The organism is Sunxiuqinia indica, assembly GCF_009847015.1.
Taxonomy (GTDB): Bacteria; Bacteroidota; Bacteroidia; order Bacteroidales; family Prolixibacteraceae; genus Sunxiuqinia; species Sunxiuqinia indica.
The window spans coordinates 57,672-102,148 of the sequence record NZ_WVEM01000018.1; the positions used below are offsets into that span (position 1 = coordinate 57,672).

Genomic DNA, 44,477 nt, shown 5'->3' on the forward strand with positions numbered 1-44,477 from the left:
AATAACCAATCGAATTGAGCAAGCCATTGAACTAAAAAAAGACTTGCTTTCAAACGAAAAAATTTTGAATGATATCAAACAAGCTATCGACGAACTGGTTTCATGCTATCAAAAAGGCGGCAAAACACTTTTTTGCGGGAATGGCGGTAGCGCTGCCGACGCCCAACATCTTGCAGCTGAACTAGCCGGCAAATTTTATATCGACCGACCTCCGATACAAGCCGAAGCCTGTCATGTTAATTCTTCATTCATCACAGCTTATTCAAACGACTATGATTTTAAAGTAGCCTATGCAAGATATATTGCCGGAGTTGGAAGAGCAGGCGACATCTTAATCGCAATTTCAACATCAGGGAACTCCGAGAATGTTGTCAATGCAGCAAGAGAAGCTAAAAATATCGGCATGAAAGTGATCGCCTTAACCGGAAAGTTTGGAGGCCAACTAAAAAGTGTATGTGATATACTTATACCAATTCCATCCATTGATACCCCCAGAATACAGGAAGCCCATATTTTTGTTGGGCATGTTATTTGCGAACAAGTTGAAAAAGCCTTGTTTGACAAGCACCAAAATTCCTAAAAACTGAACAAATTTGACCAGTTAATACTTTATTAATGATTAGTGAAATTTAATTTGACTTACAGGGATCGGTCTCTGTTTTCGAAAGAATTAAAGTATATTTACTTTTTGCAAAAAAGAATAGCTTTTCGAGGGATTGAAGGATGGATAAAAACAAACTACAGACACAAGCTGAGCAACGGTTGATTGCTGATTACTATGAGAACCTTACAAAATCATTTGACCAGCGAATCACCGAGGAGGGACGGGAACGGATTCATAAGGCTTTTGAATTTGCGAATAGTGCTCATGCAGGTGTAAAACGGAAATCAGGCGAACCATACATTGTTCACCCTATCGCAGTTGCAATGATTGTTTCTCAGGAAATAGGACTCGGAGCAACGTCCATTATTTCGGCCATTTTACATGATGTGGTTGAAGACACCGATTATACAACCGAAGATATTAAAAACCTATTTGGTGAGAAAGTGGCAAAGGTCGTTGACGGCTTAACCAAGCTTTCGGATGAAATAACATCTCAACACGACTCCAAGCAGGCTACCAATTTTCGAAAAATGCTAATGACCCTTTCCGATGATATCAGGGTTATTTTAGTTAAGTTGGCTGACAGACTGCACAATATGCGGACTTTGGACAGCATGCCAACTCCAAAGCAGTTGAAAATTGCAGCCGAAACACTTTATATCTTCGCACCTATGGCTCATCGGCTCGGGCTATATTCCATCAAAACAGAACTGGAAGATCTAAGCCTGAAATACAAGCAACCGGAGACATATAATCAAATTGTATTTCGATTAAGAAACCAACAGGAACGACGAGAATATTTGGTTAATGAGTTCGTCCAGCCCATTCAGAATCAACTCCAGAATGAAGGTATCGATTTTACAGTCTCCGGACGATTGAAATCCATTTTTTCAATCTGGAATAAGATGCAAACCAAAGGGATTTCATTTGATGAAATATACGATTTACTCGCTATTCGCATTGTCTTTAAGCCAAAAACAAACATATCTGAAAAACGCCAATGCTTTGACATCCTTTCTCTGATAACTGACATCTACAAACCCAAACCCGACCGTATCCGCGATTGGATCACAATCCCAAAAGCCAATGGATACGAAGCGCTCCATGTGACCGTAATGGGACCTCAAGGAAAATGGGTTGAAGTGCAAATCAGAACTGAGCGAATGGATGTTATCGCCGAACGAGGCTTTGCCGCTCATTACAAGTACAAAGGTGTTCATTCGATTGAATCGGAACTGGATAAGTGGCTGGAAAAAATTCGTGAAACACTTCGCAATCCGGAGTCTGATGCATTAGAGTTTTTGGATGAATTTAAAATGAACCTCTATACTTCGGAAATCGTCATTTTTACCCCAAAGGGTGACATGATCCCCCTTCCGAAAGGAGCAACAATTATTGACTTAGCATACGAAATTCACACCGACCTTGGAAATCATTGCATTGGAGCAAAAATCAATCATAAATTGGTTCCGGTAAGCTATGTCCTGCAAAGCGGAGACCAGGTTGAAATCCTGACCTCAAAAACTCAGGCGCCGGATCTGGAATGGCTCAAGTTTATGAGTACTGCGAAAGCGAAAACAAAAGTCAAACAAGCATTCAAACTTGACAAAAAAAGACACCTGGAAAAAGGTCAGGAGATCATTGAAGAAAAGCTCAAACAATATAAGATAAAACCCTCGGCTGATACCCTGAAAAAACTCGCCGCGCATTACAACTTATCCAATAAAGACCAGCTTTATGCTCATGTGGGAATGGGATTTATCCAGATCGACGATTTAGAAAGTATCCTCAAAACGCGACGGGAAAACAAATTAGCAAAGTATTGGAAAATTTCATTTGGGAAAAATAAAAACAATCAGGGGCGCGAATTGGAGCTCATGCTACCCAAAACGCAAATCAACAAGAAAAATACATTCTTACTCAAAGAAGATCCTGATGAACGCAATTACACGCTTGCTAAATGTTGCCAGCCAATTCCGGGAGACGATGTTTTGGGTTACATGACCTCGAATAACCACGTTATTATTCATAAAACAAAATGCCCGGAAGCCAATAAATTAATGTCGCAACATGGCGATCGGATTATCACTGCCGAGTGGACTAATTTTAAAAAGCGCTCTTACCTTACCCGCATCAAAGTGAGTGGATTCGACCGAATTGGAATCGTGAACGAGGTGACTAATATTATCTCGAAACAAAGTAACATCAACATGCGAACGGTGATGTTTGACACCCATGACGGGATCTTTGAAGGTGACCTATATATATACATTCACAATCTCGGTGATTTAAACAAATTGATCGCACGACTAATGAAAATCAAAGGGATAGATACGATTGAACGGATCGAGAATATTGAAAATTAATTTTTATTTAGTCTAAACAATCTTAATTTTTTACTATTTTTGAGGCTACAACACAAAACTGTTTTGAGTATGAATAGCCATAAGACAAAAGATACTGTGAAAAATATGTTCACAGAATACTTGGAGAAAAATGGTCACCGGAAAACCCCCGAGCGATTCGCTATTCTTGATGAAATTTATTCCCGCGAAGGTCATTTCGATATTGAGTCACTTTATATTTCAATGAAAAATAAAAATTACCGGGTAAGTCGGGCAACCCTCTACAATACCATTGACTTGTTACTGGAATGTAAATTGGTCGTAAAACATCAATTTGGTAAAAACATCGCCCAATTTGAAAAAGCTTTCGCAACGCTTCAACACGATCACCTCATTGATACAAGCACCGGAATAGTAAAAGAGTTCTACGATCCACGAATCCGGGAAATCATAGAAGAAGCTTGTTTAAAGTATAATTTTAAACTTTCGCATCACACGTTATACATCTATGGCGAAAGCCTCGATTCTTAAAATATATAGTAAACTCATTATAAATAAATCGCCTCTGATGAATCGGAGGTTTTTTTATGCCTAAATGAAAAAATAATTTGTAATTTTATTGGCCAAATAATTTTCATTTTGGCACCGTGGAAATCAGTCTGATTTCAGGCTTTATTTCTGCGGTTCATTATGTTTGAAATATTGTAAACTACATAAAATGAAAGTAGATGTTATCTTAGGTCTCCAGTGGGGAGATGAAGGAAAAGGAAAAATTGTTGACGTCTTAACCCCTAAATATGATGCCATTTCAAGGTTTCAAGGAGGTCCAAACGCTGGACACACACTTGAAATCAACGATTTCAAACAAGTTTTACACTCAATTCCATCAGGAATTTTCCACGAAAATAAAGCTAACGTTATTGGGAATGGAGTTGTTCTTGATCCGCTTGTTTTTAAGAACGAAATTGAGTCGATAAAAAAACATGGTATCGACCTGCATAAAAATCTATACATTTCGAAAAAGGCACACCTGATTTTGCCAACCCATAAATTGCTCGACGCTGCTTCGGAAGCCGCAAAAGGTGATACTAAAATTGGTTCAACCTTAAAAGGTATTGGTCCAACGTACAAAGATAAAGTTGGACGAGATGGCCTTCGGGTTGGTGATTTGATTGAGAACTTTGACGAAAAATACAAAGCTCGCATTGATGCGCACAAAATAATTCTGGAAAAACTTTACCAGTTCGATTATAAACAACTACTTGAAGAAGTAGAAAAAGAATGGTTCGAAGGCATTAAAGTACTGAAAGAATTCACCTTTGTTGATAGCGAGCATATGATTGACGACCTGATACAGGATGGTAAATCAGTACTGGCAGAGGGCGCACAGGGAACCTTGCTTGATATCGACTTTGGTTCTTACCCATTTGTAACCTCATCAAACACCATCTGCGCCGGAGCATGCACCGGATTAGGAATTGCACCGCAAAAAATTGGAGAAGTGTTTGGTATCTTTAAAGCATACTGCACCCGGGTTGGCATGGGACCATTTCCGACCGAATTACACTGCGAAACCGGACAAAAGCTGCGTGATGCCGGAAACGAATATGGATCAACAACAGGCCGTCCGCGTCGTTGTGGCTGGTTAGATTTAGTCGCACTAAAATACTCGATCATGATTAATGGGGTAACTCAGCTTTTCATGATGAAAGGAGACGTATTGGATACCTTCGAAACCATTAAGATATGTGTTGGGTACGAGATTGATGGTGAAGTGATTGACAAATTTCCTTTTGAACTGGACGACAACGTAAAGCCAATTTATGTTGAACTTCCGGGTTGGGAAACAGATTTAACAAAACTGACTCACCAAAATGAATTCCCGGAAGAACTCAACAACTACATCAGTTTTATTGAAGATGAAACAGGGCTTCCGATCACCATTGCATCAGTTGGGCCAAACAGAGCACAAACAATCCATATTGAGAAGTAACAAGATATTTTTCCCGATAGTTAAAAGAGCCTCCCAAAGGGGCTCTTTTGTATTTTAAATTCATAGGTGTCCGGTTGAACTTTCAATTATGGGCTAAAGCCCCTGTCATATATGGCTTTCATTTATTAACCCCGGCATTAATGCCGAGGTTAGTCATCACATCAACAAGGGAGGGCTTTACCCATAACACCATCCTATTGAATATCAGTTGTTCTATTTTCAATCCTTTCTGGCATCACACAATTTCCCATTTTACCAGACTACAGTATTTTAAATTGACCTTAAATTCATTTTTCAGACTTTCAATTCTGGAGTTTAAATATTACATTTAGGCTGCTTATTTCAGATTGCTTGAAAAGAGATTGAATTTAAACCTCAAATAATGAGTTATCATTGTGCAGATAACTTAATTATTTTGATCGAATTGAAAACAAACCTTTTGATATATGAATATATCAGTGATAAACACATGCGGTTTGATTACAATATAAATAAGGCAGTTTGTTTTATTTTGAGTACATTCAAAAGCGTCATCACAACAAGTAATTTGATATACAAACACTGACTATAAAAAAAAATCAGAGACGTTTATGGAAATAGTTCGACCGACGCTGATTCTCGATAAAGAGGTTTGCTTAAACAACATTAAACGGATGGCTGCCAAAGCTTCATCCAAAAATGTATTTTTCAGACCACATTTTAAAACCCACCAATCAGCAGAAATTGGAGCGTGGTTTCGCAGTTTTGGTGTCCAAGCCATCACGGTATCATCGGTGGAAATGGCTGAATACTTTGCCGATCAGGGGTGGGATGATATTACCATTGCAATTCCAATAAATATTTATGAAATCAATCAAATAAATACCCTGGCCCAAAAGATAAAACTCAACTTACTAATTGAGAATAAAGACATGCTCATTCAGGTTGATAAGTTTATAAAATCGCCTGTTGGAATGTTCATTGAAATTGACACAGGACACAACCGAACAGGCATAATGGCCAGCAAAACAAACCAGATTGATGCTTTGATTCAAATTATTTCCAAAAACGAAAACCTCAACTTTAAAGGGTTTTTGACGCACGGTGGGCACACGTATAAAACGAAATCCAAATATGAAATTTTCAACCTTCATTTTGATGCTTTGTTAAAAATGCGTTCGCTAAAAAACCGCTATCGTAAGGATTATCCAGACTTGATGGTTTCTCTGGGCGACACTCCTTCGGCTAGCATTTGCGATAATTTTGATGGAGTTGATGAATTGCGACCGGGTAATTTTGTCTTTTATGATTTAATGCAATATAAATTAGGGAGTTGTTATTTCAACGACATTGCCATCCGGCTGGTTTGCCCGGTTATTGCCAAACACGGATCGAGAAACGAAATTACCATATACGGCGGAGCCATTCATATTTCAAAAGACTCAATTATCAACATTGACGGGAAAAATTTATATGGCCAAATCGTTATCAGAAAAGGAAATGAAAAGATTTTGCTGAGCGAAAAAAATTACCTCTGGGATATGTCGCAAGAACATGGCATTTTAAAGATGACTTACAAAGATTTTGACTTAATTAAAGTTGGTGATTTGGTTGAAATCATTCCTGTTCACAGCTGCCTGACTGCAAACCTAATGGGTAAATACATAACAACTGAAGGAGAAGAAATAACGACCATCCAACAAAGATTACTTTAATTTTCAATTGCTCTGCTCAGTGCATCCAGATAAAAGCTTAATGGGTATAATTTTTCATCGTACCAAAGCGATGCAAAATAAAGACCTATTGGAGAGGGTCTCAACCCATTTCGTTTAAAAGAAAGATCCAACCACTTCAATCCATCGTCATACGCTTTTTGATGTTCGCTTCCTGTCAATGCCGCAACCGCCAAAGCAGTCTCTTCCATTGTACCAACAACACCTTTGTCACCCCCCCAGCTTCCATCTTCATTCCGGGCATGAACCAAAAATTGCTCGCCCCGACTAATCAATTCATTCATTCTGCTTTTTAAACTCGAATTTAGCCATTGATGACGACTGGCATCTCGTAAATAAGTTAATACCCGAGCCGTTCCGTAAACCGGATTCGAATGATCGCTGGTTAATTGATTGCCAAACCAAAGAGGAGTCCAACTACCATTTGCTTGTTGGTTCTTCTCCAAATACTTTATCGCCCCTAAAATTGCAACACGATTTCTTTTTGATTGTCTGCGACTCACCCCATCACCGACCGCCTCTATTGTTGCTGAAAGCGCCAATAAAGCGTGCCCCGTCAAATCAGCACAACTTTGATCAAAAGGCAATTTACCCCATCCTCTTGAGAAAGTCGGAAAGCCTCCATCACGGTTTTGCAAGCCCACCAGCCAATCGCAACCAGCAACAACAGGTGCATGAATCTCGCCAATTGGTTTTAGCTTCAACAAGGTCAGAATTGCCCCGGGAGTATCGTCACCATCAGGAACCGCGCCTGTATGATTCGTCCATCCCCAACCACCTGCCTGGCTCCCATTAAATGGATGAATCTGCTTATTTTGAATCCGCAACAAATGGCCTGCGATCTGGTCTTGCACTTCCTGAGAGAGCACTTTGTCCTTTTGATTCCGTAACGCCCGAACCGACAGTCCGGTTACCCAAGTCGACAAATCCACATCAATAGGCCAGCTTCCATCACCACGTTGTGTCTGTTTCAAAAAACCGATTCCTTTTCTTACGACCTCCAAGTCTCCATAGCCTGCTTCAATTAAACTTAAGCACACAAAAGCCGTCAATGGTATTGCCTCCAGAAAACCTCCGCTGGCAGGTGCCAAACGATCAAGTAACTCTAGTGATTTCCTGACTGAGCGATTTCTTACCAAGCGACCAAAAGCACTCGATTTCTTCTTCTTGAAGATCACAATACCAACTGCGATCAAAGCAGGAATAGCATAGCTCACCACGCTTAAATTTAAAAACCGATATAAGCCTCTTGGCAACAAAGCCATTTCAAATGGCAGTTGTGGAACACGATCAAACGCTCTTTTATCAGGCACTCCACACAAGCCGCACATCGTTAAAATTGGAACCGAAAAAGTATAATCTTTTCGATAGTGCTCTAAAATGTAGTCGGCAACCTGTGATGATTTTGTATCAATCCCCTCGGCCAATAAATACTGTCCAACTTTGGATTGTAACAAGGCCACATCAGCCTTAGAAGTTGAGTATAGATTTGTTGCGGCATAAACCAACAAACTGGTGCTCACATTTCCCGGACTTTGGGGGGAATCACCAAAACTGCCATCGGCGTTTATATTATTTTTCAACCAGTTAAAACCCTTAGCAATTTCAAGTTTAAATTGTTCTGCATCATAAAAATGAAAAGCGGCAATAGCGACAGCCACACCGAGCGCACTGGATGATAATTCACCGGTCCAAAACCCTCGTGGATTCATATCCTTCACCAGAATTTTGGTTAACTCTTCAAACCTATTTTGCAGCTCTTGTTTTTCCATATAACCAATTGATTAAGCTATACTACCCAACGCCAGTAAACCATAAAAGGTGTACTCCAAGTCCCGGGTGAGGTCTCCATCACCAGACAGGAAAGCTCCTCGTTCGTAATTATGCTGAATAAAATCGAAACACGTAGGAGCAATGATGCGACTATCGAAACCTGTTTTTTGAAGCGCATATAAAGCAACTCCCGTTGAAAGTGTGTCGGCACTTGCTGTTTGTTGAAAAGCTTTAAAGCCAGATGAATCATCAAAATAGCTAAGCAGTTGTTGTTGCTTTGGGCTAACATTTCCGCCGAGCTCAAAAATCGCTATAGTAATTGCCGCCCATAAGCTACTGGGAGCTCCAGCGGGTGGTCGATAAAACCAAAGACCTATTTTCCCAGTTAATATGAGCCACCATTTTCGGCCAAACCACGCATCAAAAACCAATAGAAATAAAAATAACCGGTACGAAAAACTAGCCCGGAAATCTCTGCCAGGGAACAAAGACTTTAATTTAGGCGGTTTTGTTTCAACAGTTAGAGCTTTCTTCAGCAATAACGCACAGTAGCTATCAACAAGCTGTTGCGGTTTTTGCTGCTCATTATCGGCAATAAAACTCCTTAGTTTTTCCAGGTTTTCCGGTAACTGTAAGGCCGCTGATAACCAATATCCGAAGAGTGAATAATACAAATCACCCTGTCCTCCACGGTCGACAAATGCTCCTGTTTCATCTTGCTGGCTATTTACAAATAGCTTGATTTCTTCTTGTGTTTCAGTCCCAAGCAGATTAAAGCCTTTTTTCAGAATCTGGATAAAATCAGCATAAATGGGAGTATGGTTTTCTCGCAAGCCCATAGCTATTTTCAGAATATTTTGCCCATCACTCCGTATAAACTCAACTTAAGTTTTAGATTCCGGAGCTGGTTCAATTCGTAATAACATTTATCAACGTACAGCTTTAAGAAAGCATCCGCACGCCGATCGATTTCCTCCTCACGCAATACTTGGTGCAATTGTTCTGAATCCAATTGCTCGATTGAAACAAATCGGTCTGTTTCACCATCTGCTGCCAATTTCTCGTTCAACAAAGCCAATAGAAACGGAAAATGGTGAGTATGCTCAGGCTGATGATCGTCACGGAATTCGTTGAGATCATCACGAATCTGGTAGGCAATACCAAACCAATCAGAAAAAGTCTCCAGACACTTTAAATCTCCTTTTGATGCCCCTCCGTTAATCGCCCCTAGCAACAGCGCTACCTTTACAGCTTCCCCTGTCTTTTGTGTAAATATATGTAGTAAATTATCGACTGCATACGACTTCAATTGACCGTCAAGATTCAAGTCAGCCCCCTGCCCTTTTGATAGATTTACATGCGATGAAGAAACGACTTGCAGTGATTTGGCCAAGATGTCAGAACTTACCTGTAAACTGGATAGCAACTGGTAACCTTTCCCGATTAAAAAGTCACCCACATTAATAGCTACCGGAATTCCATGCGAACGGTGCAGTGTTTCCTGATCATACCGAAAATCGTCATCATCCTCAATATCATCATGAATAAGAGAGGCTTTATGAAAGCATTCAATGATTAATGCCAGTGCAGCCTGAAGCTCATCGCTCGACTCACTCGCGTAGGAGCGATAGGCTAAAACAGTCAGCAACGGTCGAATACGCTGTCCTCCCATAATCAACATACGCTTCGCCAGTTTCTCCGTTTCATCATTCGAATTGAAATAATGTTGAAGCGTGAATTCAGTAAAATAATCTTGCACCTGGTCTTTCAGTAGAGAAACTGATAGCGGTTGCTTTTCATCATCGGGTTTCAAAAGATGCATCTCTTCAAACAGCCAACCATAATCCACATTGGTATTTTCGCAGCCGTTGTGCAACAGTGGTAATCCCATAACCGGAACCGCTGCTCTAGAAACAGGCTCAAATGAACGCTGCAAAACCGGCATGCAACTCACACCAATCACGGCATCAATGGCTCCTTCCTCAACCAAACCCACGGCAACCGTAGTTCCTTCGGCCACCAAGGTTGTGTATCCCAAAGCTTCCGCTTTACTCAATACCCTGTCAATCTGACAAGCTTTGCATCCGGCACAAATTAAGCCAAGTGAGTCCATGTCGCCCTCGCATGATTTCGAATTTTTCAGACATTGAGGCAACAACAACAAACGACGCTCAAATGGGGTGGCTGCAATAACGTCTCTCCACAATTCATTTCCACACAGCACTATGGTAAAATCCAAAAATTCCTGATCAGCAGACAAATTTGCAAGTACCTCCAAAGCCATTTCTTCCAACAGCGAAAAATCAGCAGGCGGAAGCATTCCTTTCTGCATAATCAAGCGTTTGGCCTCCTTTCGAAGAAGGTTCCGAAGCTTAATATCTTGTGGAACTTTTAATAAACGTTGTGTTTTTATCATCGTTGTTTATCCGTATGCACCCAAACCGAAAAAAGCCCGATTCTTTGCAAATTTATAAATCCATTTTTTCTCCGGAATTGGAATTCCCGACCCGTGGCTGGAAACAGGAGCCATCCTCCTCAATCGTTCAACTTCATTCTCTCTACCTGAAGTGTCGTTTGCCTCATGCTTCTCAACAAAATTAGCCAACCATTGCGGGTCTTCCATAATAATGCAGCCTGAAGTTTTCCTGGGTATCTCAACTTTCAACTCTTTTAAAAACTCCGAAGACTGGTAAATTTCGGCCAATGGTTTGTCTCCAATATGATCTTTGGCAAATTGAATCACAGGACAAGGCTCAATATCTCCCGATGCGTTGATATGGTGACTCAATCCGGAAGCAGCCGGACATAGTCCATTCCCATCACCATCCCAGTAAGCATCGATAATAGCGATGTTGTATTTTGTTCGTGCTTCAACCATGTGCAAACGTAGCTGTTGTATTTCTTCTTTACTCAAACTTAATTCGATGGTCGCATTCTCGCCAACCGGGCGATAAACATAGTACCACAAATAGAGCACTCCTTTGTCAATCAGCGACTGGATAAATTTTTCAGACAAAGCCAATTCCAAATTTGATTTACACACACTCATCGCCACACCAGTAACTAAACCGGTATTGGTAGCGTGTTGGATGGCTTCTTGCGTACGATGAAAAATATCGTTTCCGCCACGACGTACATCTGCGACTTGTTCATCGCCTTCAAAACTAATCAGTGGTGTTACATTCGCACACTTCCGAAGCTTTTCAGCAACTTCCCCGGACAATAAAGTTCCGTTGGTAAACAACTGAAAATAGCAATCCTGATGTTTTTGAAAAATATCAAACAAGGGCTTATATAGCAGGGGTTCGCCACCCAGAATCCCGAAGAAATAAGATCCCTGAGCTTTCGTTTCAGTAATAATCTGATCCAACAGTTCGGCTGACATCCGACTGTTTTTCTTTTTCCCCATCACCCAACATCCCTGGCAATTCAGGTTGCAATCATCGGTTACCGAAATGAAATGGAAAGCTGGGAAAAACTCACCCTTTTTCAACCGCTTCTGATAACGATTAAAGCTCATCGTTCCCTTCACACCCATGTTGTAGACGAACTTATATAAGCATTTCCTATCGGTTTTAAACAGCAATTGTTTCAGCATATTACTCCGTTTTTCCTTCACTCTTTCTAAACTGTTCTAGCGCTTTGCGTCTTTCATCCTCAGCCATTTGAACAACCCCCTGCTTGAAAATATTTTTCCGAACTTGATTCCGTTCATTTAATCGGACAAATAAACTACTCTGCTTACCTACTCCCGACTTGATTTCTGCACCGGGTTCTGCTCCAGCCAAAGTTGACTGTTCTGCCAACCGTGGAAACATGATGGCCGAGGTTGGACAAGTTCGTCCACATGCCGGGCAATTATTCTTACAAGCCAGCGGATTAATTACTTTTAAGGCCTTTTTGTTATAGCTATAAACACCAAATAAGCAAAACCGTGCACACTGGCCACAAAGCGTACATCGAGACTCGTCAATAACCGGATACCACGCCGGCACATCCAAATCAGACACCTGAATCTGATAGCGGGCTTCTCCATCACTCAATTGAAACTTCCCGTGCAACTGCTCAAGAATTTCATCCAGCGAAAGTTCTTTGAAGTTCAGCACGTTATAACGACCAAGGTCTACTCCCCCTTGTTCAAGCATTTTCTTAACGGCTCTGGGGTAGCACGCAATAACGATTTTGTGGGTATAGTTTTTTCCTATAGTATGAAGTACATCCTTTTCATGAACTGAAAAAGCACACAGATCCTTCAATTCAAACACATCAACATCCAGCTTACTAAAACGATCTGCTAATTGGTCTGTTTTTGATGATGAAATGACATTTGCTCCACACCGGCAAAAAAGGATACATGTTTTTGCAATCATACTCTTTGTCAATTGAATGAACTAAGTAAATTAAAATCTTTGCAACCGGGAAATCCAAACACGAATTCTATGACAGCATTAACAAGTTTTTACAAAATGCTGAATAATAATTTGCTGAATATATTTATTATGTCATTATACCTTTGCGATTTCAGCCAAATATCAGTACTATTATAATATAAAAATCATCAATCTCAACCTGTCTTATGGCCACTGTAAATACGATTCATTGGAAAGATAAATACTCTATCGGAAATGACTCCATCGATTCAGATCACATCAAATTATTTGAAATATATAACCAATTGGCTGAGTTGATAAATACGGGCTACAACAAGTCGACGTTTACTGAAGCACTTTCGAAGATGACTGACTACAGCATCTATCATTTTAAAAAGGAAGAAGCCTACATGGAAAAAATGATGTATCCTGACCTAACCGAGCACAAAAAAGAACACCGCGCATACATTTTGGAAATTTCCTACTTCAACGCAAACTTCGCCACCAACCTTCCTCCAAATGTGGAGGACGTAATGCAGTTTTTGGAAAAATGGTGGAAAAATCATATTCAAAAGCTCGATTATGAATATGAATACTTCAGAAAAGCAAATCACCTTAAAGTTCGATACCAAACATTGAAGTTCTAATTGACCAACTACCTACACTAAAAACTATGCAACAATTACGGGATCTACCCAATATCGGGAAAGTAGTCGAAAACAAATTAAGGGAAGCTGGAATTGAAACGCCCGAACAGCTGCAAGCAATTGGAGCGGAACAAGCACTTATTCGTTTAAAAACAGTTGACAAAGGAGCCTGTTTAAGTATGTTGTGTGCGCTGGAAGGAGCAATACTTGGGATTCGGTGGCACCAGTTGCCTAAAAAGCGTAAGCAAGAGTTGAGAGAATTCCTGAACATACGGGATATACAAAAATAGAATCATGAAACCACGTTTAAACATCGTTACCGTTGGCGCGAACAATCTAAAACAATCACGTGAATTTTACAGAAGAGCTTTGAGCTGGGAGCCTGCGAAAGGCAGTGACGAAAATATTGTTTTCTATGACCAAAGCGGTATCGTATTCGCTTTGTACCCGCTGGATAAATTAGCAGAAGACGCAGAAATCCCCGCCGACCGAAGCGGATTTTCAGGTGTTACTTTGGCAATCAATCTGGAATCAAAAGATGCTGTGGACCAGCTTTACAAACAAGTCATTGAAAATGGAGGAAAATCATTGGTCGAACCCAGAAAGACCTTCTGGGGCGGATACGATTGCTACTTTGCTGACCCTGATGGTCATTCGTGGGAAATAGCCTGGGCTCCGTTTTGGAAGTTTGATGACAATGGGAGTTTGATTTTGGAATAGCAAAAACCTTAACAGCTAAATATTCTCAACCAAAAGCCCGCGAAAACGTTTTGATAGAATAAATAAATACAGAAACTATGTACACAGGTTTATTACACTTGCACAACTCATTACGTTGGTTGATTTTATTGGTGGCTTTGGTGACCTTGGTAAAATATTTCATGGGTTGGTTCAGCCAAAAGGGCTGGATGAAATCAGACAACATCCTGGGGATTTTATTTACAGCAATCATGGACATTCAGTTAGTCGTTGGACTTGTCCTTTATCTTGGTTACAGTCCAATTACCAAAGCTGCTTTTCAGGATTTTGGTGCAGCAATGAAAAATGCCGACTTACGTTTCTACGCCGTCGAACACTTCATCATGATGATAATCGCTTTGGCGTTGGTGCATATTGGTAGAAGTAAGACCAAAAAAGCGATTTCAGCGCGAAGAAAGTTTGGTATTTCACTCGTATTTTTTGGAATTGCTTACATCATCATTTTGGCTGCGATACCATGGAGCAGGGTAATAGCATAACCTGAAGACCAGTTCACGATTACCCATATTAAAAAAAATGGAACTACAGGTAAAAGATAAAGTTTTCATGCTTGCTGCTTCCAGCAAAGGCTTGGGATATGGAATTGCCCGCGAACTGGCAAAGGATGGCGCCATTGTATGTCTGGCAAGCAGAACAGAAACTGAATTGACGCTAGCTGCCAAAACATTGCACCAAGAAACCGGAGCAGAGGTTTTCCCTTTTGTTATGGACACAGCATCACCTGAGTCTATTTTGAATTGGACAAAAGCGGTGATAAACCGTTTTGGACGCATTGACGGGCTTTTAGTGAATGCAGGAGGCCCTCCGGCTGGCGGATTTCAGGACTTTACGGACAATGATTGGCAAAAAGCTTTTGAGCTAACCTTGATGAGTGCGGTTCGAATGACACACGCAGTTTTACCATCTATGAAAGAAAATGGTGGAAGTATTTTGACGATTACATCCATGTCGGTGAAAGAGCCAATCGAGACTCTGCTTTTGTCAAATGTATTTCGCTCAGGAGTCACCAGCTTGGTAAAATCACTCGCTAAAGAACTTGCTCCCCACCAAATCCGTGTCAACAATCTGATGCCTGGCCGAATTGATACCGATCGGGTGCGCTCACTCGATCAAATTAAAGCGCAACAAAGCGACCTTCCTGTTGAAGATATTCAAAAGGCGAATTGCAAAACCATTCCCCTGGGACGCTATGGCAATACGGATGAATTTGGAAAAGCTGGTGCTTTTTTGCTTTCCGAGGCAGCATCATACATTACAGGAGCAAGCTTACAGGTCGATGGTGGATTAATAAAAACCGTTTGGTAGACTCTCTCCTTAAAACCTTAGTTTTTTGAGTAGTTCATTTGAGTCAAACCGAAGATTAACTTTCATTTTAGGCAGTTTTAACCCACCTCCTCCATTGTTCGATTTTGAACTGGCATAGATCTCATCGATAATGTGTTGATACTTTTTCGTTACGAAATTACGCTTCAACTTGAGTGTTGGCGAAAGCTCGCCACCTTGCGGTGTCCATTCTTCACACACCAGGCGAAAACGCTTAATCTCCTCATGCTGCCCCAATGATTTATTGATGATTGACACCTCCTTGAAAAACTGGGAGTTAACTTCTTTTTTTTGCACCAAGTCTTCGTTGTCGCGAAAATGTATTTTATGCTGAGAACACCAGTCGTGCAAATACTCAAAGTTGGGAGAAATTAAAGCACTGGCAAACTTTTCATTTTCGCCAATCACCATGGCCTGTTCAATAAAGAAAGACTCCTTTAACTTATTTTCAATCATTTGAGGGGCGATATACTTTCCGCCCGACATCTTAAACATCTCCTTTTTCCGGTCGGTAATCTTCAAAAGGGTTCCTTCGTCCAAAAAGCCAATATCCCCTGTGTGAAACCACCCTTGCTCGTCAATCACTTCAGCTGTTAAATCGGGAGCTTTATAGTAACCTTTCATAACTGATGGTCCTTTACAAAGAATTTCCCCGTCATCAGCAATTTTAACCTCTACACAGTCTAATACCCCTCCAACAGTACCGATTTTCATTTCTCCGGTAGCCGGGTTATTAACAGCAATAACCGGTGATGTTTCGGTCAACCCATAACCTTCAAGAACCTGCATGCCAGCCATGCCAAGAACACGGGCAATTCGGGGCTGTAAAGCAGCTCCACCTGAAACGATATAAGTAATATTATTTCCCAGCGCTTCGCGCCATTTCGAATAAACAAGTTTATCGGCTAACCGAATCCTCAACTTCAGAAAAACAGAGTACTTTTTATTGTACTCAAAATGGCGAGTCAAGTGCAATGCCCAAAAGTATATCACCTTTTTGACTCCTGTCAACTCCTTCCCTTTCGACACAAACCCATCGTAAATACGTTCGAGCAGACGTGGCACCGAGTTAAAAATATGTGGTTTTATTTCCTTAATGGCCGGCACGATCTGTCCAAGGTTACCAACGTAATAAACGCCCATTCCTTTATACTGAAAATGATAGTTCACACTACGCTCATAAACATGACAAAGCGGAAGAAAGCTAATCACCCGGTGATCAGCTCCCAAGTGATGTACATTAACGTGCGATAAGAAATTTGAAACAAGATTTCGATGAGTCAGCATCACTCCCTTGGGAACTCCGGTAGTTCCTGAAGTATAAATCAGCGTTGCAATCTCTTCGGGACTTACAGACTGCTTCATGTGTTCTAGCTGATCGGTCAGTTCATCCTTTTTAGCCTTGCCGATCTCCAAAATTTCTCTGAAATGAGCACAACCTTCAAAATCTTCAAAGGCATAAATTCCCTGAATTGACTTGATTTCTTTCGCAACAGGATAAATTTTGTCAAATAGCTTTTTATCCCCAACAATCAGGTATTTGATTTCAGCGTGCTCCAAAATATATTGATACTCGTCTTCTCCGATTGTCGGATAAATCGGGACATGAACCAAGCCTGCCATTGCAAGTCCCATATCCACAAAGTTCCACTCCGGGCAATTCGTTGTTACCGTGGCAACTTTATCACCTTTGTTTAAGCCAAAGGACAAAATTCCTTTTGCAAACTCATCTGATTTTTGTTTATACTCAGCCGTAGAATAAGTATACCATTTGCCATTGGCTTTACCTCCAAGGGCATCTTCGCGAGGATAATTCTTTTCACAATAATCAAGAATATCAAAGGTTCTAGTAACGCCTTTTCCCATAATAAAGTGTTTCGTTTCTTCCAATCAACCTCGCAAAGTTAATATTTCAAACTTTTAAATATTTGTGTTTTACAACTTCTGAAAAAACCAATGCCGGGAGAAATAGAAATTCGCTTCAAGTGCTTTGCTGACTCAATATCAAGTTATTCGATCACCTCTTCATATTTTTTATATTTGAAGTATGACCAAACAGCCAGAATAGCTATCACTCCAAAAGCAACGTAAACCGCCCAATGAATACCATTGGCAGATCCTTTACCATAAGAGTGCATGCCCGACAAAAAGTAGTTGACACCAAAATAAGTCATCAGCACAGAGGTAAAACCGATTACCGTTGCCAGATTATAATTATAACGGCCTTTTAAGGAAGGAATCATCCGCATATGAACAATAAAGGCAAATATGACTGCTGTAATTAAAGCCCAGGTTTCCTTTGGATCCCATCCCCAGTAGCGCCCCCAGCTTTCGTTAGCCCAAACACCTCCCAAAAAGGTTCCAATGGTTAGCATGTAAAGCCCTATGGTTGCCGACAACTCGCTGATGGTTGTTAGCTGATCGATAAAGTAAGCGACATTTTCTTTGTTGCTTTCCTTGATAAGCGCATATAAAATCAGAACCAAAATACCCAAGAACGAACTTAATCCGATAAAACCATAGCTCGCTGTAATAACAGCAACATGAATGAGCAGCCAGTACGATTTGAGCACCGGCACCAAATGAGTAATTTCAGGATTCATCCAGTTCAGATGAGCTACAAACAAGGTGATACCGGTTAAAAAAGCGCCTGTTCCGAGAACCATCGGATATTTCCGGCCAAAAATAACACCGGCCAGCATGACTGCCCACGCCACGTAAATCATCGATTCGTAACCGTTACTCCATGGCGCATGACCGGCAATATACCAGCGTAAAATCAGCCCACCGGTATGAATCAGAAAAATAAGAAAGATCAAACCGGTAAAAATATATTTGGTGATATTGCCAATCGTTTTTCTACGAAAGATATTCACAAAAAGAACTGTCAACAACGTAAATCCGATTAGCAAATACCACGGAAAAATACGTTTAAAAGGCTGATAACTATTGTAAAATATTTCAGCGGATTTCCGCTGTTCTGATGGTAAAATATCAGCTCCAAACTTTTGCTGAAACGAAGCGATCGTAGCCATAATTTGCCGTGGTTGAATATCCGATTCTGTTTTGATTGACTCGGCCAGCAAATGAAAGCTTCGGTTTACAAACAGCGAGTCGGCTGAAGGATATCCTGTTGGGTTGCTACCAGCCGGCCACCAGGCATCGGTTTGATTTTCGGGCGGAAAAAAAGTAAACAAGTTGCCACTGAATATCATAAAGCTGATATTCAATCGTTCGTCCAAATAGATGTATTCTTTTTCCAATTTATTCCTTAAAGCTGGTGCTTTTGCAAAAGCCGCCTTCACCTCGTTGGTAATTTGATATTGTCCGCTTTCATCAAACAAATCAAGGATTTTAGCATACTTCTGAGTAACGCCAAGAGTCTTCGCAATCTCAGGATCGATCTTAATAAATGGAACTGTTTTCCAATAATCCGGATAAAGATTCATGCTCAGCACAACTTCGTCTGACGACATGCCATTCAATGATGATTTCCGGCTCAATTTTCGTAAGATTTCGCTCGACAACGTAGACATGGGCTCAATACGTCCGTCACGCCCATGCACCCACAGCTCTGAAAAATCCTCGACCAGCTGCTCATTCAGCGGAGGAATTATATTAGCAGGGCTCTCCTGTGCAAAGCTTTGACTTCCGACCATCGTAAAACCCAAAAGTAATATGGCCATTTTTGTATTAGCCGATGACTTTAGATGACGTACTAAAAACTGGAAATACGAATTTTTATTGAATAATGATAAGATAAGCGCCACCGTTAACAGCAAATAGCCAATATAAGTCACCAGAGTTCCCCAAAAATCCTTGTTAACAGAAAGTACGGTTCCCAACTCATCCTGATCGTATGAAGATTGGTAAAAACGATAGCCGCGATATTGCAATGTGTTATTCATGAAAATCCGCACATCCCGCCTGACATTTTTCTCGGGATCAACTAATTCAATTTCGCTCGCAAATGACGATGGACTTTCTGAACCGATATAACGTTCCAATTGAAAATCTTTCAACCCCAAACTAAATGGCAAATAAACCGGCTGTGAACCATAAGTAAGTTCAATCGCTGTATTTCCAACCATATAGGTTACGGGGTCTCCAATTTGCCCGGCACGCCCGAAAACATTAATAACAGCCTGCCGCTCTCCATCCGAGATTTCAACAATAACCGCATCTTCCTGAGCATTTCCCGTTTCATCTTTACTAACTCGCAAACTAGCTGTCTCATAATACTTCTTCACTAGTAACATATAATTACCAAAGGCATATAACTGCATGGTTTGTAATTCGGTTCGCGACCCGGCGGGGATGAGTTTTGATTCACCTCCAGTCATCGAACGTAGCTCCAAATCCCGGTCGGTCACGATGAAAAAAGCTGAGCCTTCCTGCTCAAAACGAATATCGGCATTGCCTTCGAAACCGACAACGGCCGCCCCCAGGTTTATTGTTTCTCCTTTCCCAAAAGTAAAGCTCTGCATTCCTTGTCCTGCTGAAACCACAAAATCCACCAATGGCGCCCCATTTGGACTTTCCACTGGAGTTTTAACAGCATTCTTCACAAAGCCAACAGACTTGACACTTACCGATTGACCTTCAAGGTCAATACTTTTGCTAAATTGATTTGGTGTGAGCTCCGAAAAAATAACCTTCTTCTCAATTTCCTTGTCCGGTGTTTTCAGGGTGAAATAAGAGTCAGTTGAAACAATATAGTTGTTTGAACTTCCTTCGCGAATATGCATTACCCCTTCAAAACTAATGTAACGAGTAACGGCTGCTCCCAGAATGATAACGATGAATGACAAGTGAAACAATCCGATGGTCAGCTTCTTTTTGGTATATAAACGATAACGCAAAACATTATGCACCAAGTTAACCCCCAACAATAAAAATACAAATTCGAACCAATGTGTATTATATATCAGCGCTTTTGCTGCCGGTGTACCATAACTACTTTCGACAAACGTAGCTATAGCCATTGAAAAAGCAAGTACCAACAATAAAAAACCCATAAAAGAAGTGGAAACCAGAAATTGATATATTTTCTTCATCAGAAGTGTCTTTGAATTACTAAAGTCAATATAAAAGCATAATGCAAAAGCGCAACAATAATAATGTTAGTCAGATAAACACATTTTTAGATATTTAGTTTAGCTTGGTTTTATGCTGAAAAAAAAACTCCGAAGTTTTGCTCATCGAAATAACGACTTATTTGTCTTAATATTGTAATGTAAGACGACCAGTTGAATCAATTGACGTTTTACCTTATGTAGCTGATAAAAAGTCAAATTCCGAGAAAAGAAAACAGAATTTAATGTGCCGGAAATTACCGGAAGCAAAACAATACAGTAACAAAATATTCCTTTCTGAGTATAAGTCCTTATTATTAATCAACGTTAAGAACAATGAAAAAGAACATGGGAATCGCTGATCGGGTCATTCGGACAATCGTTGCCGTATTAATTGCTATTTTATATTTTGCCAATATCGTTACCGGCACACTTGCAATTGTTCTGCTAATTTTCGCTTGCATTCTGCTACTTACCAGTGTGGTTAGTTTTTGCCCACTATACATGCCCTTTGGATTAAGAACCTGTAAAAAAGAGAATTAAATAAACTTATAAAGATCGACCTTGATTAAACTGGGTAGATCATCTTTTGTTCTCTCATTTCTTTATCCAGTTAAAAATATATCAAGTCGAAATAATTCCTTAATTTGAATACTTTAAACTATCATCTTCGTCCATGATCCGAACACCAGACAGGGAAACAGTTGTCGTTTTTAGAGGCCATCCAATGAAAGCTGAAATGGTGCATGAGCTTTTAAAAGGCCACGAAATAATAAGTTTCATAAATAACGAACTTATGGGAAGTATTGCACCTTGGCAAGTGTCTGCGGGTGGATTTCAACCCGTTGAAATTGTCATCAACAAAAAAGATGAGCTGAAAGCCATTTCTTTAATTGAAGAATTTCAATCGGCGACATAAAAAAGCTCCACCTGAAAACATCAGCTGGAGCTTAAAATATCGTTATTGTAGCTTTCAACCTACAAATGATTCTGCTTTGGCAATCGCTGCATCAATTCCCGCAACATCCTTCCCGCCGGCTGTCGCATAAAATGGTTGACCGCCACCGCCGCCTTTCATTTCTTTGGCAGCTTCGCGAACAATCTGCCCGGCATTTAAGCCTTTTTCTTTCACCAAGTTGTCAGCAATCATAATACTCAAACTTGGTTTTCCTTTTATTTCGGCTCCTAACACCAGGAAAAGATTATCAACTTCGCCTTTCAACTGAAACGCTAAATCTTTAATGGCCTGTGGCGAATCTAAATTGACCTTAGCCGCAATAACATTTACCCCGTCAAGTGACTTAATTTTTTTCTTCAATTCATCTTTCACTCCAGCTGCAGCTTGCTTCTCAAATGCCTCCAATTGCTTTTTCAGTGCTGCATTTTCCTGCATCAAATCATCAACCGATTTCGTTAGGTTTTTGGTGTTGTTGAACAAGCCCCGTAATTCAAGAAGCTCATCCATATTTTTATTGATGTAGCTTTCTGCTTTATCAGCTGTAATTGCCTCAATACGACGAACACCGGCAGAAATAGCACTTTCCGAAGTAATCACGAAATAGCCAATTTGCCCGGTTGCCGGAACGTGTGTTCCGCCACAAAGCTCTACTGAGTCGCCGAACTTAATTACCCGGACATTGTCGCCATATTTTTCACCAAACAGGGCAATAGCTCCCATTTTCTGAGCTTCAGCAAAAGGCACATCCTGCTTTTCTTCTTGCTCATAGTTTTGGCGAATCAGCTCATTTACACGAGCCTGAATTTTATCCAGTTCTTCCTTGCTTACTTTCTGAAAATGCGAAAAGTCAAATCGTAAATAATCGGCATTCACCAACGATCCTTTTTGCTCCACATGTGTCCCCAGTACTTCACGCAAAGCTTGATCGAGCAGATGTGTTGCGGTGTGGTTATTCGCGGTCAACTTACGTTTCTGATTACTGACAATTGCTTTAAAAGTTGCTTCCGGATCAGATGGCAATTCCTTTGCGATATGTACCGTCAGGTTGTTTTCCTTTTGTGTGTCGATAATGCTTGTTTTGGCACCATCAGCTTCAATATAACCAGCGTCTCCTGCCTGACCTCCGGACTCACCATAAAATGGGGTTTGGTCGAAAACCAAATGATAAAACTCCTTATCTTTTTGTTTCACTTTCCGATAACGGGCAATTTGAATGTCTGCTTCAAGCGTTGTGTAACCCAGAAACTTCACTTCATCAATTTTCTTCAATTCTACCCAATCGCTGGTTTCCTGAGCCGCAGCGTTTCGCGAGCGATCTTTCTGCTTTTTCATTTCCGCATCAAACTCAGCACGATTAACCGACAATCCATTCTCACGTAAGATCAGCTCCGTTAAATCCAATGGGAATCCAAATGTATCGTAAAGTTCAAAAGCACTTTTGCCTGAAACAACTGAAAGCTTTTCCTTTTTGGCCTTGCCCATCACATCATCCAACAGTCGAATACCGGTTTCAAGGGTACGCAAAAAGCTTTCTTCTTCCTCTTTAATTACTTTTTCGATCAACTCCTGCTGCGACTGTAACTCAGGGAATGCTTCTCCCATATTCTCTTTCAATGCTTTAACCAGCTTATGGATAAAAGCCTCACGGAAATTTAGGAAAGTATAACCATAACGCACAGCACGACGCAAAATTCGGCGAATCACATAACCGGCCTTATTGTTCGAAGGCAACTGTCCGTCAGCAATAGCAAACGCAATAGCTCTCAAGTGGTCAGCAATTACGCGCATGGCAATATCTTCCTTCTCACTTTCGCCATACTTTTTGCCACAAAGTTCAGCCAACTCGCCAATTACCGCTTGAAAAACATCGGTGTCGTAATTCGACTTTTTATTTTGTAGCACCATACACAAGCGTTCGAAGCCCATTCCGGTGTCCACATGTTTTGCAGGCAATTCTTCCAGGCTGCCATTGGCTCTCCGGTTAAACTGAATGAATACCAGGTTCCAGATTTCAATCACCAGCGGATGATCTTTATTCACCAACTCAGCGCCAGGCACTGCTGACCGTTCCTGGTCATCACGCAAATCCACATGAAGCTCAGAACAAGGACCACAAGGACCGGTGTCACCCATTTCCCAAAAGTTATCTTTCTTATTTCCGTTCAAAACATGATGAGCAGGTAAGTGTTGCAACCACAAATGCTTGGCTTCCTCATCCAAACCCAACTTGTCATCAGCACTGCCCTCGAAAACGGTCGCATACATCCGGTCAGGATGGATCCCCATTTTGTCGTGCAAAAATTCCCAGGCCCAGTTGATCGCATCTTCCTTAAAATAGTCGCCAAACGACCAGTTTCCAAGCATCTCAAACATGGTATGATGGTAGGTATCATGACCAACCTCTTCCAAGTCGTTATGCTTACCGGAAACCCGGAGGCATTTTTGGGTATCGGCTACCCGCACTGATTTTGCCGGCTGATTGCCCAGAAAAATATCTTTGAATTGGTTCATCCCGGCATTGGTAAACATGAGTGTTGGATCATTTTTCACCACCATTGGGGCCGAATCGACTATGGTATGTTGCTTTGAAATAAAAAAGTCCAGAAAGGCCTTTCTGATCGCTTTGGAATTCATCTCCATCGTTCCTTAATATGTTTAAAATTTGTTAAAAAGTGGTTCACAGCGCACTAATCAAACTGATTAAACCAATAATTCAATTACTTTTGCGTTGAGTAGTTAATCTGCCTGATTTTAAAGTCTTGCAAAGTTAGATTAATTACTTAAATTTGTTATACTTCAGAAAAAGAAATTGGTTTTTTATGGCAAAAGTTAAGTATAAATTCAACCCCGAAACCCTCAGTTACGATAAGGTTGAACGCAACTTAAAATCTAAAGTCAACCGCTTTTTATTGTTATTCGCCGCCAGCTTGGTTATGAGTATTATTTTGGTTGTTGTTTTTCTTCAATTTTACGAAACACCTAAAATGCGCAACTTGAAGCAGGAAAACCGAAGACTGCTCACACAATACGAATTTATGTACAAGAATCTGGAAAGCATTGAAGATGTTCTTGCAGATATCCAGCAACGAGATGACAATTTGTATCGTGTTGTTTTTGAAGCTGATCCAATACCAAACTCGATCAGAAAAGCGGGATTTGGTGGAGTAAACAAGTATGCAAAACTCGAAAGCATGGACAATTCGGAACTTGTGATTAACACAGCCCGCAAGCTTGATATGATAGCAAAAGAAGCCTACATTCAATCCAAATCATACGACGAAGTTTTAAAGCTGGCTCTGGACAAAGAAGAAATGCTATCGAGCATTCCGGCTGTGATGCCGGTGGCCAATAAAGATATGAAAAGAACTGCGTCGGGTTGGGGTTTTCGCATTCACCCGATATATAAAATTCGCCGTTTTCATTACGGAATGGACTTTACCGCGCCAATTGGCACCGAAGTTTATGCGACAGGTGACGGAACTGTAAAAGAGGTAAAAAGATCCCATACCGGTTTTGGACAGTGGATTGTGATCGACCATGGATTTGGTTACGAAACCTTGTACGGTCACTTAAATGAGTTCAATGTTAAAAGAGGCCAAAAAGTGAAGCGCGGAAATGTCATTGGTTACGTTGGAAGCAAGGGAACCTCTTCCGGACCACACCTGCATTACGAAGTACACAAAAACGGCAAGGCAGTGAATCCGCAATATTACTACTTCAAAGACCTGACACCACAGGAATACGAAAAGATGATCGCGATTTCGTCGAACATGGGACAATCGTACGACTAACCTATTAAACGTGTGCCATACAAAAAGCCCAAAATAGAAAAAGTCTTTTATCCTATTGGCGAGGTAGCTGAGATGTTTCAGGTCAATAAATCAAAAATTCGCTATTGGGAAAATGAATTTGATATTCTGAAACCTCAAAAAAACAAAAAAGGCAACCGCCTGTTTACCAGAGAAGACATTGAAAACATCAAGCTAATCAACCATTTAACCAACGAACGAGGTTTAACGATTAAAGGTGCTAAGCAAAAATTGAAAGACAATAAAGAAGATACGTTGAATAAGCACGAATTGGTAGACCGGTTACAAACCATTAAGCAAATGCTAATCGACATCAAAGATAAGATGAAATAAGAATTGGCGGGAAGATGATAGTTGATGAAATTTAAAACTTTGAACCCGAAATTGGAAGCTGAGTAAATGAAATTAAGCGAAATTACAACATACCTCGAGTCGATTGCACCACTGGCTTATCAAGAATCATACGACAATGCCGGACTGTTGGTCGGTAATCCCCAAAAAGAAATCAAACAGACGCTACTAACGCTGGATGTTACCGAAGCCATTTTGGACGAGGCCATCGAAACAAAAAGCGATTTGATTATCGCCCATCATCCGCTCATCTTTGGTGGATTGAAAAAAATAACCGGTAAAAATGAGGTTGAGCGATGCGTGATTAAAGCAATTAAAAACGACATCGCCATCTATGCTTCTCATACCAATTTGGACAGCGTACTCGGTGGCGTTAACAGCAAGATATGCGAAAAACTTGGGCTCAAAAATATTCAGATTTTGGCTCCCGTTTCCGGTCAGCTAAAAAAACTAGTCACCTTTATCCCGTTTGACCATGCTGCAAATGTGCAGCAGGCAATCTTTAAGGTAGGTGCGGGACACATAGGAAATTACGATTCCTGCGCTTACTCAATTCCCGGTAAAGGAAGTTTTCGGGGAGAAGAAAAAACCAAACCATTCGTGGGAAAACCCGGGGAAATTCATTATGAAAATGAAATTCGTTTTGAAACAATCTTCCCAACACATATCCAAGGACAAGTGATCCGTGCATTAATTGAGGCTCACCCCTACGAGGAAGTTGCTTACGATATTTATTCGCTGGATAATGAAAACCCGCAAGTTGGCATTGGTATGATTGGCGAACTTACAACACCAATTGAGGAGAAGAAATTTTTGCAACAAACAAAAAAAACATTTGGAACCGGCGCTGTGAAACACAGTCCGTTGATCGGTAAAAAAATTAAAAAAGTTGCCGTTTGCGGGGGCTCAGGTAGCTTTTTAATTCGTCAGGCCATTAACTCCAAAGCAGATGTATTTGTTACCGGAGACCTGAAATATCATCAATTCTTTGAGGCTGATGGTAAAATTGTACTAGCAGACATCGGTCATTTTGAAAGTGAGCAATTCACTAAAGAAGTTTTTTATGAATTACTTACAAAAAAATTCCCTAAATTTGCAGTCCGTTTATCGGAGGTAAATACCAACCCGGTAAATTATCTGGTTTAAAAAGAAAATTAGAGCATTCAAAATATGAATACACAGCATCAAGAAGACAAATCAGTTCCAATTAGCGAGAAGCTAAAAGCACTTTACGAGTTACAAACTGTTGTTTCTGACATTGACAAAATTAAAACCCTTCGTGGTGAGCTTCCTTTGGAGGTTCAAGATTTGGAAGATGACATTGCCGGATTGACAACTCGTGTGGGTAATTACAGCGATGACATCAAAACGCTGGAAACATCAATTGCCAACCGTAAAGCTGCCATCAAGGAATCGGAAGCTTTAATTGCCAAGTATACCGAACAACAAAACAATGTTCGCAACAATCGTGAGTACGACTCATTGAGCAAGGAAATTGAATTCCAAAAACTGGAAATTGAGCTTTCAGATAAGAGAATCAAAGAATTTACGGCCGATTTAGCTACAAAAAAAGAAGCAGTTGATTCTTCTAAAACTCAATTAACAGAGCGTCAGGAAGACCTTGAACGCAAGAAAAGAGAATTGGAAGAAATTACAGCTGAAACGAAAATTGAAGAAGAAAAGCTGAAAAATAAAGCAGAAAAAATTGAAGGCATCATTGAGCCACGTTTACTTACTGCTTTTAAACGTATCCGTAAAAATGCCCGCAACGGACTTTCAGTAGTTACCGTACAGCGCGATGCTTGTGGTGGTTGTTTTGCGAAAATCCCACCTCAACGTCAGATGGATATCGCCAACCGCAAGAAAATTATTGTTTGCGAATACTGCGGACGTATTTTGGTTGACAAAGACATCCTTGAACCAGAACAACTAAGCGAAGAAAGCAAATAAGCCAGCTTATTTCAACGATAATAAAAAAACCTTTAGAAGTCAATCTAAAGGTTTTTTTTATGTCATATTTATTGAGTCTGACTTTAAGTCATCCGCTCAAATTAACTTAAATCCAACCTATCAGGAATTCCATTCCTCTACTTATTCGACCATCAGCCGATCAGAATCTTGTGTGCCAAAAAGAAAAATCCGGTCTTTTCCGAAAAGGTCGGATTTTTTATTTAGCGAAAATATTTTATTGCCTCGTGCGTTTACCAGCTTCCACCTGCCCCGCCGCCGCCGAAGCCACCGCCGCCAAACCCGCCGAAACCACCGCCGCCACTGGAGAAATTACCAAACGAGCCGCCATGACTACGACCAGAGCCCATCATGCCACCCATTAATAACCAAAATGGCAAACTGCTACCACGACTGGTCGCACCGTAATATCGCTTTCGTCCGCGAAGAATTGGAACCACGAAAAAGAAGATCACAAAGAGGAAGATAATAACCCCCAGACCTCCGCCACCTCCACCACTGGCTTTCTCATGGTATTCAGCTGCCGAAAATTCTCCCTTAGCCAATGATTTGATCACCTGTGTTCCTGCATGCAACCCACCATAAACATCGCCTTGTTTAAAGTGCGGAATCATTTCATAATCGACAATGTCGCGATTAGCGACAGCATCCGGAATTGCCCCTTCCAGACCATATCCTACAGCAACAAATACCTGTCCTTTCGAATCGCTGGTTTTGGGTTTGAATAGCACCACTACTCCGTTGCCTTTGTCCTTTTGTCCAACTCCCCACTCTTCACCTAATCGAAAAGCAAATTCTGATGCCGGATAGCCCCCCAGATCAGGAACAGTTACAATCGCGATTTGATTAGAAGTTTCGCGCGCAAATTGCTCCAACTCCATCTCCAATTGTTGCTCCTGTCCATTAGAAAGCACGTCGGCCATATCGTTGACCAACTGAGGAGGATTAGGCCGCTCAGGAATATCCTGCGCGAAAGAACTCAGCGAGATAAAAAGTGCTAGTATTATTGTGATTTTTTTTAACATGCTTCTTTATTTTTTTCCGAATGAAATTTCATCGGACAATTCGTTAACGTCATCTGTTTGGTGAGGGAAATGCGATTTGAGTTGTTCTCCTGCCATTAAAATACCTTCGGCTAAACCAGCGGAAAACAGCCCCTCCTTGAACTTTGAAAGCATATGTGCTTTGATCTTTTCCCAAAAGTCGTCAGGAACTTTGGCATTAAGTCCGGCATCGCCCAAAATGGCAAACTTTTTATCTTTCACTGCCAGATAAAACAAAACACCGTTGCGCAGTTCTGTTTTGTGCATCTCCAGTTTTCCAAACCAATAGGCGGCCCGATCGAGCACATCTTCAGGACACTTTCCCTCTACATGTAAACGAACTTCACCGGAGGTATTTAACTCCGCTTTTTTGATTGCATCGGTGATCTGTTTCTTTTCTTCTTCGGTAAAAAATGATTGTGCTGACATCGGTTCTCCTTTTTTTAACTTTTATTCAAAACTTACCTCTGGAGCCTTTTCGGCACCCTGTTCTGCTTCAAAATAAGCTTTCTTTTCGAAGCCGAACATATTGGCATACATATTTTTGGGGAATGAACGAATGTAGGTATTAAACGAGCGGGCACTCTCATTAAATTTCCGGCGCTCGACTGCAATACGATTTTCCGTTCCTTCCAGCTGAGCCTGTAAATCCAAAAAGTTCTGATTGGCTTTCAGATCGGGGTAGCGCTCAACAACCACCATCAAACGACTTAAGGCCGAGCTTAACCCCGATTGTGCCTGTTGAAACTGCTGCAAACTTTGTTCATTCAGGTTTTCAGGATTCACATTTACTGAGGTTGCTTTCGAGCGGGCTTCAATTACCGATTCCAATGTCTCCCTTTCGTGGGATGCATAACCCTTTACTGTATTCACCAAGTTTGGAATCAGATCAGCACGCCGTTGGTAAACGTTTTCGACCTGAGCCCAGGCAGCATTAACCGACTCATCTTTCGATACCATCGTATTATAAGTCCCTTTAAAGGAAGAGTAAATAATCAAAATAACTACTGCAATAACAGCTAGAACAATCCAAGTCTTCTTCATGTGTTTATATTTTTTATTTTTAGTTTGTACAACTTCTGCATTCCACCGTAGTGCTTTCCTGTCGTGCGACAACGCATGGAACTCCAAGATAATCATCCTCCAATATGAGCAAAATTTTGATCATGGTCTTTTCATTTAGCTATCGATTTAATGTCTCACAAATATGATAAAACCGGTCAAAAATCGCTTTCCATTATCGGGGAATGTTACATTTTTGTCGTTGGGCTTGTTCTTTCAAAAGGTGAACCAAAAACACGTGTTTTGGCTGAAATGAAGAAAACCCGATACCCCCCGGAGCCATAAAAAAGAGAAGCTCAGTTCCGACCAGGCTTAAGTCAATAGATAACAGCGCGATACAGAAACAAAAATGCAAATGACCGAAATTTTGAATCACAAAATTCTGTTCTATGCCGACCAATCAGATTGTGCCATTTTGGCATCGAGGTCTATCGAGAACAATTATCGCCTTAAGACTGAAGCGACTGATATTTCTTCAAAGTAAAAGAGAATTTACTACCTTTATCAACAACCGACTGAACTTGAATATTCCCACCATTTATCTCAACAAACTCTTTACATAGAATCAACCCTAAGCCGGATCCTTTTTCGTTGTTTGTGCCATAGGTTGATAAAAGATCGTTCCCATCAAATATTCGGGGAATATCGTCTTTTTTAATCCCAACCCCCGTATCGGTAATGCTCACTTCATAAAACTCATCGTCCTTCGGTTGAACTCTCACCCAGATTTTGCCCTCTTTGGGGGTAAATTTCAAAGCGTTTGACAGCAAATTTCGAATAATAAGATCAACCATATTTTGATCAGCAAAAACAAAAACACCATCTGATACTTCAGAATTCAGATCGATCGATTTTTGCTCGGCAATACGGGTATTTAGTATGATGTTATTTTTTACTATCAGGTTAAGCTTGAGCTTTTCGGGCTTAAATTGAATACTGTCCTTCTGTGTTTTAGCCCAAAGCAACAAGTTATCAAGCAAAAAATAGGTGCCCTCAGCTTCATCCCTTAACTCCTCCAGTATTTGTGTTCGAAGTTCTTCAGTAAACATGTCAGGGAATTCAGCGAGCTGGCTAATCATGTCTTTAAACGCACCAATTGGGTTTCTTAAATCATGACCGATTATTGATAGAAATCTGTCTTTTGTCTGGTTTACCCGTATGAGTTCTTCATGCTGACTGAGTATCTGATCATTCTTCTGTTGCAACAACAAATTTGCCTTTTTCCTTGATCCGTTATAGACTAACGACAAAGCAATAACAATGACCAACAGGGCAATCGCAACTATTAACGTACGAGCCTGAGACTTTTGCTTAATTAACTGCAAGTCCTTTATCTCGTTGTTTTTCTGAAGAAGTTCAATTTCATTTTCTTTATCTGCAATATCCAACTCAGCCCGATGCAATGCTAGCTGATGGGCCTGATTTTCTTTGCTCAATGAATCACTTATCGCAACATAGCTTTTATAATTCTTAAGTGATTCTGCATAAAGGTTCATCCGTTCCAAAATCTGAGCCTGCAACAAATAAGCTTTTAAACTAAGCTCTCTTAATCCTACTTGCACTGACTTTTCGATACAGTATTCAGCATGCGTTCTGGCCTTCCGCAAGTTGCCTTCTTTCATGTCGACATAACCAAGAATGAGCTTTGCATTGATGACTCCTTCTTCCATTTCTGCACTTTGAAATACTTTCAATGATTCATTGGCATATCGTCTGGCCGAATCTAGTTTTTCGATTTTTGAGTAGGTTTCGGCATACCCAACCTTTCCAACAGCAAGATAAAACTCACTAATTTCATTGGTTTTTGCCAACTCAAATATCTGGTTGTAATATTTGAAAGCCATTTTATACTGGCTTTTATCTTTATAAATTTCTGCAATATTATTGAGCACCACTACTTTCCCCAAAATATCTCCGCTCAACTCGTGTTTGCGAAGGGTTTTTCGGTAATATTCCAACGCTAAATCATACTCTTTCCAGGCATGATAGTTTACCGCAATGTTGTTCAATATTCTTGCTGCAATGGATACATTGTCGGTCGATTCAAAATACAGCAGCGCTTCAATCATATTTTTAAGGCCACCAGCCCGATCTCCTTTATTCGTTAAAATTGAACCGATATTAAACTTTGCCCTTGCTTTCCATCCCGGCAAGTCGGCTTCTGTTGCAACCTGCAAGCTTTGCTTGAACAAGCTTAATGCTTCTTCATAATCTCCCGTATTCATGTGGTAGGCCGCTAAGGAGCTCAAGCCAATACTAATGTATTTCTGATTATTTAACGTCCTGGCAAGTTCCAATCCCGGAGTTAAATGCTTTCTCCCTTTTTGAAACTCCCCTGTAAAAATATATCCGGTTCCAATTAACAAATTAGCGTAACAAGACTGATCATTCTGAATAGAATCACCCAAGATGACTAGTGAACGCTCGCCGTATTCTATTGACTTGACCGGAACGATATACATGTACTCTTCAGCAAGAGTAAGATATACGTCCACCAACTCAGCTCCTTCAAATTGGGGAACCAGAGCCTCTAAACTATCGATTTTTGATTTTTCTGACTGAGCATTATGCAAAAGGCCAGTGAGAAGAATAACAAGCAACAATATATGTCTCAATGTAAAGGCTTTTGTTTGATAAGTAAAATTAGCCTTATTTATGAGTTTGTCAAAATTATTTATTAAACATTAAACGATACGGACGGGCAATCTCATCCTCCAGTTCGGCAAGGCCAAAACTACGGCTTTTGCGAAGGTATTCACGCCCTCCGAATACAAGCTGAATCGCTGGCACTGCGAATATCCTATTTTGTGCCGATAGTTCAGGAGCCGTGTTTAAGTTGATATAAAACAATTTGATCTTCGGGAAATTGGCACTCAACAATTCTTCAATTTTAGGTTTCAGAACTTTACAAACCTGACATTCATCGGTAGAGAAATAAAATAACAGCGCCTGTTCTTTTCGAATCAGCTCGTTATATTCTTCGAGTGTCTTTACAGGTGTATACATTTAGTAGGCTCTAATACTCAACAACACCAAGGTACAAGCTTCCTGAACTTCAATGCCATTGTCTGCCAATTGAGCAGCAAGTTCATCATTCTCAGTTCCCGGATTAAAAATCACACGCCGGGGTTTTAAGTCGATCAAGTAATCATAATATCCGGACTGATGACGAGACCCAACATAGAGTGTTACTGTATCGAGGTCATCATACAATAACTTGCCAGTATCAAACTCAACATCATCAACCCGGCCAGCTCTCGGAGCAATGGCAACTACCGGATGCTGATGCTTTCTCAAAGCCTTGATCGCTTTGTTGGAATATCTTTCAGGCTTCTCACTCGCACCAATTACCAATGTCTTTTTTTTCATCATGTCTTTTTCAACAGTAAAACAACCGCATGAGCAGAGATTCCTTCTTCACGCCCTTCAAAGCCTAATTTTTCAGTGGTGGTAGCTTTTATTGAAATTGATTCGGCATCGGATTGAAGCACCTCAGTAAGCGCTTTTTCCATTGCCGGAATATGATTCATCAACTTGGGTTTTTGAGCAGCAATTGTAATATCGGCATTACCTAACACATAACCTTTTGATTCAATCAGATCCTTTACTTTAGCCAACAGCTTTTTACTATCAATATTTTTGTAGTCAGCTGAATTATCCGGAAAGTGAAACCCAATGTCGCGAAGTTTTACAGCACCCAACATGGCATCGCAAAGCGCATGAATCAACACATCGCCATCTGAATGAGCAACGGTTCCTTTATCGTGCTTAATTTGAACACCACCTAGCCAAAGGCTTTCTCCATCCGCCATTTGGTGCACATCGTAGCCATAACCGATACGAAAAGGGTTCATCGTCGTTGATTACTAAACGATTCGAAATCAAACGAAAGTGTAAATCTCAGGGTATTTGCCAACGGATGATTTTGCTCCGTAGGCATGAGGTACGAAAAGTCCAATGCAAATACATTCAACTTTAGTCCTGCTCCGGCAGAAAAATATTTTCTGTTACCCTTATTCTCGTGCTCATAAAAATATCCGGCACGTAAGGCAAATTGCTTGTTGTACCAGTATTCGGCACCAAAGGAAAGGTTAACTTCCTGAAGTTCTTCTGAAAATCCGCCCGGGGCATCGCTAAATGAACTAAATATACCCGCAATAGGAGACTTATCTTCACCATAACGATCGCCGAAAATACCGACAGTATCCAACGCTGGCGTTGGAACAAGTAGTTTATTAATGTCAAAATAAAAACCAATGGTATTATACCTATCCATTTCGGTTTTATAACCAACCCCTAATCTTAAGTTTGTAGGAATAAAATCTTTCTGTTCACCATCAGTATACGATATCTTACTACCAATATTAGTGATTGCAACACCTGCTGAAATAGTTGATTCTTTGCGATTCACCCTCATTTCATTTTGGTAATAAAAAGAGATATCAGCAGCATATGAATTTCCCGGTGTAATTCCTTCCTGTCCGGGAGCCAAATCAGAATGAATGTACCGCAACGCAACAGATCCTGAAAAGTAGTCGGATAACAAACGGGTATAGGCTACATCAAATGCAAATTCGTTCGGACTTTGTGTTCCCTGAAATGTACCTTCATTGCTCATAAAAGAAATATCACCCAACGAAAAATAACGAAGAGAGGCACTAAACGATTGCAAGTCATCTAACTTTTTATGACCAACCAAGTAAGCCACATTAATATCATCAACCAGATTTCGTAACCAAGGAGTGTATGATAAGGCAACACCCATTTCACTTTCGATGAAAGCATATTTTGCGGCATTCCAGTGCTGAGAGTTCATATCAGGTGTTGTAGCAACACCAACATCTCCCATAGCACCAGCACGCGAGTCGGGAGCAATTTGAAGAAATGGCACCCCCGTTAAAATTGTATTAGCACCTGTTGTCGAATTTGTTTGAGCAAAAGTTTTGTTTGTCAATAAACCTAGTCCAATTAAGGTTATAAGAACCACGAATCGTCTTTCCATTATTTCTGTTTCAAAAAATTGAGTTGCAAATATATATCATTGCAGCAGAGTTACCAAGCTGCAAGCACAAGATTGAAAACGTAAAGAATTCTTAAAAAGTATGTATTTGTCAATACTAATATCTGGAAATAATAATTTTACCTGATTTACTGGCAGAATATCCATCGTTGGCGATAATCGTTACGCGATATAAATAAGCGCCATTTCTGATTAATAACTGGTTGTTGTTGATTTGCCATTTCATGGGTAAGCTTTTGGCACCACTTGACGCCAATTGCTGCTCCAACACTTCGACGAGACTCCCCGAGAAATTAAAAACCTCCAACTTGGCATCGAAGGATTCGTCTGGTCGGTTATGTGTAAAAACAATATTAGTAAATTCGGTAGCCGGATTCGGATAGGCTTCCACTTCTACAATTTCAAGCTTCTCGTCCACCACAAATTGAATTTCAACCTCTGTTGAATTATTGAGTACATCCCAAACTTTAAGTTTCAAGGTGTGCTCTCCAACTGACAAGCCATTAAGAGGATAGATGATCTGTCCTTTTTTATAACTATCCTTTTCGCTTAAATAATAATCATTCAGCACCCGGATATTTGAATAATCATTGTCCAAAATAGCCGTAATATCATGACCAATGCCCACTCCAATCGTATTAATTCCGTTTTCATCTTCCACATCAGCTATTAGAATTGAGTTTTTGCCAACCTCGTCTCCTGATTGAAAATTTTCATCATTTAAATACAAATTGACATTCGGTCCCTGGCTGTCATTGATTGTGTTATTTGAAGCACCTCCAATATAAAAATTCTCCAAAACGCCCTGAGCATCGACCTCTCCATTATTGGCATAATAAGAAATCTTCCCTTCGTCCACTGCATACGAGATATCTTTGGGAACAATGAAAGTAAATTCAAATTTTCCACCGGACACTGTAGTTATCCCTTTATAAATAATGCGATCCTGAACCTTAAAATTGAATGGGTTCTCTCCTCCATTACCAAATGTTTCAACATCATATTCTTTGTCGTAAACGTCAATAACTAAATCACCTTCAAAATCGGCGAGCAATGCACCGGTCTGATCGGCCACCTGACCTGTTATTGTTACTATAGACAATGAACCAATCGTATCTGTCATCTGATCAACCTGAACACCATTAATTGTTTTCGTTTGAACCTGATATTTCGGGAACGCCAAACTCAGCGCAGGATCAGCAAGCAGTGTGAAATTTCGTTTATTAATTCCGGTATTAATTCCATTTTTTGAAAGTCGTAACACATCTCCCATCCGGAGTTTTTCCCCATTTTCATCCTGACTAAACACATGTTCATAGAATTCCTTATTTATAACAAAATTAGGACCTGAGTAAACTACCCGAGTGGTACTAAACAATCCGATACCTCCTCCATTGGGATTAAAAAGGATATGCTCACCTCCCGAATTTTCTTCATCATCGAATCGACTAATTTCGCATGTAGCAGTCACAAAAATTGGCAGCCTATTGTAATTCGACCACTTATCGATGTCTGTTGTTCCAAGAACTTTTTCATCAGCCATCGAACTTTCACTAGCATGTCCGGTATAATTTAAAATCAAAGCTCCTTCTTTTACCCGATTGTTGATTGCTTCGGTAACCCCGGGATAACGATCGCCAGCAGTTGTAGACTTTTCCTCGAAAGCATCAAAATATATTTTGTCGGTATAAAATGCCGGATTCTTTTCATTAACAATATCAGCCAATTGATTGGCCTGCCTCATGTGTGTGCTGTTATCTTCATCGTCTCCAATTAAACAAACTACATTTCGCCACTCCCCTAAAGCAGCAGTGTTTGCATAACTTTTTATTTTTGAAACCACAATCTGGGCTTCGGTAGCTGTTTTAACAGGAAGTCGCCCAATTCCCAAATCAATTTTTCCACTATATTCACCTTCGCCATCATCCAGCAGTACAAAGAAATCGTCTGTTACAAATGACGAAGTTGGCACTAACGAGTTCGGCGATTGGTAAGTTAGAATGAAATTATTTGCTTCACCACTTACATTTTTATTATCAAAACTTCCGTCGCCAAATAACAAAACATACTTTAACGATGATCCGGGCTTATCATACAGCATTTTCAGAAAATTCCGGATTCCCGCAACATCAGGCGCTCCACCTGAAAATTCGTTGTATATTTTGGAGGGCGTTACGATTTGAGTTGATAACTGATCCGTTGCTTGATGAAACTCTGCCAACTCAGTGGCTTCATTCAAAAAGTCAGGATGTGAAACAATAATCATATCCATCCCGGAAAGTTGGTGTAAGTCCTGATTGTCAACCGCTGTAACATATTCAGGTTCGGGCAGGTTTCCATTGGTTTTAAACGCTACAAACTCATGCAAAGATTCAGTTTCAATTTTAAAAGATGTTTGATTTCCACTAATCGAAAAAGGCATCGATACAGGATTCGTATAGTCAGTGACGTCCCAAATTTTAAGGTTGGCGCCGGAAGCCGACAGATTAAACTGAGTCACCCGATTTTCGCCAACACTTTCAATATCCCTAAACAATAATTGATCATCAACGTCAAGCGTACGTTTATAATTTATAGTAATGTAATCCAACCATGCATTGGTGTTGCTACTAGCTGCCACATACTTCAAATCCACTTTCAGCGAATTTGTCGGATTGCTAAGCTCGTATTCATTACTTTCCAGGTCCGCATGAAGAACTATCGGATCAGTCGTATTAACCGGTGAAAAGTTTAGTGCATCAACCGAAGAATTATTCATCTTCACCTCCATCTTGGAGCTACTGCCCGAACGACCGGCCGCCTCAATATCTATCTTTGCAGATTCTCCATCAACAATATTTTCCAATTTCAGGGTAACTGATTTGGTTTGACCATTAATGAACTTTTCTCCAAACCATCGCCTTCCTGATTTAATCAGGTTATGCTCTTCCGACTCATGAAACACATGCTCATCAGAATAATTAACCTGATTTGTAGCCACAGCACTCACAACTTGTGCTTCCTCAACGTTCTTTTCACTTCCTTGGTCGCTCAAGAAGTAATACGCATAGTCTGAATAGTCATTTAACTCTTGAAAAAACTGACCTTTTACTTCGTCTAAATTCCAACGAACGGTGCCTGTTGAGTAAAAGAAAATACAGTCATTTCCGCTTCCGTCTTTACCATGATAAATGGCATTCTGTTGTAAATCGTCATAGTAGAAGTCATCGTTCATTTTCGGCAACATATATCCACCATTGCCATATAAATGCACACTGCCGGGATTCGAGAAACCCCAACTTTGAAGTTGAGAATAGGTGATTTTATGAATTCCCGCTTCCGAGGTTCTGAGTTTTACCCACTGGCCCGATGCCAAAACAGAAGAATTTCTCCAGTCTTCCTGACTTAAAAAAACAGATTTCTTTTCATTCACCGAACGAACTTTAATACTGAAAGAATCCAATCGTTTTGCAACACCTTCTTTATCAACCACGATTGGGACAAAATCGAGTATTGCCTGGAAGCCAGATTTTGACTCAACATATTCAATGGAAATATCCAGCTGATCATTTGTTGAAAGCTCATCGATATCGCTCGCGCCTTGAAATACTGAAAAAACTAAATCAGTAATTTCAACACGTTCGTTCGCATCATTCAACTCAATAACCTCCTGATAACGGGGAACACCATTGTCATCCAAAATAGCATTAGCAATCTGTCCAAAAGGAGCATTGGTATTGCTATGTGCAGAGTCAACCCACGATATATCACGACTCTGTTTTTGACCAAAAACAGCGGCTGACAACGAAAAAACCAGAATAAAAAGTAAACAATTTTTCATTAAAATAAACTCTCAGATTACAATGACAAACGCTTCAATTCTTACAATATTGCAACTAAAGGATAGCGATTTCCCGACTTCATGCAACAATACTTCTTTTTGACAGAAAGCAAAAATACAAAGACTAATGGATTATTTGATATTAAAAAGTTGTTCTGTCCAAACAATAAGAATAGAACAATTTAGTTATATTTGTGCATATTAAAACAAACTGAAAACACTGATGATGAAATTTAAAGCCATATTATTTTTAGGTTTGGCTGTCTTGGTGGCAAGCTGCGGAATGTTGGGCAAAGGTGGAAAAGGAGGCAATAAAGCTTCCAGTAAAACGGGATGGGAATACAACAATCCAGACAATGGAGGTTTCCAAGCTGACGGGGACTTTAACCAAGTAACCGGACCTGGCTTAACATTTATAGAGGGCGGTACTTTTACCATGGGACGAGTTGAACAAGATGTCATGTACGACTGGAACAACATGCCTCGCAGGGTAACAGTTGCTTCATTTTACATGGATGAAACCGAAGTTTCCAACCTTGATTACCGCGAGTATATTTTTTGGTTAAATCGTGTTTATCCTGAAAATAAGGAAAAAATTGAGCAAGCACTGCCCGACACACTCGTTTGGCGAAAAGAGTTGGCTTATAACGAACCCTACATTCAAAACTATTTCAGGCATCCTGCCTACAGCGATTATCCTGTTGTTGGTGTTAGCTGGGAACAAGCAGAAGCTTATTGTAAGTGGAGAACCGATCGTGTAAACGAAAAAATACTGGTCGACCGTGGCGTATTGCAACATGACAATACACAAGGAGGACAGAATGTTTTCACTTCGAACACATATCTGGCCGGACTTTATCAAGGTACTGAAGGCGAAGACCCAATTGAAGATGCAGCTGGAAATCCAAGAAGATTGAAATGGGAAGATGGAGCTTTACTGCCAAGCTATCGGTTACCCACCGAAGCAGAATGGGAATACGCTGCTTATGGCCTCATTGGAAATACAGAAGGTGAACTACTCACCGAACGTAAATTATACCCGTGGAACGGAAGCTACCTAAGAGACGATTCGAAAAAAGATCGTGGCCAAATGATGGCTAACTTTGTTCGCGGACGTGGTGACATGATGGGTATGGCTGGTGCATTAAATGACAATGCAGATATCACGGCACCTGTCAATTCATACAATCCAAACGATTTCGGCCTATATTGTATGGCTGGCAATGTCAATGAATGGGTTGCCGATGTTTATCGTCCGTTAAACCAACAAGATGTTGAAGAATTCCAGCCATTTCGAGGTACGGTGTATACCGAATACAAAAGAGATGGTGATGGAAACTTAATTCGAAATGAATTCGGTGAGCTCATCGCAGATACAATAGCAGACTACCGAAATTACGAAGACGGCGACTATCGGTCTCAAATTATTGAAGGCCTGGACTGGGAAGCTATGAAAGATCAATTGTCAACTGAAGATATGTATATAAAAGGAGAAGAATCAGGAGAATTTACTTCGCTTATCTCTGACAATGTGCGTGTTTATAAAGGTGGATCATGGAAAGATCGCCCTTATTGGTTGATTCCTGGAACAAGAAGATATTTGGAGCAAGATAAAGCGACCAACGATCTTGGGTTCCGCTGTGCAATGACACGAGTTGGAAGTCCGAAAGGATTCTAAAAAGATATTTATTTTCACACCTAAACCTCATTTGTAAAAATGGGGTTTTATTTTTTCCCAGAATATGAAGATCGAACAACTTTATGAGCTATTTTTAAAGCATCCGGCAGTTTCAACTGATAGTCGGAATATTGAAAATGACTGTCTCTTTTTTGCACTAAAAGGCCCGCACTTCGACGGGAACAAATACGCTGCTGACGCGCTCAGCAAAGGAGCGGCTTTTTCGGTCGTGGATGATAACAAGCTACCTGAAAATCCAAATTTCATTCTGGTGAAAGATGTTCTGAAAACGCTTCAAGAATTAGCATCCTATCATCGTAAATTGCTCGGAATTCCAATTTTGGGAATCACAGGCAGCAATGGCAAAACAACAACAAAAGAACTGATCGTTGCAATCCTTCAGAAAAAATACAATGTAAGTTCCACCAAAGGGAATTTAAACAACCACATCGGAGTACCACTGACGCTATTAACGATGAATAACAACACCGACATTGGTGTTGTGGAGATGGGAGCTAATCACCCGGGAGAAATCGCAGAGCTTTGTCAAATTGCAGATCCTGATTTCGGTTTAATTACCAATATTGGTAAAGCTCACTTAGAAGGCTTTGGATCGTTTGAAGGTGTCATCAAAACGAAATCGGAACTATACAAGCACCTAAAACAGAAATCAGGCTCAGCTTTCATACATATTGACAATGAAATACTGCAAAATCAAGCCAAGGGAATTGAACTGTTGACTTACGGACGATCAGACCAGGCTCAGCTGCGCGGAGAACTGCAGGAGTCTGCCTATTACCTTACCATAAAAGCACTCTTCCCCAAAGGCTGGCTCTATCTAAAATCGAAACTAATTGGTGCCTACAACTTTGAAAATATATTGGCTGCAGCTCGTGTTGGCTTACATTTCAAAGTCGACCCAATAGCCATACAAGATGCCGTTGCAAACTATTCTCCGACAAACAACCGATCGCAATTGGTTGTAAAAGGCAAAAATAAGATTATCATGGATGCTTATAATGCGAATCCAACAAGTATGGCTGCATCCTTATCAAACTTTGACGCAATCAATAAAAAAGGGAAAATGGTGATTTTAGGGGATATGTTGGAACTTGGAGATCAAACTGATTTTGAGCACCAAAAGATTGTGGACATTTTAGGTACGATGGATTTGGACCAAATATTTTTGGTAGGAAAAGAGTTTGGAAAAATTTCGACTGATCCAAAAACAAAGAAATTTGAAACTGTCGAGCTTCTTTCTGACTACCTCTGTCAACAAAAGGCAACAGAAATTAATTTGACCTTAATTAAAGGATCTCGCGGAATTAAGCTCGAACGAATCCTCGAAATACTCTAATATCGTTCCCTGAATACAGTCAATTAGGCTCTCTGATTACAAAAGCCGTTAGTTGTTGTGTTGGAAATAGCAGCACGAAAATCTAATATTCTATTATTCCTCACAACTTTTAATGTGATAGCGAATCAAAAAATGAACCTTTTGTTGGATTCATCTTTCTAAGGCACAACGATTAAGCGAAAAACGATACATCTCTCACTCCTCTTTGTTCAGAACTAATCGCTTTTATTTTGGCATTGAACGATTCGGCAAAAGCATTTCTACTTCTATTCTTTAAAAGCAATTTTCAAATTGCCAAACCCTTCAAAGTAATCACCAGCCTGCCACCGACAAGCCGAATCTTCCTAAAAGAACCCTAACTCCAGCCGGGCTTCTTCACTCATCATCGATTTTTCCCATGGCGGATCAAATGTTAACTCCACGTGGGCATCATCTACTCCTTCGGCTGTTATTGCTGCTTGCCGGGTATCTTCTACCAGCATATCGGCAACCGGGCAACCGGGGGCAGTAAGGGTCATAATTACACTAGCCTTATTATTTTCATCAACATCGATGTTATAAATCAGGCCTAAATCGTATATGTTTACCGGAATCTCCGGATCATAAACTTCCTTTAAATTTTCTATAATTAAATCAATTCTTGGGTCCATGGCTTCTCCTCCTAACTAGAAATCTTGTTATAAGCAACAGCATATAACTTAATTTGTTTGATCATTGCGACCAGTCCGTTTGATCGTGTTGGTGATAAATGTTGTTTCAAACCAATATCATCTACAAAATGGAGTTCGTTATTTATTAACTCTTCTGGAGTACGTCCCGAAACAACACGCAGCAAAAGGGCAACTAAGCCTTTAACAATCACGGCATCACTCTCTCCTTGAAAATAAATTTTCCCATCTTTAAATTCAGGAGCCAACCACACACGCGACTGACATCCTTTTATCAGATGTTGATCATTTTTTAATTTGGGGTCCAGCTCTTTCAAGTCATTTCCCAATTCAATCAGGTAGCCGTATTTGTCCATCCAGTCCTCGTAAATCGAGAATTCTTCTACAATTTCTTGTTGTATATTTTCTATCGTCATGAATCTTTCTTTTTAAAAGACGTAAAGGTCGTAATTTTTTTACGAATCACACAAGATTCACTTTCACCTCGAGCAAAGAATTATACTTAATTTAAAAAGCAGTTTTGAGTTTCGTTGAATGATTCTAAATTCCACCCGGAATCAGCTTATCCACTGGTAATTGCTTATCTTCACATTCCCAAAAATCAACAATAGTAATTATTTAAATAAAAAAATCATGACTTCAATAGTTGGAACACAAACAGAAAAGAACCTGCTAAAAGCATTTGCCGGTGAATCTCAAGCAAAAAACCGCTATGAATTTTTTGCCAAACAAGCACGCAAAGAAGGACTGCATCAGATTGCATCAATCTTTGAAGAAACAGCCATCAACGAGCAGGCGCACGCCAAACGTTTCTTTCGCTTTTTAGAAGGTGGCGTAGTTGAAATTACAGCCAGCTACCCAGCCGGAGTAATTGGAACCACCATGGAAAACCTGACGGCTGCTGCAGACGGTGAAAACGAAGAATGGACTGACCTTTATCCTGAGTTTGCCCGAGTTGCCGAAGAGGAAGGTTTTAAACTCATCGCCGTGGTTTTTAGAACCATTGCCAAAATTGAAAAACACCACGAAGAACGCTACCGCAAATTATGCAAAAATCTGGAAGAAGGAAAAGTGTTTGAGCGCGAAGGTAAAGTAACCTGGAAATGTCGTGTTTGCGGTTTTCTTCACGAATCAAGCAAACCACCGGTTAAATGTCCATCTTGCGAACACGCTCAGGAATATTTTGAAATTGAAGCTACAAACTACTAGGCTTTGAGTCTGGATTGCACCTAGCCGATTAATATAGGCTGTTCAAAACATAAGTCAAAAAGTCATTCCGAACTTGTTTCGGAATCTGTCTCTAGAGGATTTTTCCTTTAATCTACACAGATCCTGAAACAAGTTCGATGACGGACAGAAACGTTTTGAACAGCCTACTTCTTTTTAATGAATGTGAATTTCATGAACCTGTCCGGAACCTCTTGGGTAGCGAATGCTTTCTGTCAAATCCTGAACTAATTTCGGAGGTGCAGCAGTCATTCGTGAAACAACCATCGCAACCACAAAATTCAGTATCATTCCCAAGGTTCCAATTCCTTCAGGAGCAATGCCAAACCAGTAGCCCTCGGGCGTGCCCGGCCCTCCCAGTTGCGGCTTGAAATAAATGATGTAAATTGCTGTAAATACAATTCCTACAATCATCCCACTTATTGCGCCCTGTCTGTTCATTCGTTTATCGAAAATCCCCAAAATAATCGCTGGAAAAAACGAAGAAGCAGCCAAGCCAAATGCAAGCGCAACTACCTGTGCAACAAACCCAGGCGGATTCAAGCCGGCAAGTCCGGCCGCAACAACTGCCACAGCAATGCTAATCCGTGCAGCCCAAAGTTCATTTCGTTCCGAAATTTCAGGCATTAAGTAATTTTTAAGCAGGTCATGCGAAATCGAAGTGGAAATTACGAGCAACAATCCGGCAGCAGTTGACAAAGCTGCAGCCAAACCGCCAGCTACCACCAGGGCAATTACCCAACCGGGGAGGTTGGCAATTTCGGGGTTAGCCAACACAACAATATCCCGATCAATAATTAGTCAATCCTTAAAAACAAAATAAATCACTGGTTATCAACAGGTAGTGTGAATAAAATCCGTGATTTCAAGGTGTTAAATTGCAAGGTTATTAGTAAATTAGGGAAAAAGCTTGCA

General features: G+C 40.4%; 40 protein-coding genes (1 of these 40 only partly in view). 19 read left to right on the forward strand and 21 right to left on the reverse strand.

Translation table 11 applies throughout. The annotated features are described in order from the left end of the window. The 5 genes from GR929_RS19875 to GR929_RS19895 form a co-directional block, all read left to right on the forward strand. A protein-coding gene (locus GR929_RS19875) for a D-sedoheptulose-7-phosphate isomerase (protein WP_159523178.1) crosses the window boundary here: on the forward strand, positions 1 to 580 show its 3' portion. 8 nt of this gene lie to the left of the window's left edge; the window shows 580 of its 588 coding nt (coding positions 9-588); the start codon falls outside the window, past its left edge; the stop codon is at positions 578 to 580. A gap of 143 nt (positions 581 to 723) precedes the next feature. Next, the gene (locus tag GR929_RS19880) at positions 724 to 2,970 is read left to right on the forward strand and encodes a RelA/SpoT family protein (protein WP_159523180.1); all 2,247 of its coding nucleotides are present in this window, start codon (positions 724 to 726) and stop codon (positions 2,968 to 2,970) included. A 69-nt stretch (positions 2,971 to 3,039) separates the two neighbouring features. Further along, the gene (locus tag GR929_RS19885; RefSeq protein ID WP_159523182.1) at positions 3,040 to 3,480 is read left to right on the forward strand and encodes a Fur family transcriptional regulator; all 441 of its coding nucleotides are present in this window, start codon (positions 3,040 to 3,042) and stop codon (positions 3,478 to 3,480) included. A 187-nt stretch (positions 3,481 to 3,667) separates the two neighbouring features. Next, on the forward strand, positions 3,668 to 4,942 hold the full coding sequence (locus GR929_RS19890; protein ID WP_159523184.1) for an adenylosuccinate synthase: 1,275 nt from the start codon (positions 3,668 to 3,670) through the stop codon (positions 4,940 to 4,942). Between the two features lie 590 nt (positions 4,943 to 5,532). Next, the gene (locus GR929_RS19895; RefSeq protein ID WP_159523186.1) at positions 5,533 to 6,636 is read left to right on the forward strand and encodes an alanine racemase; all 1,104 of its coding nucleotides are present in this window, start codon (positions 5,533 to 5,535) and stop codon (positions 6,634 to 6,636) included. Here GR929_RS19895 and GR929_RS19900 read toward each other — a convergent pair. From GR929_RS19900 to GR929_RS19920, 5 genes are all read right to left on the reverse strand, one after another. Next, positions 6,633 to 8,426, reverse strand: a complete 1,794-nt coding sequence (locus GR929_RS19900; RefSeq protein WP_159523188.1) for a prenyltransferase/squalene oxidase repeat-containing protein — start codon at positions 8,424 to 8,426, stop codon at positions 6,633 to 6,635. The two genes, GR929_RS19895 and GR929_RS19900, sit on opposite strands and share 4 nt — an antisense overlap. Positions 8,427 to 8,438: 12 nt before the next feature. Beyond that, positions 8,439 to 9,266 carry a hypothetical protein gene (locus GR929_RS19905; protein ID WP_159523190.1) on the reverse strand — a complete coding sequence of 276 codons (828 nt, stop codon included), beginning with the start codon at positions 9,264 to 9,266 and terminating at the stop codon, positions 8,439 to 8,441. Between the two features lie 8 nt (positions 9,267 to 9,274). Continuing rightward, positions 9,275 to 10,759, reverse strand: a complete 1,485-nt coding sequence (locus tag GR929_RS19910) for a polyprenyl synthetase family protein (protein ID WP_235934506.1) — start codon at positions 10,757 to 10,759, stop codon at positions 9,275 to 9,277. Positions 10,760 to 10,849: 90 nt separating this feature from the next. Continuing rightward, positions 10,850 to 12,025 (reverse strand): radical SAM protein, encoded by a 1,176-nt coding sequence (locus tag GR929_RS19915; RefSeq protein WP_159523194.1) that lies wholly within the window; start codon positions 12,023 to 12,025, stop codon positions 10,850 to 10,852. A 1-nt stretch (position 12,026) separates the two neighbouring features. Next, a complete protein-coding gene (locus GR929_RS19920) occupies positions 12,027 to 12,797 on the reverse strand; it encodes an ATP-binding protein (RefSeq protein WP_159523196.1) in 771 nt (256 codons plus the stop codon). Between the two features lie 206 nt (positions 12,798 to 13,003). Here GR929_RS19920 and GR929_RS19925 point away from each other — a divergent pair, with 206 nt between their 5' ends. The 5 genes from GR929_RS19925 to GR929_RS19945 all read left to right on the forward strand — a co-directional run bounded on the left by GR929_RS19925 (position 13,004) and on the right by GR929_RS19945 (position 15,508). Further along, positions 13,004 to 13,444, forward strand: a complete 441-nt coding sequence (locus tag GR929_RS19925) for a bacteriohemerythrin (protein ID WP_159523198.1) — start codon at positions 13,004 to 13,006, stop codon at positions 13,442 to 13,444. A gap of 26 nt (positions 13,445 to 13,470) precedes the next feature. Then, positions 13,471 to 13,734 (forward strand): TfoX/Sxy family protein, encoded by a 264-nt coding sequence (locus tag GR929_RS19930; RefSeq protein WP_159523200.1) that lies wholly within the window; start codon positions 13,471 to 13,473, stop codon positions 13,732 to 13,734. Between the two features lie 4 nt (positions 13,735 to 13,738). Next, positions 13,739 to 14,164, forward strand: a complete 426-nt coding sequence (locus GR929_RS19935) for a VOC family protein (protein WP_159523202.1) — start codon at positions 13,739 to 13,741, stop codon at positions 14,162 to 14,164. Positions 14,165 to 14,241: 77 nt separating this feature from the next. After that, positions 14,242 to 14,682, forward strand: coding sequence for a hypothetical protein (locus GR929_RS19940; protein WP_159523204.1), 441 nt, complete (start codon positions 14,242 to 14,244; stop codon positions 14,680 to 14,682). Positions 14,683 to 14,719: 37 nt separating this feature from the next. After that, on the forward strand, positions 14,720 to 15,508 hold the full coding sequence (locus GR929_RS19945) for an SDR family oxidoreductase (protein WP_159523206.1): 789 nt from the start codon (positions 14,720 to 14,722) through the stop codon (positions 15,506 to 15,508). Positions 15,509 to 15,517: 9 nt separating this feature from the next. Here GR929_RS19945 and GR929_RS19950 read toward each other — a convergent pair whose 3' ends face one another. Together GR929_RS19950 and ccsB are read right to left on the reverse strand one after the other, a co-directional pair. After that, on the reverse strand, positions 15,518 to 17,392 hold the full coding sequence (locus GR929_RS19950; RefSeq protein ID WP_159523208.1) for an AMP-dependent synthetase/ligase: 1,875 nt from the start codon (positions 17,390 to 17,392) through the stop codon (positions 15,518 to 15,520). Between the two features lie 143 nt (positions 17,393 to 17,535). After that, entirely contained in the window at positions 17,536 to 20,583 is a 3,048-nt protein-coding gene (ccsB, locus tag GR929_RS19955; protein WP_159523210.1) for a c-type cytochrome biogenesis protein CcsB, read from the reverse strand. A 354-nt stretch (positions 20,584 to 20,937) separates the two neighbouring features. Here ccsB and GR929_RS19960 point away from each other — a divergent pair, with 354 nt between their 5' ends. Together GR929_RS19960 and GR929_RS19965 are read left to right on the forward strand one after the other, a co-directional pair. Continuing rightward, complete coding sequence (locus GR929_RS19960) at positions 20,938 to 21,144, forward strand: YgaP family membrane protein (protein ID WP_159523212.1); 207 nt, start codon at positions 20,938 to 20,940, stop codon at positions 21,142 to 21,144. Positions 21,145 to 21,277: 133 nt separating this feature from the next. Further along, the gene (locus GR929_RS19965; RefSeq protein ID WP_235934509.1) at positions 21,278 to 21,520 is read left to right on the forward strand and encodes a putative signal transducing protein; all 243 of its coding nucleotides are present in this window, start codon (positions 21,278 to 21,280) and stop codon (positions 21,518 to 21,520) included. 54 nt (positions 21,521 to 21,574) lie between these two features. Here the strand turns inward: GR929_RS19965 and alaS are convergent, their stop codons facing one another. Continuing rightward, on the reverse strand, positions 21,575 to 24,199 hold the full coding sequence (alaS, locus tag GR929_RS19970; RefSeq protein ID WP_235934512.1) for an alanine--tRNA ligase: 2,625 nt from the start codon (positions 24,197 to 24,199) through the stop codon (positions 21,575 to 21,577). Between the two features lie 179 nt (positions 24,200 to 24,378). Here alaS and GR929_RS19975 point away from each other — a divergent pair, with 179 nt between their 5' ends. The 4 genes from GR929_RS19975 to GR929_RS19990 all read left to right on the forward strand — a co-directional run bounded on the left by GR929_RS19975 (position 24,379) and on the right by GR929_RS19990 (position 27,669). Then, entirely contained in the window at positions 24,379 to 25,350 is a 972-nt protein-coding gene (locus GR929_RS19975) for a M23 family metallopeptidase (RefSeq protein WP_159523216.1), read from the forward strand. Positions 25,351 to 25,362: 12 nt separating this feature from the next. Further along, positions 25,363 to 25,701, forward strand: a complete 339-nt coding sequence (locus GR929_RS19980) for a MerR family transcriptional regulator (RefSeq protein ID WP_159523218.1) — start codon at positions 25,363 to 25,365, stop codon at positions 25,699 to 25,701. A 66-nt stretch (positions 25,702 to 25,767) separates the two neighbouring features. After that, positions 25,768 to 26,865 (forward strand): Nif3-like dinuclear metal center hexameric protein, encoded by a 1,098-nt coding sequence (locus tag GR929_RS19985; RefSeq protein WP_159523230.1) that lies wholly within the window; start codon positions 25,768 to 25,770, stop codon positions 26,863 to 26,865. A gap of 24 nt (positions 26,866 to 26,889) precedes the next feature. Then, positions 26,890 to 27,669, forward strand: coding sequence for a zinc ribbon domain-containing protein (locus GR929_RS19990; RefSeq protein WP_159523232.1), 780 nt, complete (start codon positions 26,890 to 26,892; stop codon positions 27,667 to 27,669). Positions 27,670 to 27,920: 251 nt separating this feature from the next. Here the strand turns inward: GR929_RS19990 and GR929_RS19995 are convergent, their stop codons facing one another. The 9 genes from GR929_RS19995 to porU all read right to left on the reverse strand — a co-directional run bounded on the left by GR929_RS19995 (position 27,921) and on the right by porU (position 38,632). Then, the gene (locus GR929_RS19995; RefSeq protein ID WP_159523234.1) at positions 27,921 to 28,712 is read right to left on the reverse strand and encodes a TPM domain-containing protein; all 792 of its coding nucleotides are present in this window, start codon (positions 28,710 to 28,712) and stop codon (positions 27,921 to 27,923) included. Between the two features lie 6 nt (positions 28,713 to 28,718). Then, positions 28,719 to 29,159, reverse strand: coding sequence for a TPM domain-containing protein (locus tag GR929_RS20000; protein ID WP_159523236.1), 441 nt, complete (start codon positions 29,157 to 29,159; stop codon positions 28,719 to 28,721). A 21-nt stretch (positions 29,160 to 29,180) separates the two neighbouring features. After that, positions 29,181 to 29,774, reverse strand: a complete 594-nt coding sequence (locus GR929_RS20005) for a LemA family protein (protein ID WP_159523238.1) — start codon at positions 29,772 to 29,774, stop codon at positions 29,181 to 29,183. A 467-nt stretch (positions 29,775 to 30,241) separates the two neighbouring features. Continuing rightward, entirely contained in the window at positions 30,242 to 32,407 is a 2,166-nt protein-coding gene (locus GR929_RS20010) for an ATP-binding protein (protein WP_159523240.1), read from the reverse strand. A 55-nt stretch (positions 32,408 to 32,462) separates the two neighbouring features. Continuing rightward, on the reverse strand, positions 32,463 to 32,798 hold the full coding sequence (locus tag GR929_RS20015; protein ID WP_159523242.1) for a thioredoxin family protein: 336 nt from the start codon (positions 32,796 to 32,798) through the stop codon (positions 32,463 to 32,465). Then, the gene (locus GR929_RS20020) at positions 32,799 to 33,164 is read right to left on the reverse strand and encodes a CoA-binding protein (RefSeq protein WP_235934522.1); all 366 of its coding nucleotides are present in this window, start codon (positions 33,162 to 33,164) and stop codon (positions 32,799 to 32,801) included. After that, positions 33,161 to 33,646 carry a 2-C-methyl-D-erythritol 2,4-cyclodiphosphate synthase gene (gene ispF, locus GR929_RS20025; protein ID WP_159523244.1) on the reverse strand — a complete coding sequence of 162 codons (486 nt, stop codon included), beginning with the start codon at positions 33,644 to 33,646 and terminating at the stop codon, positions 33,161 to 33,163. The genes GR929_RS20020 and ispF overlap by 4 nt, the downstream gene beginning before the upstream one ends. Further along, on the reverse strand, positions 33,643 to 34,794 hold the full coding sequence (porV, locus tag GR929_RS20030) for a type IX secretion system outer membrane channel protein PorV (RefSeq protein WP_159523246.1): 1,152 nt from the start codon (positions 34,792 to 34,794) through the stop codon (positions 33,643 to 33,645). The genes ispF and porV overlap by 4 nt, the downstream gene beginning before the upstream one ends. Before the next feature lie 115 nt (positions 34,795 to 34,909). Then, a complete protein-coding gene (gene porU / locus GR929_RS20035; RefSeq protein WP_159523248.1) occupies positions 34,910 to 38,632 on the reverse strand; it encodes a type IX secretion system sortase PorU in 3,723 nt (1,240 codons plus the stop codon). A 223-nt stretch (positions 38,633 to 38,855) separates the two neighbouring features. Between porU and GR929_RS20040 the strand changes: the two genes are divergently transcribed. Then, complete coding sequence (locus GR929_RS20040) at positions 38,856 to 40,310, forward strand: SUMF1/EgtB/PvdO family nonheme iron enzyme (protein WP_317162838.1); 1,455 nt, start codon at positions 38,856 to 38,858, stop codon at positions 40,308 to 40,310. Positions 40,311 to 40,374: 64 nt separating this feature from the next. After that, on the forward strand, positions 40,375 to 41,667 hold the full coding sequence (locus tag GR929_RS20045; protein ID WP_159523250.1) for a UDP-N-acetylmuramoyl-tripeptide--D-alanyl-D-alanine ligase: 1,293 nt from the start codon (positions 40,375 to 40,377) through the stop codon (positions 41,665 to 41,667). A gap of 172 nt (positions 41,668 to 41,839) precedes the next feature. On the opposite strand, the gene GR929_RS22215 is transcribed toward GR929_RS20045, so the two are convergent. From GR929_RS22215 to GR929_RS20060, 3 genes are all read right to left on the reverse strand, one after another. After that, positions 41,840 to 41,950, reverse strand: a complete 111-nt coding sequence (locus GR929_RS22215; RefSeq protein WP_201301070.1) for a transposase — start codon at positions 41,948 to 41,950, stop codon at positions 41,840 to 41,842. A 61-nt stretch (positions 41,951 to 42,011) separates the two neighbouring features. Next, a complete protein-coding gene (locus GR929_RS20055) occupies positions 42,012 to 42,317 on the reverse strand; it encodes an iron-sulfur cluster assembly protein (RefSeq protein WP_159523255.1) in 306 nt (101 codons plus the stop codon). Between the two features lie 11 nt (positions 42,318 to 42,328). After that, positions 42,329 to 42,751 (reverse strand): SufE family protein, encoded by a 423-nt coding sequence (locus tag GR929_RS20060; RefSeq protein ID WP_159523257.1) that lies wholly within the window; start codon positions 42,749 to 42,751, stop codon positions 42,329 to 42,331. Positions 42,752 to 42,968: 217 nt separating this feature from the next. Here GR929_RS20060 and rbr point away from each other — a divergent pair, with 217 nt between their 5' ends. Further along, entirely contained in the window at positions 42,969 to 43,544 is a 576-nt protein-coding gene (gene rbr / locus GR929_RS20065) for a rubrerythrin (protein ID WP_201301071.1), read from the forward strand. Between the two features lie 174 nt (positions 43,545 to 43,718). Here the strand turns inward: rbr and GR929_RS20070 are convergent, their stop codons facing one another. After that, positions 43,719 to 44,339 carry a sodium:solute symporter family transporter gene (locus GR929_RS20070; RefSeq protein ID WP_235934525.1) on the reverse strand — a complete coding sequence of 207 codons (621 nt, stop codon included), beginning with the start codon at positions 44,337 to 44,339 and terminating at the stop codon, positions 43,719 to 43,721. Positions 44,340 to 44,477: the final 138 nt, after the last annotated feature.

Coding starts and splice junctions, on each gene's coding strand:
- GR929_RS19985 (WP_159523230.1), top strand. CDS start 25,768: ATGAAATTAAGCGAAATTACAACATACCTCGAGTCGATTGCACCACTG.
- GR929_RS20040 (WP_317162838.1), top strand. CDS start 38,856: ATGATGAAATTTAAAGCCATATTATTTTTAGGTTTGGCTGTCTTGGTG.
- GR929_RS19960 (WP_159523212.1), top strand. CDS start 20,938: ATGAAAAAGAACATGGGAATCGCTGATCGGGTCATTCGGACAATCGTT.
- porV (WP_159523246.1), bottom strand. CDS start 34,794: ATGGAAAGACGATTCGTGGTTCTTATAACCTTAATTGGACTAGGTTTA.
- GR929_RS20020 (WP_235934522.1), bottom strand. CDS start 33,164: ATGATGAAAAAAAAGACATTGGTAATTGGTGCGAGTGAGAAGCCTGAA.
- GR929_RS19880 (WP_159523180.1), top strand. CDS start 724: ATGGATAAAAACAAACTACAGACACAAGCTGAGCAACGGTTGATTGCT.
- GR929_RS19940 (WP_159523204.1), top strand. CDS start 14,242: ATGTACACAGGTTTATTACACTTGCACAACTCATTACGTTGGTTGATT.
- GR929_RS19905 (WP_159523190.1), bottom strand. CDS start 9,266: ATGGGCTTGCGAGAAAACCATACTCCCATTTATGCTGATTTTATCCAG.
- ispF (WP_159523244.1), bottom strand. CDS start 33,646: ATGAACCCTTTTCGTATCGGTTATGGCTACGATGTGCACCAAATGGCG.
- GR929_RS19910 (WP_235934506.1), bottom strand. CDS start 10,759: ATGCAGAAAGGAATGCTTCCGCCTGCTGATTTTTCGCTGTTGGAAGAA.
- GR929_RS19945 (WP_159523206.1), top strand. CDS start 14,720: ATGGAACTACAGGTAAAAGATAAAGTTTTCATGCTTGCTGCTTCCAGC.
- GR929_RS20005 (WP_159523238.1), bottom strand. CDS start 29,774: ATGAAGAAGACTTGGATTGTTCTAGCTGTTATTGCAGTAGTTATTTTG.
- GR929_RS20015 (WP_159523242.1), bottom strand. CDS start 32,798: ATGTATACACCTGTAAAGACACTCGAAGAATATAACGAGCTGATTCGA.
- GR929_RS19925 (WP_159523198.1), top strand. CDS start 13,004: ATGGCCACTGTAAATACGATTCATTGGAAAGATAAATACTCTATCGGA.
- GR929_RS19930 (WP_159523200.1), top strand. CDS start 13,471: ATGCAACAATTACGGGATCTACCCAATATCGGGAAAGTAGTCGAAAAC.
- GR929_RS19990 (WP_159523232.1), top strand. CDS start 26,890: ATGAATACACAGCATCAAGAAGACAAATCAGTTCCAATTAGCGAGAAG.
- GR929_RS19935 (WP_159523202.1), top strand. CDS start 13,739: ATGAAACCACGTTTAAACATCGTTACCGTTGGCGCGAACAATCTAAAA.
- alaS (WP_235934512.1), bottom strand. CDS start 24,199: ATGGAGATGAATTCCAAAGCGATCAGAAAGGCCTTTCTGGACTTTTTT.
- GR929_RS19995 (WP_159523234.1), bottom strand. CDS start 28,712: ATGTTAAAAAAAATCACAATAATACTAGCACTTTTTATCTCGCTGAGT.
- GR929_RS19950 (WP_159523208.1), bottom strand. CDS start 17,392: ATGGGAAAAGGCGTTACTAGAACCTTTGATATTCTTGATTATTGTGAA.
- GR929_RS19885 (WP_159523182.1), top strand. CDS start 3,040: ATGAATAGCCATAAGACAAAAGATACTGTGAAAAATATGTTCACAGAA.
- GR929_RS19975 (WP_159523216.1), top strand. CDS start 24,379: ATGGCAAAAGTTAAGTATAAATTCAACCCCGAAACCCTCAGTTACGAT.
- GR929_RS20055 (WP_159523255.1), bottom strand. CDS start 42,317: ATGGACCCAAGAATTGATTTAATTATAGAAAATTTAAAGGAAGTTTAT.
- GR929_RS20045 (WP_159523250.1), top strand. CDS start 40,375: ATGAAGATCGAACAACTTTATGAGCTATTTTTAAAGCATCCGGCAGTT.
- GR929_RS19915 (WP_159523194.1), bottom strand. CDS start 12,025: ATGCTGAAACAATTGCTGTTTAAAACCGATAGGAAATGCTTATATAAG.
- GR929_RS19920 (WP_159523196.1), bottom strand. CDS start 12,797: ATGATTGCAAAAACATGTATCCTTTTTTGCCGGTGTGGAGCAAATGTC.
- GR929_RS19895 (WP_159523186.1), top strand. CDS start 5,533: ATGGAAATAGTTCGACCGACGCTGATTCTCGATAAAGAGGTTTGCTTA.
- GR929_RS19890 (WP_159523184.1), top strand. CDS start 3,668: ATGAAAGTAGATGTTATCTTAGGTCTCCAGTGGGGAGATGAAGGAAAA.
- GR929_RS20000 (WP_159523236.1), bottom strand. CDS start 29,159: ATGTCAGCACAATCATTTTTTACCGAAGAAGAAAAGAAACAGATCACC.
- ccsB (WP_159523210.1), bottom strand. CDS start 20,583: ATGAAGAAAATATATCAATTTCTGGTTTCCACTTCTTTTATGGGTTTT.
- GR929_RS19900 (WP_159523188.1), bottom strand. CDS start 8,426: ATGGAAAAACAAGAGCTGCAAAATAGGTTTGAAGAGTTAACCAAAATT.
- porU (WP_159523248.1), bottom strand. CDS start 38,632: ATGAAAAATTGTTTACTTTTTATTCTGGTTTTTTCGTTGTCAGCCGCT.
- GR929_RS19965 (WP_235934509.1), top strand. CDS start 21,278: ATGATCCGAACACCAGACAGGGAAACAGTTGTCGTTTTTAGAGGCCAT.
- GR929_RS20060 (WP_159523257.1), bottom strand. CDS start 42,751: ATGACGATAGAAAATATACAACAAGAAATTGTAGAAGAATTCTCGATT.
- rbr (WP_201301071.1), top strand. CDS start 42,969: ATGACTTCAATAGTTGGAACACAAACAGAAAAGAACCTGCTAAAAGCA.